General features: G+C 55.9%; 49 protein-coding genes (2 of these 49 only partly in view). 39 read left to right on the top strand and 10 right to left on the bottom strand.

The window, feature by feature from the left end:
• The 6 genes from ACLD72_RS10085 to ACLD72_RS10060 all read left to right on the top strand — a co-directional run.
• Positions 1-335: the final stretch of a TadE/TadG family type IV pilus assembly protein gene (locus ACLD72_RS10085; RefSeq protein WP_410997349.1), read on the top strand. 1894 nt of this gene lie to the left of the window's left edge; only the last 335 of its 2229 coding nucleotides appear in the window; the start codon falls outside the window, past its left edge; it ends in the stop codon at positions 333-335.
• Positions 304-1308 (top strand): pilus assembly protein, encoded by a 1005-nt coding sequence (locus ACLD72_RS10080; protein WP_410997351.1) that lies wholly within the window; start codon positions 304-306, stop codon positions 1306-1308. Before ACLD72_RS10085 ends, ACLD72_RS10080 begins: the two co-directional genes overlap by 32 nt.
• 20 nt (positions 1309-1328) lie before the next feature.
• Positions 1329-1835, top strand: coding sequence for an A24 family peptidase (locus tag ACLD72_RS10075; RefSeq protein ID WP_251590427.1), 507 nt, complete (start codon positions 1329-1331; stop codon positions 1833-1835).
• A 38-nt stretch (positions 1836-1873) separates the two neighbouring features.
• Positions 1874-3538 (top strand): DUF6382 domain-containing protein, encoded by a 1665-nt coding sequence (locus tag ACLD72_RS10070; RefSeq protein WP_410997353.1) that lies wholly within the window; start codon positions 1874-1876, stop codon positions 3536-3538.
• Between the two features lie 174 nt (positions 3539-3712).
• Positions 3713-4762: a FecCD family ABC transporter permease gene (locus ACLD72_RS10065; protein WP_410997355.1), complete on the top strand. Its 1050-nt coding sequence runs from the start codon at positions 3713-3715 to the stop codon at positions 4760-4762.
• Complete coding sequence (locus ACLD72_RS10060) at positions 4759-5793, top strand: FecCD family ABC transporter permease (RefSeq protein WP_410997357.1); 1035 nt, start codon at positions 4759-4761, stop codon at positions 5791-5793. The genes ACLD72_RS10065 and ACLD72_RS10060 overlap by 4 nt, the downstream gene beginning before the upstream one ends.
• 376 nt (positions 5794-6169) lie before the next feature.
• On the opposite strand, the gene ACLD72_RS10055 is transcribed toward ACLD72_RS10060, so the two are convergent.
• Positions 6170-7114: a TIGR01777 family oxidoreductase gene (locus ACLD72_RS10055; RefSeq protein ID WP_410997359.1), complete on the bottom strand. Its 945-nt coding sequence runs from the start codon at positions 7112-7114 to the stop codon at positions 6170-6172.
• A 76-nt stretch (positions 7115-7190) separates the two neighbouring features.
• Entirely contained in the window at positions 7191-7658 is a 468-nt protein-coding gene (locus tag ACLD72_RS10050) for a DUF2621 domain-containing protein (RefSeq protein ID WP_251590421.1), read from the bottom strand.
• A gap of 157 nt (positions 7659-7815) precedes the next feature.
• Here ACLD72_RS10050 and ACLD72_RS10045 point away from each other — a divergent pair, with 157 nt between their 5' ends.
• The 12 genes from ACLD72_RS10045 (at position 7816) to ppnP (ending at position 26038) form a co-directional block, all read left to right on the top strand.
• Positions 7816-8931, top strand: coding sequence for a deoxyribonuclease IV (locus ACLD72_RS10045; protein WP_251590419.1), 1116 nt, complete (start codon positions 7816-7818; stop codon positions 8929-8931).
• Positions 8932-8968: 37 nt separating this feature from the next.
• Positions 8969-9868, top strand: coding sequence for a formyltetrahydrofolate deformylase (purU, locus tag ACLD72_RS10040; RefSeq protein ID WP_410997361.1), 900 nt, complete (start codon positions 8969-8971; stop codon positions 9866-9868).
• 152 nt (positions 9869-10020) lie between these two features.
• Entirely contained in the window at positions 10021-12402 is a 2382-nt protein-coding gene (locus tag ACLD72_RS10035; protein ID WP_410997363.1) for a DUF7408 domain-containing protein, read from the top strand.
• Positions 12399-13337 (top strand): ABC transporter ATP-binding protein, encoded by a 939-nt coding sequence (locus ACLD72_RS10030; RefSeq protein ID WP_251590415.1) that lies wholly within the window; start codon positions 12399-12401, stop codon positions 13335-13337. Before ACLD72_RS10035 ends, ACLD72_RS10030 begins: the two co-directional genes overlap by 4 nt.
• On the top strand, positions 13324-14259 hold the full coding sequence (locus tag ACLD72_RS10025) for an ABC transporter permease (protein WP_410997365.1): 936 nt from the start codon (positions 13324-13326) through the stop codon (positions 14257-14259). Before ACLD72_RS10030 ends, ACLD72_RS10025 begins: the two co-directional genes overlap by 14 nt.
• 80 nt (positions 14260-14339) lie before the next feature.
• Positions 14340-15977 (top strand): phage tail tape measure protein, encoded by a 1638-nt coding sequence (locus ACLD72_RS10020; protein ID WP_458475735.1) that lies wholly within the window; start codon positions 14340-14342, stop codon positions 15975-15977.
• A 28-nt stretch (positions 15978-16005) separates the two neighbouring features.
• Entirely contained in the window at positions 16006-16995 is a 990-nt protein-coding gene (locus ACLD72_RS10015) for an AAA family ATPase (RefSeq protein ID WP_410997370.1), read from the top strand.
• A complete protein-coding gene (locus tag ACLD72_RS10010; protein WP_410997372.1) occupies positions 16992-17924 on the top strand; it encodes a DUF58 domain-containing protein in 933 nt (310 codons plus the stop codon). The genes ACLD72_RS10015 and ACLD72_RS10010 overlap by 4 nt, the downstream gene beginning before the upstream one ends.
• 105 nt (positions 17925-18029) lie before the next feature.
• Entirely contained in the window at positions 18030-20039 is a 2010-nt protein-coding gene (locus tag ACLD72_RS10005; RefSeq protein WP_458475734.1) for a vWA domain-containing protein, read from the top strand.
• Positions 20023-22977 (top strand): VWA domain-containing protein, encoded by a 2955-nt coding sequence (locus ACLD72_RS10000; RefSeq protein ID WP_458475733.1) that lies wholly within the window; start codon positions 20023-20025, stop codon positions 22975-22977. The genes ACLD72_RS10005 and ACLD72_RS10000 overlap by 17 nt, the downstream gene beginning before the upstream one ends.
• Positions 22978-23663: 686 nt before the next feature.
• On the top strand, positions 23664-25691 hold the full coding sequence (gene tkt / locus ACLD72_RS09995; protein ID WP_411003923.1) for a transketolase: 2028 nt from the start codon (positions 23664-23666) through the stop codon (positions 25689-25691).
• A gap of 32 nt (positions 25692-25723) precedes the next feature.
• Positions 25724-26038: a pyrimidine/purine nucleoside phosphorylase gene (gene ppnP / locus ACLD72_RS09990; protein ID WP_036625106.1), complete on the top strand. Its 315-nt coding sequence runs from the start codon at positions 25724-25726 to the stop codon at positions 26036-26038.
• 92 nt (positions 26039-26130) lie between these two features.
• Here the strand turns inward: ppnP and ACLD72_RS09985 are convergent, their stop codons facing one another.
• Complete coding sequence (locus ACLD72_RS09985; RefSeq protein ID WP_411003922.1) at positions 26131-27027, bottom strand: NAD(P)-dependent oxidoreductase; 897 nt, start codon at positions 27025-27027, stop codon at positions 26131-26133.
• Positions 27028-27259: 232 nt separating this feature from the next.
• Between ACLD72_RS09985 and ACLD72_RS09980 the strand changes: the two genes are divergently transcribed.
• The 4 genes from ACLD72_RS09980 to ACLD72_RS09965 all read left to right on the top strand — a co-directional run bounded on the left by ACLD72_RS09980 (position 27260) and on the right by ACLD72_RS09965 (position 31332).
• Positions 27260-28615, top strand: a complete 1356-nt coding sequence (locus tag ACLD72_RS09980) for a glucose-6-phosphate isomerase (RefSeq protein ID WP_411003920.1) — start codon at positions 27260-27262, stop codon at positions 28613-28615.
• A gap of 112 nt (positions 28616-28727) precedes the next feature.
• Positions 28728-29360, top strand: coding sequence for a YigZ family protein (locus tag ACLD72_RS09975; RefSeq protein ID WP_411003918.1), 633 nt, complete (start codon positions 28728-28730; stop codon positions 29358-29360).
• 5 nt (positions 29361-29365) lie between these two features.
• On the top strand, positions 29366-29962 hold the full coding sequence (locus ACLD72_RS09970; RefSeq protein WP_251590399.1) for a TetR/AcrR family transcriptional regulator: 597 nt from the start codon (positions 29366-29368) through the stop codon (positions 29960-29962).
• Positions 29963-30267: 305 nt separating this feature from the next.
• Positions 30268-31332 carry a sulfate/molybdate ABC transporter ATP-binding protein gene (locus tag ACLD72_RS09965; RefSeq protein ID WP_251590394.1) on the top strand — a complete coding sequence of 355 codons (1065 nt, stop codon included), beginning with the start codon at positions 30268-30270 and terminating at the stop codon, positions 31330-31332.
• A 153-nt stretch (positions 31333-31485) separates the two neighbouring features.
• On the opposite strand, the gene ACLD72_RS09960 is transcribed toward ACLD72_RS09965, so the two are convergent.
• The 4 genes from ACLD72_RS09960 to ACLD72_RS09945 all read right to left on the bottom strand — a co-directional run bounded on the left by ACLD72_RS09960 (position 31486) and on the right by ACLD72_RS09945 (position 36205).
• Entirely contained in the window at positions 31486-32592 is a 1107-nt protein-coding gene (locus ACLD72_RS09960; RefSeq protein WP_458475732.1) for an ABC transporter permease, read from the bottom strand.
• Positions 32592-33599, bottom strand: a complete 1008-nt coding sequence (locus ACLD72_RS09955) for an ABC transporter ATP-binding protein (protein ID WP_411003916.1) — start codon at positions 33597-33599, stop codon at positions 32592-32594. The genes ACLD72_RS09960 and ACLD72_RS09955 overlap by 1 nt, the downstream gene beginning before the upstream one ends.
• Before the next feature lie 3 nt (positions 33600-33602).
• Positions 33603-34763, bottom strand: coding sequence for an NEW3 domain-containing protein (locus ACLD72_RS09950; protein WP_411003915.1), 1161 nt, complete (start codon positions 34761-34763; stop codon positions 33603-33605).
• A 539-nt stretch (positions 34764-35302) separates the two neighbouring features.
• Positions 35303-36205: a transposase gene (locus tag ACLD72_RS09945; RefSeq protein WP_458475731.1), complete on the bottom strand. Its 903-nt coding sequence runs from the start codon at positions 36203-36205 to the stop codon at positions 35303-35305.
• Positions 36206-36637: 432 nt separating this feature from the next.
• Here ACLD72_RS09945 and ACLD72_RS09940 point away from each other — a divergent pair, with 432 nt between their 5' ends.
• Together ACLD72_RS09940 and ACLD72_RS09935 are read left to right on the top strand one after the other, a co-directional pair.
• Positions 36638-37249: an RNA polymerase sigma factor gene (locus tag ACLD72_RS09940; protein ID WP_411003713.1), complete on the top strand. Its 612-nt coding sequence runs from the start codon at positions 36638-36640 to the stop codon at positions 37247-37249.
• A complete protein-coding gene (locus tag ACLD72_RS09935; protein WP_411003712.1) occupies positions 37224-38093 on the top strand; it encodes an anti-sigma factor domain-containing protein in 870 nt (289 codons plus the stop codon). Before ACLD72_RS09940 ends, ACLD72_RS09935 begins: the two co-directional genes overlap by 26 nt.
• A gap of 81 nt (positions 38094-38174) precedes the next feature.
• Here ACLD72_RS09935 and murI read toward each other — a convergent pair whose 3' ends face one another.
• Positions 38175-38972 carry a glutamate racemase gene (gene murI / locus ACLD72_RS09930; RefSeq protein WP_411003711.1) on the bottom strand — a complete coding sequence of 266 codons (798 nt, stop codon included), beginning with the start codon at positions 38970-38972 and terminating at the stop codon, positions 38175-38177.
• Between the two features lie 237 nt (positions 38973-39209).
• Here murI and ACLD72_RS09925 point away from each other — a divergent pair, with 237 nt between their 5' ends.
• Positions 39210-39995, top strand: coding sequence for an MBL fold metallo-hydrolase (locus tag ACLD72_RS09925; protein ID WP_411003710.1), 786 nt, complete (start codon positions 39210-39212; stop codon positions 39993-39995).
• Positions 39996-40237: 242 nt separating this feature from the next.
• Here the strand turns inward: ACLD72_RS09925 and ACLD72_RS09920 are convergent, their stop codons facing one another.
• Together ACLD72_RS09920 and ACLD72_RS09915 are read right to left on the bottom strand one after the other, a co-directional pair.
• Complete coding sequence (locus ACLD72_RS09920; protein ID WP_411003709.1) at positions 40238-41041, bottom strand: Cof-type HAD-IIB family hydrolase; 804 nt, start codon at positions 41039-41041, stop codon at positions 40238-40240.
• A 32-nt stretch (positions 41042-41073) separates the two neighbouring features.
• Complete coding sequence (locus ACLD72_RS09915) at positions 41074-42078, bottom strand: lipoate--protein ligase (RefSeq protein WP_411003708.1); 1005 nt, start codon at positions 42076-42078, stop codon at positions 41074-41076.
• A gap of 226 nt (positions 42079-42304) precedes the next feature.
• Between ACLD72_RS09915 and cobD the strand changes: the two genes are divergently transcribed.
• The 14 genes from cobD to ACLD72_RS09845 all read left to right on the top strand — a co-directional run.
• Positions 42305-43417 (top strand): threonine-phosphate decarboxylase CobD, encoded by a 1113-nt coding sequence (gene cobD, locus ACLD72_RS09910; protein WP_458475730.1) that lies wholly within the window; start codon positions 42305-42307, stop codon positions 43415-43417.
• A gap of 4 nt (positions 43418-43421) precedes the next feature.
• Positions 43422-44177 (top strand): adenosylcobinamide amidohydrolase, encoded by a 756-nt coding sequence (locus ACLD72_RS09905; protein WP_411003706.1) that lies wholly within the window; start codon positions 43422-43424, stop codon positions 44175-44177.
• Complete coding sequence (gene cbiB / locus ACLD72_RS09900; RefSeq protein ID WP_411003705.1) at positions 44174-45145, top strand: adenosylcobinamide-phosphate synthase CbiB; 972 nt, start codon at positions 44174-44176, stop codon at positions 45143-45145. The genes ACLD72_RS09905 and cbiB overlap by 4 nt, the downstream gene beginning before the upstream one ends.
• 379 nt (positions 45146-45524) lie before the next feature.
• On the top strand, positions 45525-46277 hold the full coding sequence (locus tag ACLD72_RS09895) for an IclR family transcriptional regulator (RefSeq protein ID WP_128632160.1): 753 nt from the start codon (positions 45525-45527) through the stop codon (positions 46275-46277).
• Between the two features lie 120 nt (positions 46278-46397).
• Complete coding sequence (locus ACLD72_RS09890) at positions 46398-47273, top strand: carbohydrate ABC transporter permease (RefSeq protein WP_411003704.1); 876 nt, start codon at positions 46398-46400, stop codon at positions 47271-47273.
• 25 nt (positions 47274-47298) lie between these two features.
• A complete protein-coding gene (locus ACLD72_RS09885; protein ID WP_251590376.1) occupies positions 47299-48144 on the top strand; it encodes a carbohydrate ABC transporter permease in 846 nt (281 codons plus the stop codon).
• 58 nt (positions 48145-48202) lie between these two features.
• Complete coding sequence (locus ACLD72_RS09880; protein WP_411003703.1) at positions 48203-49534, top strand: ABC transporter substrate-binding protein; 1332 nt, start codon at positions 48203-48205, stop codon at positions 49532-49534.
• Between the two features lie 94 nt (positions 49535-49628).
• The gene (locus ACLD72_RS09875; RefSeq protein ID WP_458475729.1) at positions 49629-51116 is read left to right on the top strand and encodes an FAD-dependent oxidoreductase; all 1488 of its coding nucleotides are present in this window, start codon (positions 49629-49631) and stop codon (positions 51114-51116) included.
• Between the two features lie 318 nt (positions 51117-51434).
• Positions 51435-52364 (top strand): histidine phosphatase family protein, encoded by a 930-nt coding sequence (locus tag ACLD72_RS09870; protein WP_411003701.1) that lies wholly within the window; start codon positions 51435-51437, stop codon positions 52362-52364.
• 407 nt (positions 52365-52771) lie between these two features.
• On the top strand, positions 52772-53674 hold the full coding sequence (locus ACLD72_RS09865) for an LLM class flavin-dependent oxidoreductase (RefSeq protein WP_411003717.1): 903 nt from the start codon (positions 52772-52774) through the stop codon (positions 53672-53674).
• Positions 53675-54496: 822 nt separating this feature from the next.
• Positions 54497-54973: a MarR family winged helix-turn-helix transcriptional regulator gene (locus ACLD72_RS09860; RefSeq protein WP_411003716.1), complete on the top strand. Its 477-nt coding sequence runs from the start codon at positions 54497-54499 to the stop codon at positions 54971-54973.
• Positions 54974-54986: 13 nt separating this feature from the next.
• Positions 54987-56438, top strand: coding sequence for an aryl-sulfate sulfotransferase (locus ACLD72_RS09855; protein WP_411003700.1), 1452 nt, complete (start codon positions 54987-54989; stop codon positions 56436-56438).
• A gap of 34 nt (positions 56439-56472) precedes the next feature.
• The gene (locus ACLD72_RS09850; protein WP_458475728.1) at positions 56473-57546 is read left to right on the top strand and encodes an ABC transporter substrate-binding protein; all 1074 of its coding nucleotides are present in this window, start codon (positions 56473-56475) and stop codon (positions 57544-57546) included.
• Positions 57547-57561: 15 nt separating this feature from the next.
• Positions 57562-57671 carry the start of an ABC transporter ATP-binding protein gene (locus tag ACLD72_RS09845; protein ID WP_411003699.1) on the top strand. It continues 682 nt past the right edge of the window, so 110 of the gene's 792 nt are visible here — the first part of the coding sequence; it begins with the start codon at positions 57562-57564; its stop codon lies beyond the right edge, outside the window.

Genomic DNA, 57671 nt, shown 5'->3' with positions numbered 1-57671 from the left:
CACTGTCGGATATGCTTGCTTTAACGCGCAAAGGCAAAATCCAATTGAGCGATTACATCAAGGTTGACCTGACCTATCGTGATCATTTGCGTATATTTTTGCTGCTGCACGGAAGAAGCGAAAACAGGTTGTCGCGAATGCTCGCTGTGATCCGGATGAACACGGGGATCGATACGGGAACGCGGGCGACCTATACGAGCGGGAAGGTTTCGGTATCGATACCGCTGTGGTTTTTGCCCGGGGTCGCAAGAGCGCTGGGGGTGACGGGCGTGCTGAAAGGAAATGTGGAAGGAAGCCGGTATTATGCCGAGAAACAAGCGGACTTCTCTTATTGATAGGCGGCAAGTTTATGGCCGGAAAAGAGGCTCGGTGCGGGGAAGCATTGTCTTGGAAGCGGCACTGGTCATGCCCGTCTTTGTGATGGTGGTGTTCTGGTTTATTTATATGGTACATATGACGCTGCTGTCCAACCATCTGCATACGGTCGCATCCAATGCCGTCAGGCAGGTTTCCGCCCATTTATACCCTGTAGCCCTTGCGGTATCGGCTAATTCGGACGAATCCGCGGAGAATCCCGGGGGCGAGGGCGAGCCGTCAGGCGGGGGACCTACTTTTAACTGGGAAATGCCAAGCCTTTCTTTGGCCGAATGGGCCAAGCAATATGCCGATGGTTTGCCTGAGCCGATCTCCGATTGGGTTATGAATGCCGCGGAAAAAGGAGACGAGCCGCTGCAGAATATCAAAACAGGCGTTGCGGAAAGCGTCCTTGATCCCGCGGTAAAACCGCTGCTTCAGCCGTTTCTTGAAGGAACGTTGTTAAAAGAGGAGCGTTTGCATGTAAGCCGTGTTACGGTACCTGACTTAAAAACGGGGAAACAGCCTTATTTCGGACTGGAAATCAGCTATGAGCTTCCGATCAAAGTTCCGTTTACATCGAACCGCGTTGTGCTTCAGTCGCGGGCCGAGGAACGGATTTGGATCGGCGATACCGGGGAACTGGAAGCGGGGGAAGACGGCCAGGGACAAACGCCGGTCATCCTGTCCAAACCGGATCCGGCTTACGCCGGACATCGGGCGACAGTGAAGGCAAGGATAGGACCGGGGCGGGCGGCCCAATTGACCGTTTATTACAAGAGCGGCGTCAGCCAAGCCAAATATTTAGGGGAAACTACGGCGGACGGCGAAGGCATTGTGGAATGGAATTGGCTGGTCGGAGGGAATACGACGCCGGGAACGTGGACGTTTGTTGTAGAAACGGAAGATGGCTTGCGGACGGCGATGGAGTTTGAAGTAGTCAGTCCCAAATAATGAGAAGGGAGCGGAAACGGATGTCTTGGGAATATTGGGGTTGTTTTTTGCTGTTGGCGGCTGCTTTCGTGACGGATATCCGCTCGATGAAAATCCCTAATTGGCTTACGCTGCCGGGCTTGGCGAGCGGTTTTTTGTTTCACGCCTTGACCGGGGGATGGAATGGTATAGGGGGTGCTTTTAGGGGCGCGGCGGTTGGTTTCGGACTGATGTTTATCCTCTATTTGCTGAGGGCCGTTGGCGGTGGCGACGTTAAGCTGTTTGCCGGAATTGGGGCTTGGACGGGCATCAGCTTTACGTTATCCGTCATGATGTATTCGATTTTGGCCGCCGGGTGCATCGGGCTCTTCATTTTGCTATGCCGGCGGGAGATGTTGTTTCGGCTGCGGCGGGTCGTCCGCGGCATATGGGGAGCGGTTATTTTCCGCAGCATCTCGCCTGTTCAGTCCACCGCCAAAGAACAGCTGCAGTTTCCGTTTATGCTTGCGGTGCTGCCCGGGGCGATCCTTTCGCTTTGTTACCAATAAAGCGGGTGCTCCGCATTTGATAAGGAGGTGGCAGAATCATGCGGAAGCAGCTTCAGAGCGATTTTGTCAGGGACGGCGGAGTTTACATGATTATAAAGGCCGAGGAGGGGCTGCGCTCGGAAGAGCTGAGCCGCGTTCAAAGGGATATGCTGGCCGCGGTTCCGGTGCCCAATTTGCTGCGGCTGGATATTCGCGAGGTGGATTTCGAGGTAAGTCTGCATTACGATATCTCCGGCAAAAAGATGCTTTCGCACTGTCTGAAGAGCGACAAAATCGCCATGTCTGAATTTTACGGCTTGCTGCTTCAGGTGGTTACGGTGCTGGATGATTGTAAAAAATACATGCTGTCCCCCGCTAATGTCCTGCTCGACGAGGGGTATATTTTTGTGGAGGAGCCCTTATCCTGTGGAATTTTTCACTTTGCTTATTTGCCTTTGAAGGATTCGCTGACCGCTGCCGCGTTACCTCAAACGCTGCTGGCCTTGATCACCCGGATGCTTGTAAGCGTGAGCCGGGTGGAGGGAAGCGGGATACAGCAAATCATCTCTTTTTGCGGCAGCGAGGAGGATTTTTCCCTTCCGCAATTGAAAAAAATGCTGCTGGAGCTGTTGACTGCAGCGGAGCAGACTGAAGGGAATCCGTTGTCGAGACCGATGCAAGCCGATGCGCCTGCGGCGGGCGAATTGAAATCATCGCATACGGTAATAAAAGAATACTTGCCGGACGGTTTCTTCGCCGGACATGCGCCAGACATCCCAAGGGCTGGTTCGGCTAACCCCGAGCGGGAACAATGGCCTGGCCTGGAGGAGGAGGAAGCCAAGCCTAAAGCTAGGATATCGCCGACATCCGGCATTTTGGGGGCCATCCTGCTGGACGCGCTGTGCTGGAAGTTTTTGTACCTGGACCGGCCATGGAACATCGGCCTTTACATTTGTATCGCGGCAACATTTCTGTTGGCTGGGGCAGCCTACTTCATTTGCAGCGGGAAGCTGCCGCTTCCGCAATCCGGAAGCAGGCGAAAGCAGCTTGCAACCGCAAACGACGCACAGCCCGGTGCCTTAGAGTCAAGAAACGAAGCGCAGCCTGAAGCCTTAGAGTCAAGGGGATCCGCGAAGCGAATGGAAGTCGCTTTTGCTTCAAATGGAGGATTAGAAAATGTTTTTGGAGATTCTCCATTTGCGCAAGCCCATTCTTTTCAGCATGAAGCAGGGATGGGGTATGGAGAGAAAGTAGAGGAGTTTGCGATACCCGGGAGCGGACAAGCCCATTTTTCGCCCGTTCTCGGCGAGGCTTCTCGAGGGGAGGCTTCAAACTCAGTATTAGCTCAACCGGCAACGATGCTTTTAAATAAGTCGATGTTGTCCGGCGCTTCCAAGCCCTCGTTTGCACCACGATATTTTTTGGAGAGGTTTAACGAAGACGACGGGGCAAGCCCGGAACGGATAACCTTGAAGCCGGGGAGCTTTGTGATCGGCCGCTCCGAGGAAATGGCGCAGTACGTGGAACATACGCCGGGCGTGTCCCGAGCTCATGTTGAAGTGATGGTGACGCCGGAGAAATGTTGCCTCAAGGATTTAGGGTCCAGGAACGGGACGAGCTTTAAAGGCGAACTTATCGCTCCTTATAAAGAATACGAGCTTGAAACCGGGGATGTCTTTATGTTGGCGGATGTTTCCTTCAAGTTTGGCAAGGAATTGCTTTAAGTTTATTTGCATCGTGTATCAGGGATTCTAACTGGATCAACGAACCTCCTTTTTTAAAATTTATGTTGCCCGTAGATTATCCGTCCAAAAGCAGTTATAATTAACGAGAATGATTCTCATTTACAAAGTGTAACGGGTATCATCGGTTGCATAGGCAATAAATTTTTTAAAAGGATGGTTCAACATATGTCGTCAGTCACACAATCTTCCAAGCCACGATACCGTTCCCGGCCGCTTGCGGCAACTATTGTGCTCATTGGCGGAGCGGCGCTGTTAGTCTTCGCCGTATGCCTATCGATTTCGGTAGGAGCCGCGGATATAGAACTCAGAACGGTTTGGAACGCGTTATTCCATTTCCAGCCGGAACTGACGCAGCATCAAATCATTATGGAGCTGCGTCTGCCGAGGGCGCTGGCGGCCGCCCTCATCGGAGCGGCGCTCGCCGTGGCGGGGGCCATTATGCAGGGCATGACGCGAAATCCGATGGCCGACTCCGGTTTGCTTGGGCTTAATGCCGGGGCCGGTTTAGCGCTGGCCGTCTGTTTTGCGTTGATGCCGGGGACGCCGTTTTTGGTGATGATGTTCTATTCGTTCATCGGGGCCGGGCTGGGAGCCGGGCTGGTGTTTGGCGTCGGTTCTCTATCCAAAGGGGGATTGTCTCCGGTCCGCCTTACCCTGGCCGGGGCTGCGGTCAGCATGCTTTTGACCGCCATCAGCGAAGGAATCGCGCTATATTTCAGGGTAGGACAAGATCTTGCGTTCTGGTATGCCGGGGCTATATCAGGATCCACCTGGTTTCAGATTAAAATGGTGTTGCCTTGGATCGCCGCTGGGCTTATCGCCGCTTTGCTGCTGGCCAAATCAATCACGCTGCTTAGCCTCGGGGAAGAGGTAGCCACCGGGCTTGGCCAAAAAACGGGGATGATCAAACTCGTCGGGATGATTATCGTGCTCGTTCTGGCCGGCAGCGCCGTATCGATCGTTGGGGCGATCGGTTTCGTTGGTTTGATGATCCCTCACGTCGCCAGGTTTCTGGTAGGCGTCGACTACCGCTGGGTGATTCCTTCTTCCGCGCTGCTCGGCAGTTTGTTGCTGGTGTTTGCCGATATTTTGGCCCGGATGGTTCATCCTCCGCATGAGACGCCGATCGGGGCACTGATCGCCGTGATCGGGGTTCCTTTCTTCCTCTATCTGGCCATGAAACAGAAGGGGGGATTGGAATGAACCGGGGAAATTATCCATTGCATATGCAGCAAAGGTCACGCAAAGCGTATACCGTTATGATCATTTTTGCTTTGCTGATTATCGGTGTGTTCATTTTTAGCATGAACACCGGCCATATTCGCCTCTCCCCGGTTGACGTGTTTAAGACGCTGTTCGGCATGGGGACGGGTAAACAGGAACTGATCTTATATCAATTCCGCTTGCCGCGCATCGTCATTTCCGTCCTGATCGGCATGGGGATGGCGGTTGCCGGTTGCATTTTTCAAGGAATTTCGCGCAACCCGTTGGCCGATCCCGGTGTGCTGGGGATTAATGCCGGGGCTGGGCTGGCCGTTGCGTTGTTTATCTCGTTTTATCCGACGACTTCCGATGCCCCTGTGTTTATGATGCCTGTGCTGGCGTTTTTGGGATCAGCACTTGCGGCTGCGCTTATCTATGTATTGTCGTTCAAGAAAAATTACGGCTTGCTTCCCATTCGGATGGTGCTGGTCGGTATCGCGGTTGCGGCGGGGATTAACGCTGCGATGATCGTATTGCAATTGCGCCTGCGGCCGGAAGATTTCCAGAACCTGCAAATTTGGCTGGTGGGAAATATTTGGGGGACGTCCTGGAAATTCGTTCTTGCCCTCGTTCCGTGGATCGTTATTTTGCTGCCTTACGTCTTCGTGAAGGCGCGCGTTTTGAACGTAATGAACTTAGGGGATCAAACGGCGACCGGACTGGGCACCCCGCTGGAGCGCTCGCGGTTTGGCCTGCTGGTAGCCGCGGTCGGATTGACCGGCTCCTGCGTCGCTGTCGGGGGCGGCATCTCGTTCGTCGGCCTTATCGCGCCGCATTTGGCGAGAAGGTTGGTCGGGCCTAAACACGAGTATTTGCTTCCGGCCTCCGCACTGTCGGGCGGTTTGCTCGTGATCGTCGGCGATACGCTGGGCCGTTGGGTGCTTCAGCCATACGAAATTCCGACTGGTATCGTCGTTGCGATCATTGGAGCTCCCTACTTCTTGTATTTGCTTTCGAAGTCGAGAGTATAGCTGGAGAAAAGGTCTGATTTGGGGAGCGGGATGCGCAAACCAATATTTTAGGCTTGCAGGAAAGTATGGTATGGGGATGGGAAGCTTCTTCCTGAAATAGAGGTGATTTGTGGCGCTATTTTGAGATTTCCCCCCTCATGCCCTAAAATAGCGGAACTTTTTGGCCTTATTTGAGGAACATGCTTGGATAAGGAACCTTATTACCCTCATCTTCTAAAAATAGGAGTAAAAAACTCCTCTATTTCTATTTAAATCCTTTTCTTGCTGAAGATAAGGACCTTTTTTACCGTTATTTCCGCGACCTCCACAAAAACGCGGGCAATGCGCTCCTAAAAAAGCCCGGAACCTCCAAATCATCAGGTTCTGGGCTTTACCTTTATTTTTGGCCGCGCAGATTTGTGGCCGCTTGTTCCAGTTCAGGATAAGCAAAGGTGAACCCGGCCCTTAAAGCGGCTGCGGGGAGCACCTTCTGCCCGTCCAACAGGAGCATGGACCGCTCGCCGAGCAGCGTTTTGAGCATTGCGGACGGCAGCGGGAGCCAAAACGGGCGCCGATAGACGCGGCACAAAATCCGGCCGAATTGTTCATTGGTTACCGGATTCGGACTGACGGCGTTCACCGGGCCGCGGATGTCCGGATGGGTCAGGGCGTAATCGAATAATGAAACGATATCCTGCAGGTGAATCCACGGTACCCACTGCCGGCCGCTCCCTATGGGGCCGCCGGCCCCCAGCAAGTAGGGGAGGCGCATGAGCGGATAAGCGCCCCCGTCATTGCCCAGCACCACGCCGATGCGCAGCTTGACCAGCCGTTGCCCGGAAAATCCTTCATCTGCGGCGGCCTCCCAGGCGCTGGTAACCTCGGACAAAAAATTGGCATGATCCGGGGCAAGCGGGGAAGTCTCGTCAAACTCCTTGGTTAAGGAGGTGCCGTAAATTCCCACGGCCGAAGCTTGCAGAATCACTTCCGGGGGGTGGGGGAGCGCCTTCACGAAACGCGCAATCCTCTTCGTTGCAGTTAATCTGGACTCCAAAATCCGCCGTTTATTGTGTTCGGACCAACGTGTGTTTAGCGTTGCCCCCGCCAGGTTGACGAAGGCGTCCGTTCCTTCGAGCGGAGAGATGTCCTTTTCGAGATCACTCCAGGTGACATAGCTGAGCAGTGACGGCTGGAAGGCGGCCTGATCATCGGGTTTTGATCGCAGAGGATTGCCGCCGCCTTTTTCACGGCCGACGATAATCACTTGACGCCCCTGCTCCAGCCAATAAGCGGTTAAGGCCCGGCCGATAAATCCCGTGCCGCCAAAAATCGCGATATTCATCGTCATGTCTCCTTTTAAAAAAACATCCGGCTGTCTGAATAGCTGATTCATGGCCGGATGTTTTTTCGCGTTGCGGTTATTTATTTAGTAGATGCCGGTAAGGCTGATAATCAATTTGGTTCTTTTCCAGAAATTTGACCAGGAATTTATTGTCGCGCTTAGGTGTGGCTACGATATATCCTTTGATGCAGTGATCGCGGGTAACTACAGCAGCCTTTTCCTCAAGGGCGATTTTACCGATTTCCGCCGCAATGGAATGTTTGGCGATGTCCCGGAACGGTCCGGGCACGGGCTCGACGAGTTGATCGAGAAAGGTTTTGGTTTCGTCGGTCCATAGATGCCGGCTTTTTTCGACCCAATGATTTTGCCAGTCCAGCTTGGACATGCCGTCCGCTTTGGGGAGCACCTTTAAAAATTTGCGGAACATGAAAAATCCGCCGATCGTCATCATGCCGAGCAGCACAAATCCCCAAAACGCGATCCCGTTCATAAACCAGCGATTGGGCCCTACCGCCGTTAATATCTGAACCCCCATTTGCAGCATTAATTCATCACCTCAGGAGCTTCGTTTAGATTTTCTGCGCATTTTACGTTACAATATATTTCAAATTAAAATTATACCTTATTTCTTTATTTATTTCAGCATTCAAGCTAAAATAGGCTTGTTTAGCGATTTACTGTCCAAAAGGGGGAAAATATTTATGCTTAAAATCGGTTCCCATGTTTCGTTCTCGGACAAAGGCCTGCTGAGCGCGACGGCCGAGGCGGAATCCTACGGCTCCAGTTCGTTCATGATATACACCGGGGCTCCGCAAAATACGCGGCGCAAGCCCATCGATACGATGTACATTGAAGAAGGCAAAAAAGCGATGGAGCAGGCCGGGATCGGCGAGATCGTCGTTCATGCGCCGTACATCATAAACTTAGGTTCTTACAAGTCGAACACCTATCAGCTTGCCGTTGACTTTTTGCAGGAGGAGATCCGCCGCACTCACGCGCTGGGTGTCCGCAATATCGTGCTTCATCCCGGCGCTTTTACGGACAAGGATGCCGAGTACGGCGTGAACCGGATTGCCGAAGGTTTAAATGAAGTGTTAAACGGCACGAGCGAAACCGAAGTGCATATTGCGCTGGAAACAATGGCCGGCAAAGGGACGGAAGTGGGGCGCAGCTTTGAGGAGATTGCGCAAATCATCGACAAGGTGCAGCATAACGAACGTTTGACGATTTGTCTTGATACTTGCCATATTCATGATGCCGGATATGACATCGTTAACGATTTGGATGGCGTCCTGCGCAAATTTGATCAAACGATCGGACTGAACCGGATTGAAGTCGTCCATATCAATGACAGCAAAAATCCGGCCGGCGCGCAAAAAGACCGGCATACGCCGATCGGATCGGGCTGGATCGGGTTCGAAGCGATTCACCGGGTCGTGCACCACGAGGCGTTGCAGGGGCGGCCGTTTATTTTGGAGACGCCATGGGTCGGCAAGGACGCGAAAACCCAACGTCCGATGTACGAGGTGGAAATTGCACTGCTGCGCGGCGATACGGCGGCGCGGTTCGGCGACGCTTTCCTGACCGATGTGGAGCGTTTGGGGGACTTTTTCGGCAAACAGGAGGTTCATCCGCGCAGCTTTGTGTTGGACACCTGGACGGTGCTGAAAAACGACGCCAAAGCGAAAAAGGCCGATCCGCGCGAACCGTTGGAGCGCCTGTATGACATGGTCATCGAAGCGGGCCTGTTCCCGGATCAATCGGAAGAACAGATCAACCAGCGTCTGGTCGCATGGTTTGCGAGCGCGCATAAATAATCGACATCATCATTAGGAGCAAGGGGACTGGAGATTAATGGAAACACATATTCACTCAGGCCTGCGGCCGGTGAAACCTTATGAAAGCAATCGGGCCCGCATGCTGATTTCCTGTCCGGACGGACCGGGGATCGTGGCGGCGGTGTCCCGCTTCCTGCATGAGCACGGGGCGAACATCGTGCAATCGGACCAATATACGATGGATCCCGAAGGCGGCATGTTTTTTATGCGGATAGAGTTTGACCTGGAAAATCTAGACGAGCGGATCGCCGGACTGGAGCGGGATTTTGCCGCCATCGCCGAGCAGTTCGGCATGCAGTGGAATATTTATCAGCTCAGCCGCAAAAAGAAGCTCGCGATCTTCGTATCCAAGGAGGACCACTGTCTGGTGGAACTGCTCTGGCAGTGGCAGGCCGGCGATCTGGACGCCGAAATTTCCATGGTCGTCAGCAATCATCTGGACATGAAGGAGTACGTGGAATCCTTTGGCATTCCGTACTACCATATCCCGGTGACGCCGGAAACGAAACGCGAAGCCGAGCAAAAACAGCTGGAGATCGTCGGCGGCAAAGTTGACTTGATCGTGCTGGCGAGATATATGCAAATTGTATCTCCGGCCTTGATCGAGCCGTACCGCAACCGCCTGATCAACATCCATCATTCCTTCCTGCCGGCCTTTGTCGGCGGCAAGCCGTACGCCCAAGCCTATGAGCGCGGCGTGAAGCTGATCGGCGCCACCGCCCACTACGTGACGGAGGAACTGGACGGCGGTCCGATCATCGAGCAGGACGTGCAGCGCGTCACGCACCGCGACAACGTCAGCGAGCTGAAGCGTATCGGACGGACGATCGAACGCGTCGTGTTGGCCCGGGCCGTCAAATGGCATATTGAAGACCGGATTCTGGTGCATCAGAACAAGACCGTCGTGTTCAACTAAAAAAACAACGCAAATAAACGTCAGTACAGCAACTCTACACGCTGTGCCGGCGTTTTTTATTTTGGCATAGGGTAACCTTTTCAGCCAATTAACGTTATTATAAAAGACGATAGTTTCCAAATTTAATCGATCATTGGGGAGGAGAGTGTCAGGTGTTGTTTCAAGTAAAACGGATCGTATCGCTAATTGCGCTCTGTGCGGCGCTGCTGGCGGGGATCGTTTTTGCGGTTCCGCAGCCGGCCCGAGCGGCGGACGAGCCGTCCATCACGATAGAGAGCGAACTTGGATTTAACGGTAATGTCAAGCTGGGCGAATGGAACCCGCTTACCATTACCCTTACGAGTAGTGCCGACATAAGCGGGGAACTGGTTGTTGGGGCGCAGATTCCGTATACCGGGGGGAGCGCAACCCAGGTACAGGCGGTAGATTTGCCAGCCGGCTCGTCGAAAAAAGTAACCTTTGCGGTGCTTGGAAACCGTTTCGACAAAAATAACAATTCGATACGTTTTTACGAGGGAGCGGCGGAATCGGGAAAAATGATCCGGTTTGCTGCGGGCAGCTCCTATTTGGAGACGATCCCCAAGAACGGAACGCTGGTCGGGGCCCTGGCCTCCGACCCGGACAGCCTGAACTTCCTAAGAACGCTTAACGGTTCGGGCGGAAACGTGACCGTTATTCCTTTAGCCAAAGAGCAGGTGCCCGAGGACGGTACGCTATTGTCTTCGCTGGATGTGCTGCTTATTAACGATTACTCCACCGATACGCTTGGAGAGGGGCGGACCAGGGCCATTCGTTCCTGGGTTCATAAGGGCGGCACGCTCGTCCTCAGCGGTGGAGCCGGTTATCCCAAAAGCGCGAAAGGCTTTGAGGATCTGTCTCCGGTTGATTACACCGGCAATACGAATGTATCCGCGCTGCCCGAGCTTGAGAAACTGGGCGGTAAGAAGCTCTCCCTGGATCATCCGTTCCCCGTTTCCGCGGCCAAGCTGAAGGAAGGGGCCGCGGCCATCGCACAGTTTGATTCCGAGCCGCTCATCGCGTCTTGGTCCGTGGGGCAAGGCAAGGTCATTTATGCGGCTTATGATGTTGCTATGGAGCCGCTTAATGCCTGGAGCGGACATCCCGAGGTCTGGTCTTCGGTCCTGCAGCTTGATCTAACGAGCGGCACCGGCAAGCCGGAAGGCAGTAAAGGCGAACTGTTTTCGGGAATCGACGGCCTGCTTGATTATTTTCCGTCCGTGACCCTACCGCCTTTCTCACTATTAATATGGCTGCTGTTGGGTTATGCGGTGCTCGTTGCGCCTTTACTTTATTACATACTTAAAAAGCTGGACAAGCGGGAGTGGGCCTGGGCGCTGATTCCGCTCATTGCCGTTGCGGCGAGCGGCGGCATTTATATGGCCGGGACCTCCGAAGGGTCGTCGGTTCAGACACATACCTTCAATATTATGGAACTGGACGGGAAAGGAGGGGCCGAACGAACGACGGCCTCGGCTCTGTTCGTCCCGAGAGGCGGAGATTACAATGTCGAATTGCCTGCCGGCACGTATGTGTCGGTGAAGCGGGAGGACGGTCTGCTCGCTGGCGGACAGATTCAGGAGCCGAACCGGCAGTCCATCCGGGTGCAGTCAGATCGTACGACGGTGAAGCTTAAGGACATGACCCACCGTTCCTTTGTCAAGCTGTGGATGGATCAGCCGGAAGACAGAGAATTCGGAGCGGTCAGCGTCGAAGCCCGATTTGACGGACAAGGCAGGCTGCAAGGCACGATAACGAACCGCACGGATACGGATTTGAGCGACGCCGCACTGATTGTGGGCAAAAATGTGTTTCAGTTGGGAGAACTGCCGAAGCAGCAATCCGTTCCGATTGCGTCCGGTTCGATGACGGTTTCCTATGGTGATTTCGGGGGGAGTTTATTCCCTTACAGCGGCAGCAGCACCCGGCGGGACAATATGCTGCTGGAGCGGCAAAGAGGACTTGTGAACAGCTATTTGAACGTTCTTTTTGAACAGGACAAGTATTTGTTTATTGCTTGGAGCAAAGAGCAGCTAAGCGATTACAAGGTGAACGGAAAGAGCTTAAAATCCGATCAGTTGAACATGTGGGTGCAGCCGTTTGAACCGGATCTCGGTAGGAATGGGGAAATGTATTTGCCGTACGGTTTTGCGGCAGGACGGGTTTTGAATGTAACTTCAAGCGAATGGGGCGAGGAAGGCAGCGGCAGAGTCAATATGTCTCCCGGAGAAATGCAGATCGAGTATCGGTTGCCGCTGGACCCGAATCTAGCCTACTCGCAGCTGTCGATGGCCATTCGTCAGCAGGATAAGGGGACCAGGACGACAGCGGCGATTTGGAACGAGGACAAAAACGCTTGGCAAGAGTTGAGTTGGAAAAACGGCGAGGTTAAGTTTACGGATCGGACCAATCCATATTTGCAAAATGGAACTACTTTGCGAATCCGCATCACGGCCGAGGAATGGACAAGCTTTGATATACCGGAGCTTTCCCTGCAAGGGAGGTACAGTGAATGATCGAGATCAATAATCTGACAAAAACCTACGGCAGCTTCGAGGCGCTGAAGTCGGTAAACCTGTCCATCGCCAAAGGAACGGTGTTCGGGTTTGTCGGTCCGAACGGGGCCGGGAAAACGACGACGATGTCGATTTTGGCCACGCTTCTGCTGCCAACGTCAGGTACGGCCAAAGTAGGCGGTTTCGAAGTTACCGAACAACCGCAGGAAGTGCGGAAAAGAATTGGATATATGCCGGATTTCTTCGGGGTGTACGATCAGTTCAAAACGACGGAGTATCTGCACTTTTACGGGGCCAGCTACGGAATTCCCCGCGCTGAGCGCAACGCCTTGATTCCGCAGCTGCTGGAGCTGGTGAACCTGAGCGACAAAAAAGACGCATACGTGGACAGCCTGTCGCGCGGGATGAAGCAGCGCCTCTGCCTGGCCCGCTGCCTTGTGCATGATCCTGATGTGCTTATTTTGGACGAACCGGCCTCCGGGCTTGACCCCAGGGCGCGGATTGAAATGCGCGAGATTTTGAAGGAATTGAAGCTGATGGGCAAAACAATCATTATTTCCTCGCATATTTTGCCGGAGCTGGCCGAGATGGTCGACGAAATCGGCGTGATCGAGCGGGGCAGGCTGATCGCTCAGGGCAAGGTGGCGGAAATACAGAATCGTCTGCGCGTCAAAAGAGTGCTGCATATCCGCGTGCTCGACCGGGCCGATGAATTGGCCACGCTGCTTCAGGATGAGATGCATGTCAGCGAGGTGCTGCAGGACGAAGCAGGCGTGCATGTTCATTTCGGAGGCGGGGACGCGGAGCAGGCGCAACTGCTGGCCGGCATGATCTCTTCGGGGTTCCAGGTGCTGTCCTTTAACGAAGCGCAGACCAATCTGGAGGATGTATTTTTGGAGATTACCAAAGGAGGGGCAAGCGATGAACTGGCGTAGAAGGCTGATCAACCCCGTGCTGGACAAAGAGTTTCGTCTCCGTATGCGGACGCCCCGTTCGGCGTTTATCGTGTTTGCCTATATTCTGGTGACGGGGCTGCTGGCGATGGCCATCATTTATATGACGACTTCTAACGAGCTTAGCGCCGGCGGACGGTTGGATCCCGGCGTAAGCCGGATCATCTTTTACGTGCTCAGCATCGGTCAACTGGTGCTGATCGCTTTCATGACCCCCGCCTTGACAGCCGGGGTGATCAGCGGCGAACGGGAGAAGCAGACGCTGAACATGCTGCTTACCACGCAGCAGAGCTCGGCAACGATTATTTTGAGCAAGCTCTTGTCTTCTTTGAGCTTCATGACGCTCGTTATTCTGGCTACTTTGCCGGTGTACAGCATCGTTTTTTTATACGGGGGACTGTCGCCAAAGCAACTGATGCTCGTCTTTTTGTTTTATCTGTTTGTCATGCTGCTATTGGGTTCGATCGGGGTGTTTTATTCCACTTTGTTCAAAAAAACGATCGTATCGGTCATCATGACCTATGGTACAGGCTTGATTATTTTTCTGATGACGGGCATTGCCTATATCATCGCGATGGGGATCGAGCGGGCGAGTTACTATAGTTCGGGGGGGCCTTCACATTCCTATTCGTGGGTAGGCTTCATCCTTGGGTTAAATCCCGCGGGAGCGCTGATCAGCCTGTTCGAGCCATCTTTTTCCGAAACCGTGTTTCTGGTCCAGGGAGGCAATATGCAGACCGGCGCGCCGATCGAACTGTGGCAGCAATTTCTGGGGGTTTACAGCCCATTGATCGTGCTGTTTCTGTGGCTGGCCATCCGTTATGTTCGCCCGGTGAGAAGAAGACTTAAAGGCCGTACGATCGAGACAACTGAACTGGGGACGATGACCAAGACGGAAGAGTAGACGGCAAGGTCGAGAGGACGGGATCATCGGTCATGAACGCCGTAGTACAAAAATAAACGCGAAACGGAGGGAACTGGCGCGTGGAGACAATCTATCGTCAGCTTGATGTTGTGCGCCGCCGCATACGGTGGTTTCGGGGGCTGGACGGGCTGAGATACGGCCTGCTGACCGGTTTGGCGGCCGCTCTTATCTGGCTTGCGGCGGGGAGGCTGTGGCCGCTTGAATACGGAAAAATCGGGGCCGGAGTTTTCCTCGTTTTGTGCACTGCCGGAGGATGGGTGTGGGGACGGCTCCGCCGGGTATCCGTTATTTTGGCGGCGCAGACGATGGATCGTCCCGAGGCTGGGCAAGAGCGGCTGGACCTGATGACGACGGCGCTGGCCTACGCGAACCTGCAGACGTTTCCGGCGCAGCTTGAGCGGGAGCAGGCCGAAGAATACGGTGCGGCCTATGTGCGGGACATCAAGAAACGTCTGCCGCTGCCGCGCCGCCGCGTATGGCGGATTCCCGCCGCACTTTGCCTTCTGGCTTCCCTGCTTCTGGCTACCCTGCCGAATCCGCTGGATCAGCGGGTCGCCCAGGCGCGAGAGGAGCGTGGATGGGTTAATGCGCAGAAGGAGGAGACGAACGGGCAGATTACCGAACTGGATCGCCTTAAACTGGACGTGAAGGCGAAGGATGCCCTTGCTAAAGAGATGAGCGAGCTACGCCGGGCGCTGGAGAAGAGCCGGGAGCCGGGAGAGGCGCTGAAAAACGTGGAGGAAACGATGAAGCGGCTGAGGGAAATGTCCGAAAAACTGGAGCTCCAGCAGCAGGCAAGGACGGAGTGGCTCAAGCGGTGGGACGCTCATCCGCTGGCGGGCGAGCTGGCCAACGCTTTAAGGAACAAAAGTACGGCGGAATTGACCAAGCAAGTGGAGGCCTTTCGCAAACAACTGTCCGGTTTGACGCAACAGGAACGGGATGAGCTTGCCGATAAGCTGAAGCGGATCGCCGAAGCAGCGCCGCCTAATGACGAGCGGGCGAAGGAACTGGCGGATGCTCTGAAAAAAGCCGCCGCTGCGGTGAATGAAGGTCAGAAGCTATCCACGGATCAAGCGCTGGCGAACTTAAACGAGGCTATGCTGCAAAACATGCAAGCGGCGGAGGCATCGTCCGGGCAGGCGGATGCCGCGGCTGAGCTGGCCTCGGCCCTTGCCGAGCAGGGGCTCGACTTGGCGGAAAATATGCAAGCATCGGGGCTGGCCGTATCGGACACGTGGAGCATGGGCGGCAGCGCCGAACAGTTGGCCGCAGGTGCCGGGCCCGGAGCAGGCCAAGGTCCCGGGGCGGGAGGCGCTGCCGGTTCGGGCTCAGGTGCAGGAGCCGGTTCGGGCTCAGGCCCGGGTTCGGGCAGCGGTACCGGTGGCGGCGGTGCAGGACAAGGCCAGGGCGGCGGAAATGGGGCTGGACTCGGCAACGGAGGCCGAGCGTTGGTGACAACGCCGCGCGACCTGGCTGGCAGCGGCAACGTCCAGCAAGACGGTGGACCGGCAACGGGCGGCAGCGTCCAGAAAGGGGGCAGCTCCCCTGTATTTGACGGGGTTAGCCGTCCGTATGAAGAGGTTTACACCGATTATGCGGCCGAAGCCAAGGAGTCGCTAAAGCGCGGCGATTTACCGCAAAGCCTGCAGAGCCTGGTGGAGAACTATTTTACCGAAATCGATCCGGGGTCGTAAGCGTAGGAGCGTATAAGGAGGAGAGACGATGGAGGATGTAAAAGCCCGGTTGGAATTGTTGAGCGAAACGGTCGCGGCCGTGCGGGAGCAAATTTCGCGCGTAATCGTAGGGCAGCAGGAGGTCGTGGAACAGATCCTGTGGTGTGTTTTTGCGGGAGGGCATGCGCTTTTGGAGGGGATTCCGGGACTTGGCAAAACGATGCTGGTGCGCACGATTGCCGATTGCCTGGACCTGTCCTTTTCGCGGATTCAGTTTACGCCGGATTTAATGCCGAGCGATATCACCGGCACGAATGTGATTCGGTTCGGACCGCAGGGCGCGACCGATACGGTATTCCAGTCCGGCCCGGTGTTCAGCAGCATTGTGCTGGCCGACGAGATCAACCGGGCGACGCCGAAAACCCAGAGCGCCATGCTGGAGGCGATGCAGGAGCAGACGGTGACGGTAGGCGGGGAGACGCGGCGGCTGCCGCAGCCTTTTTTTGTGCTGGCGACGCAAAATCCGCTGGAGAATGAAGGAACTTATCCCCTCCCGGAAGCCCAGCTAGACCGGTTTATGTTGAAAATTCATGTGGGTAATCCGTCTCCCAAGGAATTGATGGAGATCGTCAGAAGGACGACGGCGGCCGATCAGCCCAAGGCGGAAACAATCGCTTCGGCGCAGCAATTGTTGGAAATCCGCCAGGCCGCCAAAGAAGTGCTGCTGGCAGATGAAGTGCTGGAGTACGGGGTGCGCTTGCTGATGATGACACACCCCGAGGAGCGGGACGCGCCTGAATCGGTGCGCAGTTACGTCCGTTTCGGCTCGGGGCCGCGCGGCATTCAGGCGATGGTTTCGATCGCCAAGGTAAGGGCGATTTCCAAAGGGCGCATGCACGTATCAACCGGAGATATTAAGGCGGTTGCCGTGCCGGCCTTGCGGCACCGGTTGTTTCTGAATTTCGAAGGGCAGGCGGCGGGTGTGTCGACGGATCGGATCATTGAGGACATTTTGGCGGCGCTGGAGGGAGCGCAATGACTTCTTCCCTCTTGCCTCCATCTCTGCTTCCCCGGTTGGAACGGTTGTCGATCGCCTCCCGAAGGAGAATCCGGGGAACGCTGCAAGGCAAACGGCGCTCCAGCCGTTTCGGAAGCTCCCTCGAATTTGCCGATTATCGTGAATACGCGCCCGGAGACGATATCAGGCGCTTTGACTGGAGCGTCTATTCCCGTACGGGCCGCCCTTTTGTCCGTCAGTATTGGGATGAGCAGGAGCTGCGCATCAACCTGTATGTAGATATTTCCGCATCGATGGATTTCAGCGGCGGTTCGGAGCGGCGCGCCGAAACCGGGCAAGCGCCGGAGAATAAGCTGCTATACGCTAAGCAGTTGGCCGCTTCCGTCGGTTATATGGCGCTGGCCGGCGACGATGTGGTTCAGGGTGCCGTTTTTTCGGATGAGATCAAGGGCAAGCTGCCGCCGCTGCGGGGAAAGGCTTCGGCTGTCAGGCTATTCTCGTTCCTGCAGGAGACAGGGCCGGCCGGGCCGGGAGATTTGGCCGGGGCGCTGCGGCAGCCGGGAGCGCTCCCCAGACAGCCGGGAATGAGCTGGATTTTTTCGGATTTGTGGCTGGAAAGCGGGGTCGAGGGACTTGCGGAGACGCTGGCTTTTTTTCAGGCCGCCGGCCAGGAGATCGTACTCGTTCATGTGCTGTCGGAAGCGGAGCTTCGTCCTGCGCTCAGCGGGGATTTGCGGCTGCTTGACAGCGAACTGGGCACCGGCAAAGAGGTCGCTATAACCGGCAAAATCCTGGACAAGTACGGGCGCGCGCTGGATGAGTACATCAAGGAAATCGGCCGCTTTTGTGGCAGGCGCGGGATTCGTTATGTGCTTGCCCCAACCGATGTGCCGCTTGAGCAAGGGATTGTGAAAATGATGGGCAAGGCGGGGACGACCGGGGGGAAGTAGCGGGAACGGACTAAGGTCGCGGACTCTTTTTGTCTCATCAATGATCCGGGACGCCGCTCGTGATTTGTTGCGTATGTTTGATCATCGACGTGGGGGGATGAAGTCATGGGGGTATTGGATTGGTCGGGGTTGTGGTTTGGCCTTACAATTCCGGCGATCGTACTGATGTATCTGTTCAAGCGAAAATATATCGATACGGTCGTGCCCAGCCATTTGCTATGGAATCGTGTGCTGCGCAACATCGAAGCCAATCGTCCGTGGCAGAAGCTCCAGAACCGGTTGCTGCTCTGGCTGCAACTGCTCGCCGCCGCTTTGCTTGTATTTGCGCTGATGCAGCCTTTCGTGTGGACCTCCGGCAGCCGTACCGGGCATGTGGTCATCGTCGTCGACACGTCAGCCAGCATGAGCGCAGCTTGGGGCGGCGGAGAGGCGGAGAACAAATCGGGCTCTCGCCTGGACCGGGCAAAGGAACAATTGCGGTCGCGCATTAACGCTTTGGGAACGGGGGCGGAAATCACTTTGGTGAGATTGGGCCGCGAGCCGGTGGTGCTGCTGTCCCGGGAACGGGACCGTAGCGTGCTGAACCGGGCGGTCGACGGGCTTGCGCCCGATTACGGGCAAGCGGCATACCGCGAGACTTTGTCGCTTGCGGAAGCCTTAACGCGGGACGATCCGGAAGCGAGCGTCATCGTATATACGGATGGCCGCTGGGCCGAACGTACCGATGATCTTGAGTCGGGCGGCGTACCGATTGAGATTGTAGCCGTGGACGAAGCAGCGGAAGCCAACGCGGCCGTTGAGCAATTCGGGGTAAAGGATGGCGGCGGTCTCCAAGACATGGTTGCGGGTACGGCTATGGTGCGGAATTACCGGGATGACTCCATCCAGGCCAATCTGGATTTGTTTGGCGACGGGAAACTGCTCGCCTCCAAGCAAATTACCGTGGAAGGCGGAAAAAGCCTGCAGGTTCCGTTCGATGAATTGCCTTCGGCAGACGTATATCGGCTCCGCTTAAGCCCCGAGGACGACTATGCGCCCGACAACGAAGCCTTTGCTTTTCTCGAGAGTGGGGATGTGCCGGACATCCTGTTCATCTCTCCCGGGAATTTGTTTCTGGAGAAGGCGCTGCAGTTGTCTGGCGGCCGCGTTACCCGGATGAATACGGTCCCGGCCGGAACGGATGAAGACGTAGCGGTGGAGCGGCCGGCTTTGCCCGGGAATAAGCCGGATCTGATCGTGATCGATGGCGTGTCTCCCGCGTTTCTGCAGGAGGGGCCGTGGGCTGCGCTGCTTGGTCAAACGCCGTTGTGGACCTGGGGAGGCGAGGGAAAAAAAGCGGCTTTGGCCAGCGGGGAAGTGAAGTCGGTCAATCACCCGGTTACCCGTTATTTATCGTTCACGACTCCGCCAACGGGCGAGCTTCTCGATCAGGAGATTCCGGCATGGGGGAAACCGATTTTGGAGATCGGCGGACAGCCGGCGGCGTATGCCGGGACGGAAGCCGGGCGGAAAAGGCTGGCGTTTCTGTTTGCGCTTGAAGACAGCGATTTGCCGCTGCGCCCGGAATTTCCGATTCTGGTGAGCAATGCCGTAAAATGGCTGCAATCCGGTCAAGCGGCCGGGCTCGGCCGCTTGACGGCGGGAACCGGGATCGATATTCCCGTCCCTGCGGAGGCGGAGCAGGCCACCTGGGTTCCTGTTGACGGTTATGCTTTGCGATCCGGCGCGGCGAAGCTTCCCGCAGCGCGCAAGATGGGCCGCGTGGCCTCCCGGCAGACTTCCCCGGGAATTCCGGGATTATGGCGCTTTGAGATGCAAGGAACTGACGGTGAGAAGCTGGCAGCATATCAGCTTGAGGTTGCGGCCGATCCTGCGGAATCGGGCATTCCCGGAGGAGGGCAGCTGTTTCCGATTGGACTTTCCGGAGATTCGGCGACACCTGCGGACAGCCATGGACGTGAGGGCGCCGATGGTTCCAAAGACGCTGAGCATAGCAAGCCTTCGAGCGCTTCGCCGCCGCAATCGCGGCAATCGCTCGTGCCGCTGGCGGCTCTGCTGGCTTTGCTAGTGATTTTGGCGGAATGGGGGGTGTATCAGCGTGGGCGTTCGATTTGATCATCCCTGGTTTCTGCTGCTCCTGCTGCCGCTGGCGGCCGGCGTGGTCTACGCCTATCGCTCCGACTTTAGATTAAGCGGCGTACGCCGGAAGCTGGCGGTTGGCTTGCGTGCGGCGATCCTGGTTTTGCTGGCAGCGCTGCTGGCCGGCGTCCAGACGTACACTTTGGTGAAGGACAAGGAAGTCGTGATTTTGACGGATCGGTCCGCCAGCATGCCGGAGACGGGGAACGTTCGCGATTGGATTGGACGGGCCGGGGAAGGAAAAGCAGCGGGAGACCGCGTAGGCATCGTAGTTGCCGGGCTGAACGCCGCGGTGGACAAAAGTCTGGATACGCAATCCGTCTCCGAAGATAGCCTGAAGGCGAAAGTTCATTCCGATTTTACCAACCTGGAGCATGGTCTGGAACTATCCGGAGGTTTGTTCGGGGGGCGGGGTAACCAAAGGATCATTTTGATTTCCGATGGCGAAGAAAACGTAGGCGATGCGCTAAAGGCGGCCAACCTGCTAAAGGAGCGGGGGATTGCCGTCGATGTGCTGTCCGTTCCCGTCAAAGAGCGGAAGGATGCATCCGTAGAGGAGTTTCAGGTGCCCGGGAAATTGTATCAGGCGGAATCGTTTGCCTTTGAAGTACTGATTCGCAGCACGTTCTCGGGCAGCGCCGAGCTTGGCTTATATGAGGACAACCGCGAGATCGGCCGGCACAAAGTGACACTGGAGCGCGGGGACAACCGCTTCACGCTGCAGGGTTTGGCGCAAAAGCAGGGGATGCACCGTTATCGGGCGGAGATTTTCGCGGACGGTGACGAACAGTCTGCCAACAACGCGAACTATGCGTTTACCCGGGTCGCCGGAAGTCCGAAGGTGCTGATCGTGGAGGGAAAGCGCGGGACGTCAGCCAATCTGGAAAACGCCTTGAAATCCGGTCTGGTCGATTACTCCGTGATCGATCCGGGGATGCTGCCTGCGGATTTGACCAAGTATGCCGGCTATGACAGCATCGTCTTTAACAATGTGTCCGCCGAGCGGATTGGCGGAAAGACGATGGAGTTGATCGAGCAGGCAGTCCGCTCCTTTGGCATCGGGTTTGTGATGGTCGGCGGAGAAGACAGCTATGGGATGGGCGGTTATTTCAAAACGCCGATCGAGCAGTTGCTGCCGGTATCGATGGAGCTGGAAGGCAAGCGGCAAATCCCTTCCCTCGGTCTGATTCTCGTGATCGACCGGTCGGGAAGCATGGATGGGGACAAATTGAAGCTGGCCAAGGAGGCGGCGCAGCGCACGGTCGAGCTGCTGCGTCCACAGGATACGGTCGGCGTCGTTGCTTTCGACGACCAGCCCTGGTGGGTGGTCGAACCGCAGAAGCTGGGCGATAAGAAAAATGTGCTGGCGCAAATTAACGGCATTCCGAGCGGAGGCGGGACAAACATTTACCCGGCCGTCGAAGGAGCGCTGAACAAGATGCTGGATGTCCAGGCGCAGCGCAAGCACTTGATTTTACTGACCGACGGGCAGTCGGCCGTGACTTCGGGATACGGCGCGCTGCTCGAAACGATGAATAGCTCCAAAATCACGCTCTCCACAGTTGCGGTCGGGGAAGACGCAGACGCGGCGTTGCTGCAGTCACTGGCTCAGGAGGCCAAAGGCCGGTATTATCCGGTAACGGATGCCACGACACTGCCGGCGATCTTTAGCCGGGAGGCCGCCATGGTCGCCCGGACGTACATTGTGGACAAGCCGTTTGTGCCGGCCCTGGTGTCGCCGGGGGATTGGGGAAAATGGTTTGCGGGCGGGGTGCCGAAAATTTACGGTTATGTGGCTGCAACGCCTAAAGTGACGGCCCAAACGGTGCTGTCCAGTCCCGAGCCGGACCCGCTGCTGGTTAGATGGCAGTACGGCTCCGGCCGAAGCGTGGCCTGGACCAGCGATCTGACCGGAAAATGGTCGCGGGATTGGGTAAATTGGCCGTCCTATGCCGGTCTGTTCACAGAAATGGTGAAATGGACGTTTCCGCAGTTTTCAGTGTCTCCTTTTGAGGTAAACACGATGATACGCGGAAATGAGGTTCAGTTTGAGGTCACCGCCGAGGATGAAGCTCCTCCGGAGGAGCTTGAAGCAGTGATCAGCGGTGAAAATCTGCGGGAAGAGCGGGTGCCGCTAGCCCAAACCTCGCCGGGGGTCTACCGGGGAACGATGCTAGCCGATGAGCCCGGTTCGTTCCTCGTTCATCTGCAGGGCAAAAGTGAAGGGGAAAAGGTGGATGGAGGGACAGGGACCGGTTTTGTCATCCCTTATTCTCCGGAGTACCGGGTGCCGGGCGACGAACCGCCGGACACGCTGCGGAAGATCGCGGACAGCACGGGGGGGCGCGTGCTGGATTGGAACAAACCCGAAGCGGCCTTTCAATTTGCGGCCAAGCCTTACCCGTCGCCGCATGATCTGCAGCGGCCGCTGCTGACGGCAGCGCTGCTGTTGTGGCTCGCGGACATCGCGATCCGCCGCCTTGCGCTGCCGTGGGGCCGCATGGCGGCGGCGCTGGTGCGCGCCGCCATGCCTTGGCGCCGCCGTGCGCCGGGCGGCGCGGTGGACAGGGCCGCGTCCGGCGCGTCCGCGGAGGCGGACACCGGGCTGGCCCGGCTCGCGGCGCGCAAGTCGCGTGCGGCCGCGTTCTACGGCGGGGCAGGCGCCCGCCGTGGCGGCGATGTCGGCGAGAACGCCGCCGACAGGGCGCCAGTGGCGCCCGCACCGCCGGCCCGCCCTCCGCGCAGCGGGGCGGGCGGGGGCCAGGGGCCCGCGAGTGAGGCGCCGCGGGCCGAAGCGCCGGCTCCCCCGCGGGAGGGAGCCGGTTCGGCGCCCCCCGGCCCGCCGCAGGACAGCGGGCCGGGGGCTTCGCCGCTTGGCCGTCTGCTGGAGGCCAAGCGGCGAAGCAGACGGTAGTCTCTCCCTTTTGAGTAACGCAACACAAATAAGTGGACTCGGTTGCGCTTGGCTGGGATTGGAGAGTCCATCCGAGGATGGTCTACGCTAACGGTTGTGAGCGTGCTTATTTGGTCAAAAAGTCTAGGGTTCCATTTCTAACGGTTGTGACGGAGCTTATTTACAAGAAAAAAGCCCGAAACCGACGAGAAAAGGCTGAATTAGCCTTCTCATAACCGTTAGAATGGAAAACCCCTTAATTTTGCCGTATTAGCGTCACTCACAACCGTTAGAACATTTCTTAGTTATCGAGTTTTACTGAAAAGAATTGGGAAAGACGATCTTTACTTTCATCAATCTATCGATGTTTTTAGGAGTGTATCTCCTTAACAAGGATTACAAATTTAGCTCCTTCAAGTAATAGGCCCGTATAAACGGTCCTTTTCTCTAAAGGGGCATTTTTTTTATTTATTTAATGGTGACGGGCATAATTGTCCGGGCTGCTGCCCGGCAAAAGGAACTGAGCGCAAAAATGATTACAAAGTAATTTCGAGGTAATACCTTGGGAATAATGATATGGCAATGAGTTACAAATGATGATACAATAAATAAAGTCAAAATGATTTTTTCAATTTGAATGTTTTGTAATCGCAGAGTTAAGTTTTCATGGTTTTCAAGGATCTTTTGATGATTAAGGAGGAAAATGAATGCCAAGTTTAGAGAACAATAAGATTGATAATTTGTCGATTACGACGATTCGGACGCTGGCAATCGACGCGATCGAAAAGGCGAAATCCGGCCATCCCGGCATGCCGATGGGGTCCGCGCCGATGGGCTACCAGCTGTTTGCCAAAACGATGAACCATAACCCGGACGAGCCGACCTGGATTAACCGGGACCGTTTTGTTTTGTCCGCCGGCCATGGCTCGATGCTGCTTTACAGCCTGCTGCACCTGTGCGGGTATAACCTGCCGATGGAAGAAATCAAGCAATTCCGTCAATGGGGCAGCAAAACGCCGGGCCACCCGGAATTCGGACATACTCCAGGCGTAGACGCCACGACGGGACCGCTGGGCCAAGGTTTGGCGATGGCCGTCGGCATGGCATTGGCGGAAACGCAGCTTGCGGCGACTTACAATAAAGGCGATCTGAAAGTCGTCGACCACTATACTTACGGCATTTGCGGCGACGGCGACCTGATGGAAGGCGTGGCCAGCGAAGCGGCTTCCCTTGCCGGTCATTTGAAGCTGGGCAAATTGATTTTCCTGTACGATTCCAACGATATTTCGCTCGACGGCAAGCTGAACCTGAGCTTCTCGGAGAACGTAAGACAGCGCTTCGATGCTTACGGCTGGCAAACGCTGCTCGTTAAGGACGGCAACGATCTGGCCGCAATCGAAGCGGCAATCGAAGAAGCCAAACGCGATGCGGAGCGCCCGACACTGATCGAAGTGAAAACGGTCATCGGCTACGGCAGCCCGAACAAGCAGGGCAAAGGCGGCCACGGCGGCACGCACGGTTCTCCGCTGGGTGCGGAAGAAGCCAAACTGACGAAAGAGTTCTACAAATGGGTTTATGAAGAAGATTTCTATGTTCCTGAAGAAGTGCGCGAGCATTTTGCCAAAGTTAAGGAACGGGGCATCGCCGCTTATAAAGCATGGGAAGAAACGTTTGCCAAATATAAAGCCCAGCATCCGGAGCTTGCCGCTCAGTTCGAACGCGCGGTAGCCGGTGATCTGCCGGCCGGCTGGGATGCGAAGCTGCCGAAATACAGCACATCGGATAAGGCGGTATCGACCCGCGTCGCTTCCGGCAACGCGCTGAACGGTCTGGCGCCTAATGTTCCGCAGCTGCTTGGCGGCTCCGCCGACCTGGAAAGCTCGACGATGACACATTTGAACGACCTTGCCATGTACACGCCGGAAACCCGCGACGGCCGCAACCTGTACTTCGGCGTACGCGAATTCGGCATGGCCGCAGCCATGAACGGGATTACGCTGCACGGCGGCCTGAAAGTATTCGGCGGCACGTTCTTCGTATTTACCGACTACCTGCGTCCGGCGGTGCGTTTATCGGCCTTGATGAAGCTGCCGGTGACTTACGTGCTGACGCATGACAGCATCGCGGTCGGCGAAGACGGCCCAACGCATGAACCGATCGAACAGCTCGCTTCCCTGCGCATCATTCCGGGTCTGACGGTCATTCGTCCTGCCGACGGCAACGAAACTTCCGCAGCCTGGGCTTATGCGGCTGAGAACAAAGCGAACCCGGTAGCGCTGGTGTTGACCCGCCAAAATCTGCCGATTCTCGAGAACACGGCAGAGCAGGCGCGCGAAGGCGTAAAACGCGGCGGCTACGTCGTTTCCGAGGCCAAGGACGGCAAACCGGTGGCGCAAATCATCGCGACGGGTTCCGAAGTACAGCTGGCGGTTAAAGCGCAGGGCGCGCTGGCCGAAGAAGGCATTCACGTTCGCGTGATCAGCCTGCCGAGCTGGGATCTGTTCGACAAGCAGGATCAGGCGTACAAAGACTCCGTCATCCTGCCGGGCGTCAAAGCCCGCGTTGCCGTGGAAATGGCGCATCCGTTCGGATGGGAACGTTACGCCGGCGAAAGCGGAACCGTGATTGGCATCGATAAATTCGGCGCTTCCGCTCCTGGCGATAAAGTCATCGCCGAATACGGCTTTACTGTTGAAAACGTTGTGAAGCACGTGAAAGCGCAATTGAACAAATAATCGGCGGCCGGGTCGCGAAGGGAGAGGGGAACGTGGCGCAGCAATTGCAAAATGTTACCGTGGAGAAGAACGCCAATATTTATTTTGACGGCAAAGTGACCAGCCGGACCGTATGGCTTCAGGACGGCAGCAAATTGACGCTGGGGATCATGCTCCCCGGGGAATACGAGTTCGGAACGGATTCGCTGGAAGTGATGGATATTTTGTCCGGGGACCTGAAGGTTCTGCTTCCGGGCGAAACGTTATGGAGAGAAATCAGCGGCCGCGGAACGTTTACCGTTCCCGCCAAATCTTCCTTCAAGCTGGAAGTGCGGAGCGTTACGGATTACTGCTGCTCGTACGTCTAGCGGCGGGTGCGCGCATGCCGCAAAAAGCAAATAAAAGGCAGGTTACAGCGTTATGGCGCTGAACCTGCCTTTTTACAAATCTTTTGAGAGCGTTACACCGTTTTATCGCCGATTTTTTGGCCGATCCAGGCTTCGTAGAGCTTCACGACGGAGGAGAGGTCCTCTTCGCCGAAGCCTTGCGTTTCTCCCGCCTGGAACAGGCTTTTCGCCTGATTCAGCATCGGCGCGGGGATACCCGAGCCGTCGGTCAGCGCGGAGGCGAGTTTCAGGTCCTTGAGCATCAGCGCCAGGGAGAACTGGTTGGAAAAATCGTGTTCGATGATTTTCTGGCCCTTCAGCTCCGCCGCTTTGCTGCCCGCGGAACCAAGCTGCACCAGATCCAGGAACAGGTTGGCGGGCAGACCGGATTTGGCGGCAATGGCGAAGCCTTCGGCGAGCGCCAAGTTGTTGATGCCGACGATGGTGTTATGGGCCAGCTTGGCTACCGCGCCGCTGCCGTTTTCGCCCATGTGCAGCACTTTTTTGCCCATCGTCTCAAAGATGTCCATAACCTCGGCCAGCGTATCGGCCGGTCCGCCGACCATAAAGACGAGCGTGCCGGTGATGGCGGCCGGCGAACTGCCGGTGACCGGCGCGTCGAGAAATGCCCCGCCCAGCGCGGAAACTTGCTGCGCCAGCTGCTTTACGAGCGCGGGCGAGATCGTGGAGCAGTCGATGACTTTAGTCCCGGGGCGCAGGCCGGCAAGCACGCCGTCAGGCCCTTCGTAAACGGCGGCGATGGAGGCGTCGTTGCTGACCATCGTGATTACGATATCGGCGGCGGCAGCGGCCTCTTTCGGCGAAGCGGCTACAGCGGCGCCTTGTTCGGTTAAGGCTGCGGCTTTGGACGCAGTGCGGTTGTAGACGGTAACCTCATAACCCTGCTTCAGCAGGTTGAAGGCCATTGGAGCACCCATTGTGCCCAGTCCGATAAATCCGATTTTTTTCATAAACGGTCACCTTTCAACAAAAATTGAACAGCATTTAATTATTTTAGCATAGAGGGCCTAAAACCTGTATAATGTGCCCTTGTCTTCGCTAGAAATTTACAGTATCCTAGGTTTAAGTTGTATGAGAGGAAAGTTCAGGTCAAGACGTTTAAATGATCTCGCCTCAGCTTTTGAATGTTGCCTCTTAGGATAGGCAAGTGGGTTAAATAAATAGACGGAGGTATTTTCAAACATGTCGAAAAAAGTAACCTTTGACTACAGCAAAGCCCTGCAATTTGTCGGGCAGCATGAAGTGGATTATTTTACCGAGCAGGTCCGCACGGCTCATGAGCAGTTACATAAAGGTACGGGGGCAGGGTCCGACTTTCTGGGCTGGATCAACCTCCCGACTGAATACGATAAGGAAGAGTTCGCACGCATCAAGAAGGCGGCGGCGAAAATCCAAAGCGATTCCGATGTGCTGATCGTCATCGGCATCGGCGGTTCTTACCTGGGCGCGCGCGCGGCGATCGAATCGCTGTCCCATTCGTTCTACAATATTTTGCCGAAGGACAAGCGCAAATCGCCGGAAATTTATTTTGCCGGCAACAACATCAGCTCGACTTACGTGAATCACCTGCTTGACCTGATCGACGGCAAAGACTTCTCCGTCAACGTCATCTCCAAATCGGGAACGACGACGGAACCGGCGATCGCGTTCCGGATTTTCCGCGCCGCCCTGGAGAAGAAATACGGCAAGGAAGAAGCGCGCAAACGGATTTACGCGACGACCGACCGGGCCAAAGGTGCTCTTAAGAAGCTTTCCGACGAGGAAGGTTATGAAACGTTCGTGATCCCGGACGATGTAGGCGGACGTTATTCCGTGCTGACGGCCGTTGGCCTGCTGCCGATCGCCACCGCCGGCATCAGCATCGACGAAATGATGCAAGGCGCGGCCGACGCGGCGAAAGAGTTCAGCAACCCGAACCTGGCCGAGAACGCCAGCTACCAGTACGCGGCCGTCCGCAACGCCTTGTACCGCAAAGGCAAAGTGACGGAAATTCTCGTGAACTACGAGCCTTCCCTGCACTATGTGTCGGAATGGTGGAAGCAGCTGTACGGCGAAAGCGAAGGCAAAGACTATAAAGGGATCTTCCCGGCATCGGTCGATTTCTCCACGGACCTGCACTCCATGGGGCAGTTTATCCAGGAAGGCAACCGGAACATTTTCGAGACGGTTATTCAGGTGACGGAAGTGCCAAGCCACATCACGATCGAATCCGATCCGGCCGACTTGGACGGGCTGAATTTCCTGGCCGGCAAAACGCTCGACTTCGTGAACAAGAAGGCGTTCCAAGGCACCTTGCTCGCGCATACGGACGGACAGGTTCCGAACCTGGTCGTCAACGTGCCGGATTTGACGCCGTATTCCTTCGGCTACCTTGTTTACTTCTTTGAAAAAGCTTGCGGCATCAGCGGTTACCTGCTGGGCGTCAATCCGTTTGACCAGCCGGGCGTTGAAGCCTACAAGAAAAACATGTTTGCGCTTCTCGGCAAACCGGGATACGAAAAGGAGAAGGCCGCATTGGAAGCAAGACTTTCCGAATAACGGCCTTTTGGAAGCAGGCTCCCTTTTCGAAGGAAAGATACAGCGCCAGGAAGCAGTTCGCCGCACGTTTCGGCCGGGCTGCTTCTTGGCACATTCATAAGGATGGATTCATATGTTGGAACGGTATAAGACGGTTCGAGGAGCCGGCGAGAAAGAAATCGTCATCAAGAAATCGAGGTTTATCGGACACGTCATGCCAGCGGCAACGGAAGATGAAGCGATTGCTTTTATTGAGGAAATCAAAAAAAAGCATTGGAACGCCACGCATAATTGTTCCGCTTATATGATCGGCGAGCGCGATGAAATCCAAAAGCAGTCGGATGACGGAGAGCCAAGCGGCACTGCCGGAAAGCCGATTTTGGAGGTTATCAAAAATCAGGGCCTCAAAAATGTCGCCATCGTCGTTACCCGGTATTTTGGGGGAATCATGCTGGGGGCCGGTGGTCTCATCCGCGCCTATACGGACGGGGCGGTTGCGGCGATCGAAGCGGGGGAAGCCATTACCCGGGTGCTGCACCAGGAAGTGTTTGTGGAACTGGAATATACTTGGCTGGGCAAGGTGGAAAATGAACTGCGAAACCGCGGAATCCGTACGGGGGACACGGTGTTTGCGGATAAGGTGACACTCTGCTGTCTGCCGCTTCACCATGAAGCGCAGGCCTTCATCGCTTGGATGACGGATCTGACGGGGGGGCAGGCGCTGATGACGGAAGGTGACCAGGTTTACTTTATCGAAGGGGAATAACGCCTATGGCAAGAAGAGCAGTAGATCAGGAATTGTCGAGAGAAAGAATTATGGAAGCGGCCCGGCATTTGTTTATCACAAAGGGGTACCGCGGAATTTCCATGCGGAGCATCGGTCAGCATTTGGGATATAGTCACGGTTCGTTGTATTATCACTTCAAAGAAAAAGCCGAATTGTTTTACGCTATCGTGGTCAAGGATTTCGAATCTTTAACCCATCTGTGCGAGCAGGTGGCCAAACGCGCGCCCGCGGAAGGTTTGACCAAGGCCGAGCAACTGATGCTGGAATTCATCAAGTTTGGCTTGGAGCATCCGCACCAATACGAAATCATGTTTATGCTGAGGGATGAGGAAATATTGGCGTATTGCCGCAGCGAGCAAACCAAATGCTTTAATATGTTCGAATCCATCGTTCGCAGTTTTTTGCAGGAGGAGAAGCACCCGCTGGAAAACAATCCGTCCCTTCCGCTCAGCATGTTTTTGGGGATGCATGGATTTATCTCTTACTACATTCAGGATCGGCTGACCTTTGAGGAAATCAAGGCCGCAGCGGTAGCCCATGTGAAAATTTTGAGCCACAGCTGTTACCGGATAACGTCATGAGGCGTTTTTGCTTTAACTTAACGCTTTAATCATTTACACCATTATAGCATCAATACTTTATAACATTACTTTGCAAAAACCGGTGGAGGCGAGATGAAACAGTTCATTTCGTAAACAGCTGGTTTTATTTTTTTGCCATAAAAATCTTTCCCGAACGCTTGGCCGCTGCCCATTTGCGGATTGACGGAAGCCCTGGGGTTTGGTAATCTATCCATATATAAAACCGAGTATTTGCATCAGAATATAACGAATGATGGTTTAACGGCGTGGGTGGCTTGCGGAATCTGGAAAGGATGTGGCTTTGCATGCATGTTGAAGTACGAAATCTGGATAAACATTTCGGCGCTTTTCATGCCGTACAAAATGTCAGCTTCGGGATCGAGAAAGGGCAACTGATCGGTTTGCTGGGGCCCAGCGGCGGCGGCAAAACGTCGATTTTGCGGATGCTGGCCGGATTGGAGCAGCCGGATGCCGGGGAGATTCTGTTTCATGGAAAACGGGTGAACGAGCTTGCTCCCCAGGAACGGGGCATCGGCTTCGTATTTCAAAGTTACGCTTTATTTAAACATATGACCGTATATGACAATATTGCGTTTGGTCTGCAGGTTAAAAAAGCACCTAAAGCGGAGGTGCGGAGCAGGGTGATGGAGCTTGTCGAGCTGACCGGGCTCAAGGGCTTTGAGAGCCGTTATCCGCATCAGCTGTCCGGCGGGCAGCGGCAGCGGGTCGCTTTTGCCCGCGCTTTGGCACCCCAGCCGCAGCTGCTTCTGCTTGACGAGCCGTTTGCAGCGATCGACGCGAAAATCCGCCAGGAGCTTCGTTCCTGGCTGCGGGAGCTGATCGAGCGGGTTGGCATTACGTCGATATTCGTCACCCATGACCAGGACGAAGCGATCGAAGTGGCCGATGAAATCATGATCATTAACCAGGGACGCCTTGAGCAAAAAGGCACGCCCTGGGATATTTACAAGGAGCCGCAAACCCCGTTTGTCGCCTCGTTTATCGGGCAATCGACTTTGGTCGAGCGGGCGGCCGACCTCAAGGGGTTTGAGGAAGAAAGCGGCGGGCTCGGAACGCGGGCGCTGATCCGGCCGGAATACATCGAGGTGGGAACCGAACACGAGTTTACACTCCTTTCCGCCACGGCTCCGGGGATCGTGAAGCACCTGCATTTCCGCGGCAGCGAATGGCTGGTGGAAGTCGAAGTGGGGGGCCATACGTTAACGACCTTCCGCTCGCTGGAAAAAGAGACCTTAAAACCCGGGCAAGAGGTACGCGTGCTTGTCCATCGGGCATATCTGTTCGACGACGAGCGCAGCTGGATTTTGGAAAATCCGCTGAAAGCAGACCCATTGAGCGTGATTATCTGACGTCATTCAATTGGGGAAATCCAATAGATTGGCGGATATCAAACGACAAACTGATCTACCAGCGCAAAAAGGCGACCCCACCCGCGAAAAAGCCGGTGTGAGGCCGCCTATTTATCTGGAAATCGTGTTTGAGTGGTCTTTACTATTCCAAATTTACACTCTCGAACGCACTTCCTGGCGCATGAACAGCACGTAGGACAGGCCGAAGCAGATCATTGTGGCCGCAAGCAAACCGGTGAGCTGCGGCCAGATCAGCAGCAGGCTTTGCCCCAGCGACAGCGGGCTGGCAATCGCTCCGATGAGCTGATCCATCGTCAGCGGCCCCAGCGTGCGGACGCCAGGGGATAGCATCGTTGTGATCGTCTCCGAAAACAGCTCCGTCGGGGACAGCCGATTCAGCGTCAGGATAAAGTTCATTTGCCGCAGCTGCACGTCTGCCGCCGCCATTTGCGAGACGGCCGTGGCGCTGTCGATCATATTGATGATCATGCTGTAAAAAATCGTGAAGAACAGCCAGACGGCGATCGAAGAAAGCGCCGAGGTCGCCGCCTGGCGGAAGCGGATCGAGAACAAGATCGACAGGCACAGCCAGAAGCCGATGTAGACGACCGCGATCAGCAGGAAGATGAGGATCCGCCCGAATTCCTCCGGCGTCGGCGGATACCCGATCGTCATCAGGCCAAGTCCCATTACCAGAAATCCAAGCGAAAACACGACGATCCCGATCATGAACAGGGACGACACAAACTTGGCTTTGATAAAATCGTCCCGGTAGATCGGCTGCGACAGCAGCCGGCCCAAGGTGCCCTTGTTCCGCTCGGAATTGACGGCGTCAAACCCGAGCGTAATGCCGATCAGCGGCCCCAGCCAGGACAGGAAGGTGGCAAAGGACGGCACCGCCAGAGAGGAACTGGTCAGCGTGTACATTTTCAGGAACAAAAAGGTGTCTCCGCCTCCGCTGTCACTCGTGGCGCTGCCGCCGGCGATCGCGGTGACCGCGGAATAAATCGAGCCGATGCAGGCCAGGACGATGATCCCCATCAGGATGCCGAACCTCCAGCTGTGGAGATGATCGCCAATCTCTTTTTGCACCATCACCCAAAACGAGGAAGAGGAGCGCGCCCGGGCGCCGCTTCCGTCCTCAGCATCGCGGCGGGGAAGAAGCTCATGCAGCGTTTTTTGCATCCGCTTCCGTATGTCTTTCAGATGCAGCATTTCCTTCACGGAAGAAAGGTTCCACGCCATCTTGCCCTTAGGCATCATTGCTCTCCTCTCCTTTCGAAGTATCGATGGTAAATGTCATCCAAACCATACGCTTTGCGCCGGATGTTCACGAGCCCCGCTTCGGCGCGGATGACGGTTTCGGCGATTTGCGCCGTCAGGTCACGGCTGCAGGCGACCGTCGCGGTAACCCCCTGGTCCCGCTCCGCACCATCCGCCCTGGAATAACGGATTTCCTCCACCCCGTCCAACTGCCTGATTTGGTCCGCGAGCGCTTCCGTCCAGGTTTTGGTGCCTACCTCGATGTAGGTTTTGCCGTCTTCGTCCAGCTGCTTCGACAACGTTTGGATATCGCCGACGGCAATCAGCTTGCCCTGAACGAACAAGCCGACCCGGTCGCAGATTTGCTGGACCTGATGCAAATGGTGCGAAGACAACAGCACCGTCAGCTTCTCGTCGCGGCTCAGCGAGGAGATCAGCCCCAGCAGCTCGCGCACCCCTTCCGGGTCGATGCCAAGCGTCGGTTCGTCGAGGATGACGACCTCCGGGTTTTTGATCAATACGTCGGCCAGTCCCAGACGCTGCCGCATCCCGCGGGAGAACGCCCCGACCCTTTTGCCGCTGTGCGCGGTAAGGCCGGTTTTCTCCAGCAGCTCTCCGGCCCGCTGGACGGCTTCTTTTTGCGGAATTCCGTTCAGTCTAGCGGTATATACCAAATTGTCCAACGCGGTCCGGTCCTCGTAGAAGCCGATGTCGTCAGGGAGGTAACCGACAATCCGTTTTACGCGGAGCGCTTCGCGCGCCGGATCGAAGCCGCAAATCCGGGCGTGCCCGGAAGTCGGCTCGGTCAGCCCCAGCATCATGAGGATCGTCGTCGTTTTCCCGGCGCCGTTCGGGCCAAGCAATCCGAAAATTTCCCCGCGCGAAATGCTCAGGTCGAGATGGTCTACGGCGGTGGTTTCTCCGTATTTCTTGGTTAACTGACTAAGCTGCACGACAGGTTTATCATCGGCGGCAACCGCCGTGGGATTCATGCCGGTCACCATCGTTTATCTTCTCCCGTATTTCCGGAACAAGTAGTATATTCCCGCGCAGACGGCCAGTATGATGAGAACTCCCACCCATCCCCATAATACGGACGATTTCACCGTCACCCGCAGATCGGCGTTTGCGCTTTTATTGGCGGAAGAAGCGGTCAGGCTGACGACGTAGTCTCCGGCCAGCGCCTTTTCGCTCGATTTGATCGTGGCCTGGACCTGCTTGCTCTCTCCGGGGGCGATGGCATTGATCGTGGACGGCTCAAAGGAAACCTCCCAGTCGGTTGGCGCGCTCGACGAAAAAGAAAGATCCTGCAGATCGGCCGAACCGGTGTTTTGCACCACAAACGTCAGCTTGCGTTCGGAACCCGCTCTAACGTCCGTGCTAAGGACTTCATTGGATGTCGTAAACTTCATATCGTAGGTGCCGGTAACGACCGCTTCGATGCTTGCGTTTGCCGTCGAGTCGCCGCTGGCGGCCGCGATCGGGATATCGTAGGTGCCGGCTTTGATTTGTTCTGGCGGCTTGACCTCGATCGAGATCGTTTTTTCCGCGTTCGGTTCGACTTCCACGGAGGTCACGCTGTTGGAATCCGCTTTGAACCGGACGTCCCAGCCTTGCTCGGCCTGGGCGCTTAAGGCATAGGTTTGTTTTTGCGTTGTCCGGTTCCGCAGCACCGCGCTGTACGTAAACGTGGAGTCGGAATGGCCCTCCATGTTCGCTTGATCCAGCGTCAGTTCCGTTTTGAAGGTGCCCTGCTCCGAGACATTGACGACGAGTGGAAGCGTGGTCTGATCGGCCTTAAGAGTAAATGTATAACGGCCTTTGTCAACCTTTAACGGGACCTCCAGATCCAATGTAAATGTCTGTGATTCGCCGGCTTTGACCGCGATCCGGGAAATTTCCCGCCCGCCTGCGGTCAAGTCGTGCTTCCAGTCTTTATTTTGCGTTTCCAAGGAAAGATTGGCCGAAGCCGTCGCCGATCCGTGGTTGACCAGGTCGATCGAATAAGAAACCGATTCGCCGGGAGCGGCCGACCACTCGAGATACGGAGTGTACAGCTCCAGCGAGCCGGCTGCGGAAGCTTTGCCCGGGCCGGTCAGAGCGCTGCCCCCGAGCGAGGTGAACAAGATGAGCAGCGCCAGCGCCGCTTTTCGAAAAAATAGTAGCATCTCCTTGATCCCCCTATGGTTATAATGTTGTTTCATAAAGGATACGAACGGGACAACGGTTTGGATTTATTTGCCGGGAAAAAAGACTCAACCTAATAATCAGTGCTTGACAGTCAAGCTGCTGGCAACGGATCGTGGCAAGAAATGCCGGAAGAGCGTTGAAAGCTTGATGACAGGGAAGGCCGGTAGGGGGGCGGCAGATCGGCAGATCGGCTGATCAACATCCGCTGTCTGGACGCTTTGCACAATTATCCCGTTTGATCAGGAAGTAGAGAAGAAGATAATTTCAGAAGAAGGAGATATATTGGATAAAGGTAGATATGTTTGGAGGAATGAATATACTTGGGATAGATGGATATGTTTGCGAGAAACAAATTTGTTCGAAATTTTTAGACAGGTTCGGGAGAAGGAGGTTTAGGAGAAGTGAAGCAGACCTGACGGGAGGAATAGGGCAAAACACCGGGAAAAATGAAAAGACCGTGATCTTGCTGCAGTCTGAATCCGTTTGCAGCAACGCCTGTACCGTTCAAGCGTTCCTATCAGGCCGCGGCCGCAAGGGGCTGGTTCGGTTGGCGCGCGATCAGTCGGCGGTAGGGGATCGCCGGAATCGCCGCACACATGCGCAGCAACTTCTGCCGCATCGTTTCTTCCGCTCCAGGCAGGTGCAGCTGGCGGCGTCCGGTGTACTCGTTGAGGTACGCCTGCAGATGCTTCAGTCCCAAGGCTATATATGTACTCTTCAGCGATTCCCACGCCTCTCTCACCACTTTCCGCAAGGGCGTATACAGACAAAAGGCTAGAGGGAACGACTGTACTACCGATGTACGGGCATCCACATGCCCGTTGATGAACGCAGCGAGTTCGTGACGGTTTGCTCTTTGTCCGTCTCCTCGCTTATGCGGCACCAGGCGGATTTTGACCTGCTCCGGCTCGCCCGACTCCGTTACCGTGCATCCCGCTATAACCGCCGTGGCATATGGATGCGAAAGCTGACACCGGGACGGATCGCGCCCGTACAGATCGCTGTTCACCTTCACGTCTCCGCTCAGCAGCTCCTGGGCATCGAATTCCCCGACGGCATGGCGTATTTTGTGCAGCATCAACCAGGCGGTTTTGTAGGTGACCCGGATCACCTGGCGCAGCCGCAGCGCCGAGATGCCACCTTCAAGCAGGAACAACTCCAAAGCCTGGAACCACTTCACCAAGGGCAAATGCGTTCCTTCAAAAATCGTACCGATCAAAGGCGATGTTTGATGCTTGCACTTTCCGCACTCGAATAAGGGGATATGCCGGGAAGTCAGACGGCTGCACCGGGTGTGAGCGCACCGCGGGCAGACAAAGCCGTTTGGCCACTTCATCGCGATCAGCGCCTCCATGCAGGCCTGTTCGTTGTTATAACGGCTGCTGAATGGCTGAAGTTCCGTTCCCGCATTGATCTCCATGTTTGCTCGCCCCCGAATCAAGAATATACGAACATAAGTTCCATTTGTTTCATTATACCAAACGTATGTTCTCTCATCAAGCCGAAAATCTCACCTGAACCGCCTCATTTTTTTCCTCATCTTTTTTATTTTTTTTCTTCTCTCTTATTTTGGAGCCCTTGCCTAGCCTCACCCCCTGCTCTCTGAACGAAAGGGATAATCGTGAAAAGGCCAGCAGCATGCAGGGACACCAAGACGCCAAGACACGAACGCTATAGACACCCACCTCAGTCCGGCATCCTGGAATTAATAGAGCCGAAGTCATCATTTATTTCGTCAAGCACTGTTCTCGGTTTTGAGCCGAAAAAAAAATTAGGGTTTTCAAAAGGGAGCGTTTTTGGTAAAACGAAAATTAAATAGGAAGAGGAGAACAATTTGCGGGAGGGAAAGGGAATGGACCTGCAAAATGAAGAGATGACGCGGCGCCTGCGCGAGATGTGCGGCGGTTCGGTGCAAGCGTTTGATGCGTTTTACGCCTGCTACTCTCCATTTGTGATGCAGGTGGCCAGCCGTTTGGTCGGAGAACGGATGGAAGCCGAGGATGTTTGCCACGAAGTATTCATCGAAGTACTCCGCCGAGGCAAAGATTATGATCCGGCCCGCGGCTCGATCAAGGCGTGGCTGGCCGTTCTGACGCGGAGTCGCAGCCTCGACCGGATGCGGCGTAAAGCACGATTGGAGTACCCCGGGGATGAGGCGTTGCAGCGGAAAACGGAAGGGGCCGGCGGTTCGGGCGAAGACGAGGTGTTGTCCAGACTGGAGCGCGAAGCGATCCGCACCGCGATTTGCACGCTGCCGGAGCCGCAGAAAAAAGCGATCATGGGCTCCTATTACGCGCTGCAGACCCAGCGCCAAATGTCGGAGGCCTGGAGCGTGCCGATCGGCACGGTGAAATCGTGGGTCCGGTACGGGCTGCACAATCTGCGCAAGCAATTGGAAAAACAGGGCTGGGGGGATCAGCTGGAGGGAGGGAATCCGCATGAACGGACGACACATCGATCCTAGCACCAGCACGGCGAAACGGAAAGCGGACGATCCGGGCTCCTGTGTCCGCTTGTATTCGGAGCAGGAGTGGATCGACTGGCTGCTCGGCTCGCTGGCGGCGGCGAAACGTTTGGAGATGGCGGCTCATTTAACCTCCTGCGCGGTCTGCCTTGAGCATAAGCGGCGCTGGGAAGAAATTTTGGATATTCGCGGCGGCGGCCAAGACGCCGCGGATGAGAAAGCGGAAGAACCGGCTTATGTTCTGCCGTCCGCCAGCGAAACAACCGGCCAGGCGGCGGGCCTCCCTGCCGACTCGATCCGCAGAAAACTGCGCTTCCGGGTACAAATGACCGGGTGGCGGCTCGGCGTTTCCCGTTTTTTTGCGCACCGCTGGAAATGGACGGTATCGTTTGCCGCCGTTTTGATGGTGCTGATCGGGATGGGGTTCGGTATCGGCCGCTTGACGCAGCCGGATGCTAAGTGGGACCGCTATGTGCAGACCTATGAGCCCGAGGCGCTGCCGGTGATGTCCAAGCCGGGGACGATATCTTATCAGATCGATATGGGGCGGCTGGAGCCGGACGGCGGCATGGTCTGGTATAACGCCGATTCCCAGGAGATGCTGATGCTGGTTGGCGGGCTCGTCCCGGATAAAGATCAACTGGTGAGGGTATGGATCGTCAAGGAGGGCATGCGCGACAACCTGGGTCTCTTGCAGTATCACGCCAGCCGGGCCCATCTTTACGTCAAGAACAAAACATTGAGCGACGCCGACAACCTGGAGCTTACGATCGAGCCGGCGGGCGGAGCGCCGGAAGGAAAGCCGCTTTTGAATACAATCTCTTTGGATTTGCTGGGGCGGTAGCCATTTGCCGGATAGGGCATGGACACAAAAAGAGCGCGAGCGCAAGGGATAACCCTAGCGGCTCGCGCTTTTCGGCATTAATTAGACATGTTTCGGATGGGAATATAATTCGTCCAGCATGGCCAGCAAATTTTTGTAATTCATCAACGTTTCCTGGTCTTCGACCTTCGTGCCGGATTGGTAAAACACGATATCCCCCGTACCCTCGTTCAATTGCCGCCTTGCTTCGAGGATGCGTTTTAAGTTTTTGGCGGTTCCAAAACTCCCCGAAATGATATCCACTTCCGGCGGAAATAGTTGTCTAAGGCTATTTTCGAAATAAGGGAAATGCGTGCAACCCAGAACAACGGTTCCGTACTGGGTCAGATCCAAGGAGGACAATTGCTCTTTTAAATAGGGCATGACGATTTCATCGGCGAATTCAAACTTCTCCGCAAAACGCACCAGACCGGGGAGAGGCAAACTTTCCACGATGTCCTCGTGGTCGATTCTTTTGACCAGATTGTGGAACTTTTCCTCGTTCAGCGTTAACTGCGTCGCCAGCACCAAAACTTTTTTCCGCCGGCCTTCCCATTTCTGTACCGCGGGTTTTACGGCAGGCTCTATGCCCACGATCGGAATATCGTATTTCCGGCGGAGATCCTCGATCGCAATGCAAGTCGCCGTGTTACAGGCCACGACCAGCGCCTTCACACCTTGGTCCACAATAAAGTCCACCGCATCAAAAATATACCCTTTAACCTCTTCCTTCGGTTTTTCGCCGTACGGGACGTGTAAGGTATCCGCATAAAAAATGTAATCCTCGTTCGGCAGCAGCCGCAGCGCCTGGTGAAGCACGGTAATCCCGCCGATCCCGGAATCCAAAAATCCTATTCTCACTGCCTTCACTCTTCTCGTTAATGATTTCTGTTTTATTTTAGCATTCAAATCTACTCTGTACCATTTATAGTTATTTCCTTCGAAAGGGACATGGTTTATTTTACAATATTGCCGTGCCTCCCGTAAGGTCGATATTCACTATCTGGCGTAAACAGGCGATTTCGCTTGTTGCGGATAACCGATAAGGATAGAATGGGGTTATGGAAATGTTGACTGAAGAAAGGAGCGGGCTCCTGCATGGATCAGCTTGTATTTATCGGCACCGGCGACGCGATGGGGGTTCCGAGAGTATATTGCGATTGCGAGGTTTGCGGGGAGGCGCGAAGCTCGGGCGTCAACCGGCGGTACCGTTCCCTGGTTGCGGTCGAGGGGGAGGAAGGGAGCTTCCTGATCGATTGCGGCCCGGATTGGCGGACGGGAATGGAGCGGAGAGGGCAGCGTTTTGCCGAGCGGATTTTAGTGACGCACGCTCATTTTGACCATATCGGCGGGCTGCCGGAATGGGCCGACGCCTGCCGCTGGCTGAGCCGGAGAGGCCAGTTGTACGCGCCGCGGGAGGTGCTGGACACGATTGTACTCCAGTATCCCTGGCTGGGGGGACAACTCGATATGCATGCGGTTGATGACGGCATCGTCCTCGGCGGCTGGCAAATCCGCGACTGGAAGGTGTTTCACGGCAAAAACGGGTTTTCGTACGCCTACCGGCTGGAGAAAAACGGCTTCGCTTGGGCGTACTGCTCCGACTCGATTGCTTTGCCTGAGGAGCAGCGAATACCTCTGCACAGTTTGGATCTGCTGGTACTGGGGACGAGTTTTTACCGGGAAGAGGCCGAATTTTCCACCAGATCAGTATATGACGTCACCGAAGCGTTGGAACTGCTACGCGAAATCCGGCCAAAGCGGACGCTCTTTACTCACATGTCACACGATATCGACCTCCGCCACGATTACGGCTTGCCGGCCGGCGTGGGGTTTGCTGGAACGGGGATGCGGGTGGATCTCCGGGAACGATTGGGGGTTTGAAAAGGCCGCAGCGTTAGCGGTAAAAAAGGGTCTTATTTTGGCCTGAAGGCGTAGTTTGCTTACCATAGCGGAATATTTTGTCGCTATTTTCGGGGAAGGGCGAGGATTCAGAGGCAAAATGCTGAATTAACGTCAAAATTTACCGCTATTACGGATCGGGCAGGGAGAAAAAAAGAGGTTATCCTTGGTTGCGCCGCCCTGTACGCGGCTTGAAAAGGATAACCTCTTTTTCTCAATGAGACTTAAGCCTCTGGATTCAGCACAAACTTGTCGATAACGTGTTTGACGCCGTCCTCATTGTTGCTTAACGTCACGTAATCGGCGATTTCCTTCAGGGCCGGGATGGCGTTGCCCATTGCGACACCGAGTCCGGCGGCTTCAAGCATTTCGTGATCGTTCCAGGAGTCGCCGATGGCGATCGTTTGCGACAGGTCACAGCCGAAATGGCCGGCCAGAAATTTCAGGGCATGGCCTTTGGTGCCCTCCTCGTGCATGATCTCCAGAAAATTCGGCTTCGATTTCGTGATATGCACACCTTCGCCCAGCAGCTCACGAAGCTCCGGGGCGATCTCGTCGAGAAAATCGGGCTCGTCGATGATCAGCATTTTCGGGGTCGGCTGTTCGACCAGTTTCTCAAAATCAGGTTCGATATAATAGCGGGTCCGGTTCAGGTTCGTGTAGTCGATCAGCTTCTGATTTTCTTCACGAGCGTACAGCTTGTCGTCGATGTAAGTCTGCAGATGCAGGTTGCGGCGGATGCAGTATTCAAACAGCTTGCGGGCCGCTTCCATCGGGACGAAACGCTCGTAGAGCACCTTTTCGTCCATCAGGTTTTTGACCAGTGCTCCCTGGTAAGTAATGATCGGCACATTGAGTCCGGTCTGGCGGGCGATCGCCTGCGCGGAAGCGTAGGCCCGGCCGGTCGCCAGCGTGACCACGACGCCTTTTGCCACCGCCTGTTCCAGCGCCTGCTGGGTGGCCGGAGTCACCTCCTTGTCATCGTTGATCAAAGTATCGTCAATGTCGATCGCTATCAGTTTGTACATGGTTTCTCTCCTTCTATTTTGCTAAAAGCGTCCTATTCTTCAAGGAACACCAGCCCGATAAAGTCGTCAAATTCCAGATTGCCGAAGTAATGCTTTACGTCGATCCCCGCCAGCGCGGCGCGCACGGCCTCTTCCTCGTATTTTACGCCCCGCAGCTTGTCCTCGATGTCGGTGACGTCGCCGACGCCGAAGAAATCGCCGTAAATTTTGATCTCCTGAACATGCCCGTCCTTGATGTTCATGCGCAGATCGATGATCCCGACCGGGAATTTTTTCGCGTGTTTGACGTTGCATTCCGGCGACAGCCCGTAGTTCCAGTCCCAGTTTTTGTAGCGTTGGTTGGAGATTTCATGGATTTTGGCCCAATCGCTTTCGGTCAATTTATATTGCGGCACCGCTCCCGGCTCCATCCCGAAAATATGGCGCAGCAGCTCGGCGCGGAACTCTTCGATCGTCATTTTTTTGTCCAGAAAATCAATGATGTTGGCGACCCGGCTGCGCACGGATTTGGTGCTTTTCGATTTGAATTTCTCCGGGTTGGCGTGAAGCGAAGCCTGCACGTTGTCCAAATTCAGGTTAAACATCAGCGTGCCGTGGCTGAACATCCGCCCGCGCGTGGAAAATTGGGCGTTGCCGGAAATCTTTTGCTCCCCGACCTGCAGGTCGTTGCGCCCGGTCATTTCCGCGTTGACGCCCAGCGATTTCAGCGCCTCCACGACGGGTTCGGTAAATTTGCGGAAATTGTGGAACGATTGTCCGTCATCCTTTGTAATGAAGCTGAAATTGAGGTTGCCCAGATCGTGATACACCGCTCCGCCCCCGGAAAGACGGCGGACGACCTGCACGCCATTTTCCTTGACGTATTCGGCATTGATTTCCTCGATTGTGTTCTGGTGTTTGCCGATGATGATCGACGGGGCATTGATATAAAAAAGCAAATAGCTGTCGTCTTCCAGCGGAAGATGTCTGAGGGCGTATTCCTCTATGGCCAGGTTCACGGACGCATCGGTAATCCCCTCGTTGTCGATAAATAACATAGGTTTGCTTCCTCCTATCCTTTTCGCCTGCGGACGGCCGAACGCGTCGTTCGAGCGTTTCCGCAAGCTATGAAAACAACTTTACTTCTATTGTAAACGAATCGGCCTTGAAACCAAAGAGTAGTTTCAGCGCGCTTTTTTTGCGGATTGACGGGGACTGGCCGGAACTTCATAATGAGGGCATTGGTGAAAGTGGAAGGACTTACGGAACCGGAAAAGAGGAATGATGAACGTGTTGGAAATTTACGGGCACGGGGGAGACCTGGAAACGGCAACGCTTAGGTATGGCGCGGCTGCCGGCGGATTTACGGACTTTAGCGCCAACATCAACCCGCTCGGCCCGCCTCCGGGGCTGCTGGAAGCGCTCAGGGAGGCGCTGCCGGAGGTGGTGCGGTACCCGGACCCCGGACACCGGCGCCTTGTCGCGCTGCTGTCGGAACGCCACCGGCTCGCGGAGCCGTCGTTTGTCATCGGCAACGGGGCCGCGGAAAATATGGCGCTGGCGCTGCTCGCGCTGTCTCCGGGAAAAGTGGGGATCGTCGAACCCTGTTTTTCGGAATACCGCAGCTTGTCGGAGCAGTTTGGCGCGGAGGTGGTTTCGGTATTCGGCACGGAGGCGCGCGATTTCAAGGCCGACCCGGACGAGGTGGTGCGGCTGATCCGCGACACGGACATGGTGTTTGTCGGGCAGCCGAACAATCCCAACGGGGTGCAGTACGGTTTGGATGAGCTGCGGCGGTTTGCTGAGGCCGGGGAAGCGTACGGCACCTATGTGGCGGTGGACGAAGCGTTTATCGATTTTATCCCGGAAGGGCGGCGCTGCACCCTGCTTCCCAAGCTTAGGGCGTACCCTCATCTGATCGTCATCCGCTCGATGACGAAATTTTACGCGATCCCGGGGTTGAGGCTTGGGTTTGCGGCGGCACACCCGCAGTTGGCCGCAGCGATGCGGGACAAGCAGGTGACGTGGAGTGTAAACACACTGGCACTGCTGGCCGGCGAAGTTTGTCTGCAGGCGGATGCCGATTATGAACGGGCGACGATCACGCTGGTTGAGCGGCAGCGTGAACGGCTGCGCGAGTCGCTCGGGCGGCTCGGCTGCCGGACGTGGCCGGGGGAAGCGAATTTTTTGCTCGTCCGCCTGCCGGAGCCCTGGACCGCGGAACGAATGCAGGAAGCGCTCGGACGGCGCGGGGTGCTGGTGCGCAGCTGCGCGATGTACCCGGGCCTCGGCGCGCGGGATATTCGCGTTGCCGTGAAGGATGAGGCGGCCTGCGCGAAGCTGGTGTGGGAAATGGAACAGGTAATGGAACAGGTAATGGGAGGATCGGAGGGTTAAAAGTATGACGATGCCTTTTGTGACGGGGGAAACGGGAACCGTTTATGATTCGGAGGTGTGGCCGGAACTGCGCCTTCATTTTGGGGAGCGGCATTTGCTGCTGGAGGCCCCGGAAGAGCTGGATGGTCTCAGCAGCTCGGTGTATGGCGGCGGGCCGGGGGTCTTGCGGCGGATGGTCAACATCTATGTTGACCGGACTTACCGCTGCGATGATCCGCAGCGGGATATTACGGCGCTGCTGCGCGAGTGGGGATATCCGGCGGAAGGGACGGCCGGATTGCTGACGGCCGTGCAGCTGCGGTACGCCGCGGTGGCGGAGGAGCGCGGCGGGGATTTCGCCGTCTTCTGCTGTGCGACGGCGGGAACCGGAAACGCCGCGCGGGCCGGCGTGCGGCGGACGACGTTCCCGGCCTCCTGGACGCCGGGAACGATCAATATTATGCTGGCCGTGGACGGCCGGCTTACGCCAGCGGCGCAGGTGAACGCCGTGATCACGGCGACGGAAGCCAAAACGGCCGCGCTCGCGGATCTCGGCGTGCGCGACGCCGAGAACGGCCTTGCGGCCACCGGCACCACGACCGATGCGGTCGTGCTCGGCGTGAGCCAGCGGGCCGGCTGGCCGCTGCTGCACGCGTACGCCGGCACCGCCACGGACCTCGGCGGCACGGTGGGCCGCTTGGTGTACGCCGCCGTGACGGAGTCGCTGCGCGGCGCGGAGGCGAGAGCGGAAGCGGACGCGGGAGCGGGAGTGCGTCCATGACGGCGGCGTGGTGGGTATTGCCGGTCGCGTATTTGCTCGACCGGCTGCTCGGCGACCCGCGCTGGCTGCCCCATCCCGTGATCGGGATGGGCAGGGCGGTCGCCGCGCTCGAGGCGGCGCTCCGCCGCCTCGTTCCTCCCCGCCGCTACCGCGCGGCGGGGGTGTTGCTGCCGCTGCTGGTCGCCGGCGGCAGCTTTGTTTTGACCTGGGCCGCGCTGCGGCTCCTGGCCCAGGTCAGCCCGTGGCTCGCGGCGCTGGCGGAAGCCGCGCTGATCTGGACGACGATCGCAGCCAAAGGCTTGCGAGACGCCGGCATGGACGTGCACGGCCACCTGCTGGGCGGCGACCTTCACGCAGCCCGGCGATCGCTGGGCATGATCGTCGGCCGCGACACGGCGCACCTGGATGCGCCGGAAATCACGCGCGGCACCGTCGAGACGGTCGCGGAAAACATCGTCGACGCCGTGGTGTCGCCGCTGTTTTTCGCGCTGCTGGGCGGCGCCCCGCTGGCGATGGCTTACCGGGCGGTCAACACCCTCGATTCGATGGTCGGCTACAAAAACGACAAGTACATCGATCTCGGCTGGGCTTCCGCCCGGCTGGACGACGTCGCCAATTACATTCCCGCCCGGCTGACGGCGCTGCTGCTGATCGCGGCCGCCTGGACGCTCCGGCTCGACGCGGCCGGGGCCTGGCGCACGGTGCGCCGCGACGCCCGGAAGCATCCGAGCCCGAACAGCGGCCGCCCGGAGGCGGCGGTCGCCGGAGCGCTTGGTGTGCGGCTGGGCGGCGAAAACAGCTACCACGGCGTCGTTTCGTTCCGCGCTTATATGGGCGACAAAACCCGCGAGCTCGAGCCCGAGGACATCCGGCGCACTGCGATGCTGCTGTTTTGGGTGGCCGATGCCTTCGTCTTGCTGGGCACGGCGCTGTGGATGTGGTGGAGCGGAGGTTTTGCCTGGATCTAGCGGCTTGATTCTTAAATATAACGGAACTTTATGTTCTTATTATCCGGAGTCTAGCCTGTTCATCACCATTAGCGGAATTTTATGGCCTTATTTTCCAATGAACGCTGCAAAAAATGCCCATTCCTCTGCGTTTCGAGAAAATAGAGACATAAATTTCCTCTATTTTTCTTAACATGGGGATATCGCCGAAATAACGCCATTTTTTTCCCTTATGTTTCCGCCGCCTGAGTTTTCAACAGGCTAGTACACAGGAATAATGTCGAAATAAAGTCGAAAAAACCACTTGACAAGAATGAAAGCGCATTCCATAATGTCGATATAGAAATAGAACGACGTTCTCTAATGTAGAACGACGATAAAAGAGAGAGGTCCTTAGGCCATGGAAGAATCCAAAGTAAAGTCCCTATCTAAAGCGTTGGACGTGCTGGAATGCTTTTCCGTTGACGAGCCGGAACTGGGCATCACGGAGATCTGCAACAAGCTTGGATTGTACAAAAGTAATGTGCACAACATCGTATCCACTTTTGAAAAACACGGTTATTTGACCAAAAATCCGCACACCAACAAATACAAGCTGGGCCTCAATATCCTGAAGCTCAGCAACATTATCAGCAGCAATCTGCACGAAAGAGACTTCATCCAGCCGCACATCAAGCAAATCGCCAACGAAACGGACGAAATCGTATATTACGCCATTCTGCACAATAAACAGGTGCTCTATCTGGACTACGCCTGCACGTCCGGCACGATCATGGAGACATCCAAGATGGGCGTCATGGCTCCAGTGTACTGCACTGCGACGGGAAAAGCGATGCTGGCTTTTTTGCCGGACGACGAACTCGAAAGCTTGCTGCAGGACGATTTTACCCAATTTACCGAAAACACGATCACCAATAAAGAGGCGATGCGGGCCGAACTGATCAAATCAAGAAAAAGGGGGTATTCGGTAGACAACATGGAGCATGAATACGGAATCAAGGGCGTCGGTGTTCCCATTATGGACAGAAGAGGGTATCCATTCGCGGCAATCAGCATATCCGGTCCTTCCTTGCGGTTTGACGAGGACAAAATTGAGTTTTTCGCCGGCCTGCTGAAGCAGCACAAGCAACAAATCGAAAGACAGCTGCCTTAATCTCTTTGTACGCCTGAAAGGGGTGACTCCGCTTTTTTTTACGCAATATCAAGAACGGTGTTCTATAATATGGAACAAATTCCATCATTTATACTTTGATATAAGGCAGGAGGTAGACGAATGGAGACGATCGGGAAGAAAAATAGCGAAAAATGGATTGCCTACGCTTTTATGGCCCCCGCGCTGCTGCTGGTTTTGCTGGTATCGTTTTATCCGATTGCCGTGGCCATGAAATGGAGCATGTACGAAACGGAATATGTAAGAACGGGAGCTTATGTGGGCGCCGGCAATTTTCTCTCCATTTTCAAAAATGAAAGCGGTATCAGAAACATCGGAAATTCATTTGTCTACGTATTCGGATCGATTCTGATTGTAGTTCCCCTAAGCACGCTGCTGGCTGTTCTGTTAAATATGAAAATCAAGTTCAGAGTTTTGTTCAGAACGGCGATCATCTTGCCTTGGGTCATTTCGCAAACGGTTACGGCGCTATTGTGGAAATGGCTGATCAACGCCAACTATGGTCCCGTGAATTATGTGATCGAGCGGTTCGGCGGCGCCAAGGTCGATCTGCTCAGCACCAGCGGGGGCGCCAATCTCGCGCTGATCGCCGCCAATGTTTGGAACACCTTCCCGATCGCGCTGGTGCTTATTTTGGCCGCACTGCAGACGATTTCCTCCGAGCTTTACGAAGCGGGGCGGGTCGACGGTGCGACCGGCTGGAAGTCGTTCACGCACATCACGCTGCCGCTGATCAAACCGACGGTTCTGGTCACGTTGATCATGCTTAGCCTGGAGTATTTTAACATGGTGACATTAATTTACGTCTTCACCGGCGGCGGACCGTTCAGCGCAACGGAGACGTTAAGCCTGCGGGCGTTTAAGGAAGGCTTCGAATATTGGAACATCGGCATGGGTTCGGCGTTCAGTGTTCTGCTTTTCGGCTTCAACATCATTTTGAGCTTGCTATATGTGAAAGCGCTTAAAAACAAAGAATAGCGAACACAAGAAAGGGGGAGCGGCTATGCAAAGCAGGCTAATATCCAACGGAAAATGGTTTAATCTCCTCGTGTATGTCGTATTGATTTTAAGCTCCGCCTTTGCGCTTATCCCGATTTTATGGGCGGTCAGCACTTCGCTCAAGTCCGAGGCGATGATCGTGCAATATCCGCCGCAATGGATTCCGGCGCAGCCTACTTTCGAGAACTATGCCAACGTGCTGTTTCATTCCAACTTTCCCCGCTATTTTCTAAACAGCATGCTGGTCGCGGCCGTTTCCATCCTGGCTTCCCTGTTTATCTCCGCGCATGCGGCGTACGCGGCTTCAAGATTTCATTTCCGGGGCAAAAAAATAATCCTGTTCCTGATTCTCATGACTTCGATGATTCCGGGCATTGCCATTCTGATTCCGCTTTATTTAACCGCCGTCAAGGTCGGTCTGTACGACACCTTTATCGGCATGATCCTGATTTATACGGCCTGGCGAACGCCGATGCTGATTTGGGTGCTGCGCGGGTTCTTCGACTCCGTCCCGAAGGAAATCGAGGAAGCGGCCAAGGTCGACGGCAGCTCGCCGCTTCGCACCTTCTACCAGCTGATTCTTCCCGTATCCCAGCCCGGACTGGCCGCCGGCGCGCTGTTGTCCGCCATCTACGTATGGAACGATTTTCTCGTGGCCTTCTCCTTTACGACCAAGGACGAGCTGCGGCTTTTGTCCGTTGGCCTATACAACTACATTACCCAGTACGGCATCAACTGGGGACAACTGATGGCCGCTGTGGTCATCTCGGTCATTCCGGTTGTTGTATTGTTTGTCTGTCTGCAGTCCAAATTCGTGGACGGCTTGTCCGCGGGTGCGGTCAAGGGGTAATCGGCGGTGTCAAGAGGGACAACCTCTTCACATAACTAAACGACTGGGGGGTATTAAAATGAAAAAGCTTTGGGTGATCATGTTTACCGTGGTGATGATCGGAGCGCTGGCCGGTTGCGGCAATTCGGGGGGCGGGGAAACGCCGGGCGGCTCAAACTCGCCGGGCAATTCGGCAACCGGCGATGCCGGGAAACCCGTGGATCTAAGATTGTGGACGTTCCTTAACCCGGAGCAGCAGGACGATCCGCGATCGGCGGCGTTAAAAAGCATCGTCGAGAGCTTTAACGCCAGCCAGAGCGACATCAAAGTTTCGGTTGAAAGCGTTCACTTTTCCAAGATCGATTCCCAGGTCATTCAAGCAACCGCTTCGGGTGGAGGACCGGATATTTTGAACGTCTACACCGATCTGTTGAAAATGCATACCGAAGCCAAGACAATTCAGCCCATCACTAAATACGCGGCAGAATGGCTGGATCAAGAAGGCCAAGACGATTATATCTATTCGGCGGACCAGCTCAAACTGAACGGCGAAATTATGGCGATGCCTTGGGAGGCGAGGGTATTCACCTTATTCTACCGGAAGGACCTTTACGACGCGGCCGGTCTGAAAGCTCCGGAAACGCTGCCCGAGCTGCTCGCAGCATCGAAGCAGGTGGGAGACGGCAGCCGGCTGGGATTCGCGGTTGGCATGTCCGAAGGAGCGAACGCGGCATCGTTCATGGAGACCTTCATTCCGATTTTGCGGGCGGCGGGCGGCCAGATGTTCGACGCGGACGGCAAAGCGGTGTTTAACAATGACGCCGGCGTCAAAGCGATCAATTTCCTTAAAGACATGGTGGACAGCGGGGCGATGAGCAATCAGACGATTTCGATGACGGCCGACGACATCACAAGCGGGCTCAAAGCCGGCAACATCGCCACAGCGGTGTCGGGAACGATGCGCGCTTCGGCGATCAGAGGCTCCGAGGTCGGCCAAAACATCATGACGACGCCGGTGCCGCCGTTCGAAAAAGGGCAGCCTGCGCCGACCATGGTCGCCGGCCAGACGCTGGCGATCGGGGCGAACACTAAACATCCCGATCAGGCGTGGGAGTTCATTAAATATTACTTGAGCAAAGAATCGCAGATCAAATGGGCCGAGGCCGGCGTTATGCCCGTGCTGTCCTCCGCTTACGAGGATACCGCGGTAACTGCGTTGCCGAACTACGAGGAACTGTTGCGTTGGAAGCAGGAGGCAAGCGAAAGCGGTCAAATTGTTTTCTATCCGGCGGACTATACCCTTTTGAGCACGGATCTGGCCAAAGCGGCGCAAAGAATCATTTTCCAGAACGCTCCGGCCAAGGAGACGCTGGATGCGGTTGCGGGCAACTACAACGACGGCAAGAAGTAAGGTAAGCGGTTGGAACGGTATTGGGCGGAGCTTTTCTCCAAACTTAGGAAAGGCTCCGTTTAATATAAAACATCAGGCATGGGAGGAAGAGAACATGGTCGAAAAAGAGTATGATGTCATCGTCATGGGCGGCGGCCCTTCCGGTTTTATCGCGGCGATTGCCGCGGGCAGGACGGGGGCGCGCACGCTGCTGGTGGATAAGAACGGTTTTCTGGGGGGCGCGGCCACTTCGGCGGCATTGGGTCCCATATCTCCTTTTCATATTCGGGACGAACAGGTCGTCAAAGGCATTCCGCAGCAATTTATGGATCGAATGGTTGAGTACGGCGCGAGCCCGGGGCATTGCAAAGTGCTTGATCCATACGGCAGCGGGGCTTATCTGGGCTTTTTCGACCGGGAGAGATACAAATATATCGCTTACGAAATGGTCAGGGAAGCCGGCGCGGATGTTCTGCTGCATTCTATGTTCAGCGGCACGCTAACGGAAGGCGGCCGGGTGGCGGGCGTGAAGGTCGTCAACAAGTCCGGCGAAAATATTTTGAAAGCCAAGGTGGTCGTCGACGCGACGGGGGATGGAGATGTGGCCAGCGGAGCCGGCGCGGAGTTTGTGCTGGGGCGGGCCAAGGACCGGAAAATGCAGCCATCGACCTTGATGTTCGAAATGGGCAACGTGGACACGGAGAAGCTTTACCAATATATCCTCGAAAACCCGGACGATTTCGAATGGAAATCCGACGTTATTCCGATCCGGAAATATTCTAATAGGCTCGTGAGCAAGTATTTCGTCGCGCAAGGCTTCAAAAAGTTCGTGAAGCAGGCGGTCGACAACGGGGAACTCCATATCGGGCGGGATTCCATCCTGCTGCTGAATTCCGTTCATCCCGGGGTCATTCATTTCAATTCCACACGGGTGACCGACGTGGACGGCACAAACGCCGATTCCAGAACGGCGGGAGAGATCGAGGGCCGCAGACAGGTTGAATCGATCGTCAAGTTCATGAACAAATATGTGCCCGGTTTCGAGCACGCCTTCTTAAGCATGACCGGCAGCGAGCTTGGCGTGCGCGAATCCCGGCATATCGTCGGCAACTATGTGCTGCAGGCGGACGATGTAATCGAGGGCAGAAGGTTCGACGACGTCATCACGAGAGGTTACTTCCCGATTGATGTGCACAATATGGCGGGCAAAGCCGGGTACGGCGATCCGGAAACCGCGGGAGCGTGGATCGACATCAAGGACTCCTACGACATTCCCTACCGCTGCCTTGTGCCGGTCAAGGTCGACGGGCTGTTGATGGCGGGGAGATGCATCTCGGCGACAAGCGAAGCCCACGGCTCCTTCCGCACGCAAGGCAGCGTGATGGCGATCGGGCAGGCGGCCGGCACCGCGGCGGGGCTGAGCGCCAAGCAGGGAATCCAGCCGCGGGAGCTGGATATCAAGGAGTTGCACGCCGAGCTGCTGAACAACGGCGCATCCTTGCGCCGCGACCCGGAAGCGGTGGAGAGAGAAACGCGGAACGCGCAAAAATACGCGGCGGAGTTTTTGCAGGCGAACAAACGCCACATTACACCGAATATTTAAAGGCAATCACATTTGGATGAACAGCGGCGATTGGGGAAGGATGGGAACGGGGGAAACCCCGGGCCCGTCCTTTTGTCGTTTGGGCGGGGGTGTCGGCACGGGTCAGCAGGCCGCCCGGAGCTGCCGCAGTTGCTATTTTCGGCGTAACCTTGCCAACCTTGCCAACCTTGCTATCCTTGCTATCCTTGCTAGCTTTGCCGCTGCCAGGGCGATAAGGAAAAGTTAAAATTGGGTCGGCTAAAGCTGCCAAGCCTTGGCTTTGAGGAGTATAATCATGGGAGAAACTTTAGAGCGGCGAAAGCGAAAGGAGAGAGGACGGTGCGGATCGAATGGTGGCTCGTCCGTCACGGATTAACCGAGTGGAACGTACAGCATCGGTACCAGGGGCATAGCGACCTTGCGCTTCTACCCGGGGAAGCGTCCGAGCTTGAACCGCTGCGCCGGGAATTGGCGGGGGTAAACTTCTCTGCCGTGTACGCGAGCGACCTGCTTCGCTGCCGGCAGACGCTGGACTACGCCCGTCCGGATCTGGCGGAACGCTGCGTGGCCGATTGCCGTTTGCGGGAAATGGATTTCGGGGCATGGGAAGGCCGGACGTACGAGCTGCTAAAGGACGATGCCTTGTACAGGGCCTGGATTGACGATCCGCAGCGAGTCACGCCGCCGGGCGGCGAGTCGTGGCAGGTGTTTCGGGCGCGGGTTGAGGCTGTGTGCCAGGAGCTGGCGGCATATTCGCGGGCTTTGGCCGCGGGTGGACGGAGCCGCAGGGAAGACACCGGAGAGATGCGGGAAAGCGCAGTGAGGACACGACTAGACGCCAAGGTGATGCTTGAGAACGCTAAGGTGATGCGTGAGAACTCCACGGTGATACGTGATAAGATGATGTCTGAGAATGTCACGATGATGCCTGAGAACGCCGAAACGATGGGGGAAACGGCCGAGGCGATGCAGGAAAATGTAAAGGCTTCGGGAGAGCATACTGAGGTCGCAAGGGAAATGGCCGAGACATTGTGGAAACGTACCGAGGCGATGAGCGAACATGTTGATGTGAGGCTTGAGGCAAGACATGTTGATGTGGGGTTTGAGGCAAGCAAGGTTCTCCCGCAGAACTCCCGAACGGTACGGCTGCTGATCGTCACCCACGGTGGGGTCATCTCGTTGTTGTCGGCGATGCTGGAGCCTAGGGTCGGCTTTTGGGATACCCGGCTGCCCCCGGGTGGGATCAAGCGGCTTTATTGGGAACAATGATTCTAGCGACGGGATTTAACGAAGTGTCCTGCAACGTTCTGATTGGAAATATCCAATGGAATTAGAAATCTAATTGCAAAGTTACGGTTTGATTGGATATTTCCAATAGAACTGGAAATCTAATGGTAAATACGGTGGTTTGATTGGATTTTTTCCAATAGATCAGGTTCGGCAGGGTGCAAAATGGACGGTTTGAGCGAATTCTATTGGATATTTTCCAATGAGAGCTCCCAATGTTAGGCGATTTCCGTCAATCTATTGGATTTTTCCAATGAGAGATGGGGAACGGCGCTGGCGCAGGGGAGCTTTGGCGTCCGGTACGCGATAATTATGGTGGGGGAGACTGATCCCCGCTACTACATACATCACTTGAAAAGAAAGGCGGGATCGGTTTGGCCGTGCCGAATATGAACTTTAAGCTTGGGGTGCTGGATATGGTTCCAAAGCTGCCGGGCCATAGCGCCGAGGAGGCTTTGGCGCAGGCCGTGCTGTTGGCGCGGCGGGCGGAAGAATGGGGATACGTGCGCTATTGGACATCGGAGCACCACGACATGGAAATGCTGGCGAGCGCTTCTCCCGAGGTGCTGCTGTCCCATATCGGGGCGCGGACAAGCCGAATTCGGCTCGGCTCGGGCGGCGTGCTGCTGCCGCACTACAGTCCGCTGAAGGTGGCGGAGTGCTTTCGGCTGCTGGCCGCTCTCTATCCGGGCAGGATCGACCTCGGCATCGGCCGGGCGCCTGGGGGAGAAGCGCATGCTGTCATGGCGCTTAGCGGCAACTTTTTGGAGCGGGTGGCCCGTTACCGCCAGTTGGCTGGCGACCTTGCCGCCCTGCTCCAGGACGAGTACCGCTATGAGGAGCATCCCGTAACGGCCCGGCCGCTTCCGCAAACGCCGCCCGAGCTTTGGATGCTGGGCACAAACGTCAAAAGCGCCCGCTTTGCCGCCGAGCTCGGCACGGGGTACGTGTTCGGCCGCTTTATGAGCGAAACCGACGGCATCGAAACGCTGAAAGCGTACCGGGAAGCTTTTCGTCCATCGGTTTTTCAAGCGGTGCCTAGAGCGATCCTCGCGGTGAGCGTGATTTGCGGCGAAACCCGGGAGGAGGCCGAGGGAATGGCCGCGAGCGTGGAAGCGGCATATCGTGCCCGCGGCGGCTCCCCCTTCAGCGGATTTGCCGGAACGGCCGGGCAAGTAAGAGAGCAGTTGGCGGAGATGCGGCGGCAATACGGGAACGAGGAATTTTTGATCGTGACGCCAATTCCCGATTACGAGAAGCGGCTGCGGTCTTACCGGCTGCTTGCGACATAGGTGCGGTCTGTCTAAGCTCTCCGTTGAAGGCAGTACTTATTGCCTCCGCATGCTCCTTTGGGAGGATGGCGGCTTGAGCGAATCAAATGCAAAAGTGCATTTCAACTCACTATAAACTTCTATTTTTGAGCGATCGAAATGCAAAAGTGCATCTGATTTGGGGCTCTCGGATCAAAAAGTATCTTTTGCCTGAAAATGAAATGAACTTTTGCAGTTGAACCGCCTATTTCGGGGAATTTCGACGAAATTCGCATGCACTTTTGCATTTCGCGAGATGTGGCGTCGTCCACAGATTAGCACGTCACACGGGTTAGCGTGTTCTCTCAGGTTAGCGTGTCTCTTAGGTTAGCGTGTCTCTTAGGTTAGCGTGTCTCTCAGGTTAGCGTGTCTCTTAGGTTAGCATATCTCCCGGGTTGTCATATCTCCCGGGTTGTCATGTCTCCCGGTTTAGCATGTCCCTCAGATTGGCATGCCTCTCTCATATTGGTATAACGCCGGATTGACATCCCCTTGGGCTGGCATTACCCTCATGAAGGATAAACCAGCTCTGGAAGTTGTCAGATTTTTTAATTCACACTTGACGGGTAAGAATAATTGGTTTAATATGGTGGAAAATCGTTCATAGCTCATTATCTTAGCGCTAAGAGAAGTCTAAGATGTGCCTTGGACTGCAGCCGATTGGACCGCCAAAGGCTTCCGGAGGTTCCCCTATTGAGGGGAGCTTTCGGAGGCTTTTTATTTTTGCCGAAGGAGGTGATACCCATATCCGGTTGTCATGCGGAGTGGGAACTGCTGGAGGAAGCCGACTGGCTGTTCCGCAAAATGGTCAGGCGGTTTGTGAAGGAAAGGGACAAAGTAGAAGTTGAAGGGATTGCGCTTCCCGGACTGCTGGTCATGCAAAAAATGATCCGGGAAGGGCCGCAGCGGCTCGGCGATTTGGCGGAGGAGCTCGATTTCACCTCCGGCGCCGTGACGGGGCTGTGCGACAAGCTGGAGCAAAAAGGGTTCGCCCGGCGGGTCCGCCAGACGCTCGACCGGAGGACGGTATGGCTGGATATAACGGAGCAGGGCAGGGAGATGATGGCCCGCAACCGCAATATCGGCGCGGCGTGCATCACGCTGCTGTTCAATGGCTTCCACGCAGAGGAGCTAAAGCAAATGGCCGGCCTCTTCCAAAAGCTGACCGGGAATCTGGAGCATTTCTCCGGTACGCTGAACGCGCTGGCTGAGAGTAATGCCGGACAAAAGCCGGGCGAAGGCGACCAGCGTTCGGGCCAGAGCAGATTTTTATCTTATTAAAGGAGTGGAGAACATGGGGCATCCGACGATTTACCCGACAGGGGCAACGATTTACAAGCCGGAGAAAGCTTATAGCGGCTACACGATTTATCAGGCGGCCGACCAAGGCGCGTTGCTGATCGATATGAACGGGAGGGAAATCCGGTTGTGGCAAGGACTTCGCGGTTTTCCCAACAAACTGCTGCCCGGAGGCTACGTGCTTGGAAGCACGGCCGAACGCGATCCGCAGCACGGGTTCCAGGACGAGGCCGATCTCGTTCAGGTCGATTGGGACGGCAATATCGTCTGGCGCTTCAACCGTCACGAATGGATCGAAGATCCCGGGCATGAGCCGCAATGGATGGCGAGAGCCCATCACGACTATCAGCGGGCCGGCAGCCCTGTAGGTTATTTTGCGCCGGGACTCGAGCCCCGAACACTGGAGGGCAATACGCTGATTTTGGTCCACAAAAATGTACGCAATCCGAAAATTTCCGATAAATTGCTGTTGGACGATTCCATCATTGAGGTCGATTGGGAAGGCAACATCGTTTGGGAATGGAACTGCCATGAGCATTTTGATGAGCTCGGTTTCGACGGCGCGGCGAAAAAAGTGCTGCGCGAAGAGCCGAATACCCGCTTTTTCGGCAATGAGGCCGGGGATTGGATGCACATCAACTCGGTGTCGGCGCTGGGACCAAACCGCCATTACGACGCGGGCGACGAGCGCTTCCATCCCGATAACATCATTTGGGACGCCCGGGAAAGCAACATCATCGCGATCATCGACAAAAAAAGCGGAAACCTCGTCTGGAAGCTGGGACCGGACTATTCGGCGCCCGAGGTGAAACATCTGGAGTGGATCATCGGCCAGCATCACGCCCATTTGATCCCGCGCGGCCTGCCCGGCGAAGGTAATCTGCTCGTATTCGACAACGGCGGCTGGGGGGGTTACGGGCTGCCGAATCCGGCGTCGCCGACCGGTCAGAAAAACGCTGTCCGCGACCACTCGCGCGTACTGGAAATCGATCCGGTCACTCTAGAGATCGTCTGGCAGTATACGCCGACGGAAGCCGGATTTCAGGCGCCGCTCGACGCCTACCGCTTCTACAGCCCGTACATCAGCTCCGCCCAGCGCCTGCCGAACGGCAACACGCTGATAACGGAAGGCGCGGACGGGAGGATTTTCGAGGTGACGCGGGAGCATGAGCTCGTATGGGAATATATTTCCCCGTACAAAAACAAGCGGAACTCCAACATGGTCTACCGCGCCTACCGCGTACCTTACGCTTGGGTGCCGCAGCTTTCACATCCTGAGGAGCGGGCGATCGAGCCGCTTGATGTGGCCAGCTTCCGGGTGCCCGGCGCCGCGGCGAAGGGTACGGATTCGGTCGTTACCGTAGAAGGGACCGTCTCCTACGGCGAAGGCGCGCTTTGCGTCGCCCGGATTGATGAACGGCCGCGCACGCCTGCGGCTCCGTCTTAACGGGAACCCATATAGAAGAAAGGAGCGAACACGTATGACAACATTCCCCAAAACGAAGGCAAAAACGGTGCTGAGCTTGATTTGGCTGCTTGCGTCCTTGCTGCTCGTCTTAAGCGGCTGCGGTTCGGTGAAGGAGGGTTCCCAGGCAGCGGTGCAGGCTGCAGGCACCGGGAGCGGCGGGGTGCAAAACCGGCAGGAGCAAGCCCCCGTTACCTTGAATATCGCCGACATTTCCACCAATCCGGTGCTGCGCACGGCGGTAAGCAAAGGTTTTTTTGAAAAAAACGGCATTGAAGTGAAGCTGGTCACCTTCGCCACGCCGGCGGAAGGCATCAACTCGCTGTTCATCAAGCAGGCGGACATCGCCTGGGGCGCCGATTTTCCGATTTTGAATGCCGTGAGTAAAGGGGAGTTTGCGATCATCGCCTCGACCGGCACCTCGACCGAACAAAACGCAAAACAGTGGAAGCTGTTCGTGCGGGACGAAATCGGCAAACCGGAGGATTTGCAAGGGAAGAAGCTTAGCTTTTTGCGCGGGACTTTTCTCTCCTATTTATGGGACGAATATTTGGCCGAACACGGCCTTGCCTTGGATGACGTTAAGCTCATCGGGCAGGGCGGCTCGGACGAAGCGTATATTGCTTTGAAAAAAGGTGAGGTGGACGCGGTCTGGGTCAGCGGCGCGGCGCTGACCGCGAAGTTCGAGGCCGCCGAAGGGGTCCGACAGCTGACCGACATGTCGCAGACAAAGGTGCGGATCGGTAGCCAAATCGTAGCGCCGGAAGCGCTGATTCGCGAGCAGCCGGAGGCGGTGGCGAATTTCCTGCGCGCCCTCGATGAAGCCTCGCGGTTCGTCAAGGAAAATCCGGAGGAGGTCGCGGATATTTTGTATAAAGAAGTCAAACAGCCGAGGGAGTCTACGCTTAAGGATCTGGAAGTGCTCAATTGGAACGTCGATTTTACGGAGGCCGCATACGACAGTTTGACAAGGCAAAAAAAATACATGGTCGAGAACGGAATTATCGAAAAAGATTTTGAACTGAAGGATAAAATCAAGCTGGATTTTCTGCGCGAGGTTTTACCGGACCGCGTATCGATCACACCGTAATAAGGAGGGAAGGGCATGTCCGTGTCAATGGTTGCGCAGAACCGCACGATTACGATCGCGGGGCTGGGCAAAAGCTATGGCGATCAGCGTCCGGCGGGGAGCGGGGAGGTTCATTACATTATCAA

This window comes from Paenibacillus lacisediminis, assembly GCF_046567315.2.
The sequence above is the reverse complement of the archived record's forward strand: the minus strand, read 5'-3'. Positions and strand labels throughout refer to the sequence as shown.

Coding starts and splice junctions, on each gene's coding strand:
- ACLD72_RS10030 (WP_251590415.1), top strand. CDS start 12,399: ATGATCGAGATCAATAATCTGACAAAAACCTACGGCAGCTTCGAGGCG.
- cobD (WP_458475730.1), top strand. CDS start 42,305: ATGAACGTGTTGGAAATTTACGGGCACGGGGGAGACCTGGAAACGGCA.
- ACLD72_RS10075 (WP_251590427.1), top strand. CDS start 1,329: ATGTCTTGGGAATATTGGGGTTGTTTTTTGCTGTTGGCGGCTGCTTTC.
- ACLD72_RS09960 (WP_458475732.1), bottom strand. CDS start 32,592: ATGCCTAAGGGCAAGATGGCGTGGAACCTTTCTTCCGTGAAGGAAATG.
- ACLD72_RS09945 (WP_458475731.1), bottom strand. CDS start 36,205: ATGGAGATCAATGCGGGAACGGAACTTCAGCCATTCAGCAGCCGTTAT.
- ACLD72_RS10045 (WP_251590419.1), top strand. CDS start 7,816: ATGCTTAAAATCGGTTCCCATGTTTCGTTCTCGGACAAAGGCCTGCTG.
- cbiB (WP_411003705.1), top strand. CDS start 44,174: ATGACGGCGGCGTGGTGGGTATTGCCGGTCGCGTATTTGCTCGACCGG.
- ACLD72_RS10005 (WP_458475734.1), top strand. CDS start 18,030: ATGGGGGTATTGGATTGGTCGGGGTTGTGGTTTGGCCTTACAATTCCG.
- ACLD72_RS10050 (WP_251590421.1), bottom strand. CDS start 7,658: ATGCTGCAAATGGGGGTTCAGATATTAACGGCGGTAGGGCCCAATCGC.
- ACLD72_RS09890 (WP_411003704.1), top strand. CDS start 46,398: ATGGAGACGATCGGGAAGAAAAATAGCGAAAAATGGATTGCCTACGCT.
- ACLD72_RS09935 (WP_411003712.1), top strand. CDS start 37,224: ATGAACGGACGACACATCGATCCTAGCACCAGCACGGCGAAACGGAAA.
- ACLD72_RS09880 (WP_411003703.1), top strand. CDS start 48,203: ATGAAAAAGCTTTGGGTGATCATGTTTACCGTGGTGATGATCGGAGCG.
- ACLD72_RS09905 (WP_411003706.1), top strand. CDS start 43,422: ATGACGATGCCTTTTGTGACGGGGGAAACGGGAACCGTTTATGATTCG.
- ACLD72_RS09975 (WP_411003918.1), top strand. CDS start 28,728: ATGTTGGAACGGTATAAGACGGTTCGAGGAGCCGGCGAGAAAGAAATC.
- ACLD72_RS09985 (WP_411003922.1), bottom strand. CDS start 27,027: ATGAAAAAAATCGGATTTATCGGACTGGGCACAATGGGTGCTCCAATG.
- ACLD72_RS09980 (WP_411003920.1), top strand. CDS start 27,260: ATGTCGAAAAAAGTAACCTTTGACTACAGCAAAGCCCTGCAATTTGTC.
- ACLD72_RS10060 (WP_410997357.1), top strand. CDS start 4,759: ATGAACCGGGGAAATTATCCATTGCATATGCAGCAAAGGTCACGCAAA.
- ACLD72_RS10025 (WP_410997365.1), top strand. CDS start 13,324: ATGAACTGGCGTAGAAGGCTGATCAACCCCGTGCTGGACAAAGAGTTT.
- ACLD72_RS09970 (WP_251590399.1), top strand. CDS start 29,366: ATGGCAAGAAGAGCAGTAGATCAGGAATTGTCGAGAGAAAGAATTATG.
- ACLD72_RS09885 (WP_251590376.1), top strand. CDS start 47,299: ATGCAAAGCAGGCTAATATCCAACGGAAAATGGTTTAATCTCCTCGTG.
- ACLD72_RS10080 (WP_410997351.1), top strand. CDS start 304: ATGCCGAGAAACAAGCGGACTTCTCTTATTGATAGGCGGCAAGTTTAT.
- ACLD72_RS10055 (WP_410997359.1), bottom strand. CDS start 7,114: ATGAATATCGCGATTTTTGGCGGCACGGGATTTATCGGCCGGGCCTTA.
- tkt (WP_411003923.1), top strand. CDS start 23,664: ATGCCAAGTTTAGAGAACAATAAGATTGATAATTTGTCGATTACGACG.
- ACLD72_RS09955 (WP_411003916.1), bottom strand. CDS start 33,599: ATGGTGACCGGCATGAATCCCACGGCGGTTGCCGCCGATGATAAACCT.
- ACLD72_RS09860 (WP_411003716.1), top strand. CDS start 54,497: ATGGTCAGGCGGTTTGTGAAGGAAAGGGACAAAGTAGAAGTTGAAGGG.
- ACLD72_RS09865 (WP_411003717.1), top strand. CDS start 52,772: ATGAACTTTAAGCTTGGGGTGCTGGATATGGTTCCAAAGCTGCCGGGC.
- purU (WP_410997361.1), top strand. CDS start 8,969: ATGGAAACACATATTCACTCAGGCCTGCGGCCGGTGAAACCTTATGAA.
- ACLD72_RS09940 (WP_411003713.1), top strand. CDS start 36,638: ATGGACCTGCAAAATGAAGAGATGACGCGGCGCCTGCGCGAGATGTGC.
- ACLD72_RS09965 (WP_251590394.1), top strand. CDS start 30,268: ATGCATGTTGAAGTACGAAATCTGGATAAACATTTCGGCGCTTTTCAT.
- ACLD72_RS10065 (WP_410997355.1), top strand. CDS start 3,713: ATGGTTCAACATATGTCGTCAGTCACACAATCTTCCAAGCCACGATAC.
- ACLD72_RS09850 (WP_458475728.1), top strand. CDS start 56,473: ATGACAACATTCCCCAAAACGAAGGCAAAAACGGTGCTGAGCTTGATT.
- ACLD72_RS10070 (WP_410997353.1), top strand. CDS start 1,874: ATGCGGAAGCAGCTTCAGAGCGATTTTGTCAGGGACGGCGGAGTTTAC.
- ACLD72_RS09920 (WP_411003709.1), bottom strand. CDS start 41,041: ATGTACAAACTGATAGCGATCGACATTGACGATACTTTGATCAACGAT.
- ACLD72_RS09855 (WP_411003700.1), top strand. CDS start 54,987: ATGGGGCATCCGACGATTTACCCGACAGGGGCAACGATTTACAAGCCG.
- ACLD72_RS09895 (WP_128632160.1), top strand. CDS start 45,525: ATGGAAGAATCCAAAGTAAAGTCCCTATCTAAAGCGTTGGACGTGCTG.
- ACLD72_RS09950 (WP_411003915.1), bottom strand. CDS start 34,763: ATGCTACTATTTTTTCGAAAAGCGGCGCTGGCGCTGCTCATCTTGTTC.
- ACLD72_RS09875 (WP_458475729.1), top strand. CDS start 49,629: ATGGTCGAAAAAGAGTATGATGTCATCGTCATGGGCGGCGGCCCTTCC.
- ACLD72_RS10010 (WP_410997372.1), top strand. CDS start 16,992: ATGACTTCTTCCCTCTTGCCTCCATCTCTGCTTCCCCGGTTGGAACGG.
- ACLD72_RS09925 (WP_411003710.1), top strand. CDS start 39,210: ATGGATCAGCTTGTATTTATCGGCACCGGCGACGCGATGGGGGTTCCG.
- ACLD72_RS09915 (WP_411003708.1), bottom strand. CDS start 42,078: ATGTTATTTATCGACAACGAGGGGATTACCGATGCGTCCGTGAACCTG.
- ACLD72_RS10015 (WP_410997370.1), top strand. CDS start 16,006: ATGGAGGATGTAAAAGCCCGGTTGGAATTGTTGAGCGAAACGGTCGCG.